This window comes from Clostridium muellerianum (assembly GCF_012926525.1).
In the GTDB taxonomy this organism is placed as follows: Bacteria; Bacillota; Clostridia; order Clostridiales; family Clostridiaceae; genus Clostridium_AM; species Clostridium_AM muellerianum.
In genome coordinates this window covers 115,344-173,014 of record NZ_JABBNI010000067.1, presented here as the reverse complement: position 1 = coordinate 173,014, position 57,671 = coordinate 115,344, and the positions used below count along the sequence as shown (strand labels likewise).

General features: G+C 29.7%; 46 protein-coding genes (2 of these 46 cut by a window edge). 16 read left to right on the top strand and 30 right to left on the bottom strand.

Annotated features, from left to right (window positions below):
- From HBE96_RS25655 to HBE96_RS25645, 3 genes are all read right to left on the bottom strand, one after another.
- A protein-coding gene (locus HBE96_RS25655; protein WP_169300548.1) for a DUF5682 family protein crosses the window boundary here: on the bottom strand, nucleotides 1-1,707 show its 5' portion. It extends 705 nt beyond the left edge of the window; the window shows 1,707 of its 2,412 coding nt (coding positions 1-1,707); the start codon lies at nucleotides 1,705-1,707; its stop codon lies off the left edge, out of view.
- Nucleotides 1,668-2,783: an ATP-binding protein gene (locus HBE96_RS25650; protein ID WP_169300547.1), complete on the bottom strand. Its 1,116-nt coding sequence runs from the start codon at nucleotides 2,781-2,783 to the stop codon at nucleotides 1,668-1,670. Before HBE96_RS25650 ends, HBE96_RS25655 begins: the two co-directional genes overlap by 40 nt.
- A gap of 282 nt (nucleotides 2,784-3,065) precedes the next feature.
- Nucleotides 3,066-4,832, bottom strand: coding sequence for an AAA family ATPase (locus HBE96_RS25645; RefSeq protein ID WP_169300618.1), 1,767 nt, complete (start codon nucleotides 4,830-4,832; stop codon nucleotides 3,066-3,068).
- Between the two features lie 263 nt (nucleotides 4,833-5,095).
- Here HBE96_RS25645 and HBE96_RS25640 point away from each other — a divergent pair, with 263 nt between their 5' ends.
- From HBE96_RS25640 to HBE96_RS25620, 5 genes are all read left to right on the top strand, one after another.
- On the top strand, nucleotides 5,096-5,881 hold the full coding sequence (locus HBE96_RS25640) for a serine hydrolase domain-containing protein (RefSeq protein ID WP_169300546.1): 786 nt from the start codon (nucleotides 5,096-5,098) through the stop codon (nucleotides 5,879-5,881).
- 48 nt (nucleotides 5,882-5,929) lie between these two features.
- Nucleotides 5,930-7,045 carry a serine hydrolase domain-containing protein gene (locus HBE96_RS25635; protein ID WP_169300545.1) on the top strand — a complete coding sequence of 372 codons (1,116 nt, stop codon included), beginning with the start codon at nucleotides 5,930-5,932 and terminating at the stop codon, nucleotides 7,043-7,045.
- 138 nt (nucleotides 7,046-7,183) lie between these two features.
- Nucleotides 7,184-7,882 carry a response regulator transcription factor gene (locus HBE96_RS25630; RefSeq protein WP_169300544.1) on the top strand — a complete coding sequence of 233 codons (699 nt, stop codon included), beginning with the start codon at nucleotides 7,184-7,186 and terminating at the stop codon, nucleotides 7,880-7,882.
- Nucleotides 7,883-7,884: 2 nt separating this feature from the next.
- A complete protein-coding gene (locus HBE96_RS25625; RefSeq protein ID WP_169300543.1) occupies nucleotides 7,885-8,916 on the top strand; it encodes a sensor histidine kinase in 1,032 nt (343 codons plus the stop codon).
- An 18-nt stretch (nucleotides 8,917-8,934) separates the two neighbouring features.
- On the top strand, nucleotides 8,935-9,687 hold the full coding sequence (locus HBE96_RS25620) for an ABC transporter ATP-binding protein (RefSeq protein ID WP_169300542.1): 753 nt from the start codon (nucleotides 8,935-8,937) through the stop codon (nucleotides 9,685-9,687).
- 125 nt (nucleotides 9,688-9,812) lie between these two features.
- On the opposite strand, the gene HBE96_RS25615 is transcribed toward HBE96_RS25620, so the two are convergent.
- The 13 genes from HBE96_RS25615 to HBE96_RS25555 all read right to left on the bottom strand — a co-directional run bounded on the left by HBE96_RS25615 (nucleotide 9,813) and on the right by HBE96_RS25555 (nucleotide 26,127).
- A complete protein-coding gene (locus tag HBE96_RS25615; RefSeq protein ID WP_169300541.1) occupies nucleotides 9,813-10,073 on the bottom strand; it encodes a hypothetical protein in 261 nt (86 codons plus the stop codon).
- A gap of 979 nt (nucleotides 10,074-11,052) precedes the next feature.
- Nucleotides 11,053-12,237 carry an alanine racemase gene (gene alr / locus HBE96_RS25610; RefSeq protein WP_169300540.1) on the bottom strand — a complete coding sequence of 395 codons (1,185 nt, stop codon included), beginning with the start codon at nucleotides 12,235-12,237 and terminating at the stop codon, nucleotides 11,053-11,055.
- 81 nt (nucleotides 12,238-12,318) lie between these two features.
- On the bottom strand, nucleotides 12,319-13,227 hold the full coding sequence (locus HBE96_RS25605; protein WP_169300539.1) for a sensor histidine kinase: 909 nt from the start codon (nucleotides 13,225-13,227) through the stop codon (nucleotides 12,319-12,321).
- Nucleotides 13,228-13,266: 39 nt separating this feature from the next.
- Nucleotides 13,267-14,022, bottom strand: coding sequence for an ABC transporter permease (locus HBE96_RS25600; protein ID WP_169300538.1), 756 nt, complete (start codon nucleotides 14,020-14,022; stop codon nucleotides 13,267-13,269).
- Complete coding sequence (locus HBE96_RS25595; protein WP_169300537.1) at nucleotides 14,015-14,935, bottom strand: ATP-binding cassette domain-containing protein; 921 nt, start codon at nucleotides 14,933-14,935, stop codon at nucleotides 14,015-14,017. The genes HBE96_RS25600 and HBE96_RS25595 overlap by 8 nt, the downstream gene beginning before the upstream one ends.
- Nucleotides 14,936-15,062: 127 nt before the next feature.
- Nucleotides 15,063-15,761 carry a response regulator transcription factor gene (locus HBE96_RS25590; RefSeq protein WP_169300536.1) on the bottom strand — a complete coding sequence of 233 codons (699 nt, stop codon included), beginning with the start codon at nucleotides 15,759-15,761 and terminating at the stop codon, nucleotides 15,063-15,065.
- Between the two features lie 244 nt (nucleotides 15,762-16,005).
- Nucleotides 16,006-17,148 (bottom strand): acyl-CoA dehydrogenase, encoded by a 1,143-nt coding sequence (locus HBE96_RS25585; protein WP_169300535.1) that lies wholly within the window; start codon nucleotides 17,146-17,148, stop codon nucleotides 16,006-16,008.
- Between the two features lie 227 nt (nucleotides 17,149-17,375).
- Nucleotides 17,376-18,809, bottom strand: a complete 1,434-nt coding sequence (locus HBE96_RS25580) for an FAD-binding oxidoreductase (protein WP_169300534.1) — start codon at nucleotides 18,807-18,809, stop codon at nucleotides 17,376-17,378.
- Between the two features lie 46 nt (nucleotides 18,810-18,855).
- Entirely contained in the window at nucleotides 18,856-20,442 is a 1,587-nt protein-coding gene (locus HBE96_RS25575) for an L-lactate permease (protein ID WP_169300533.1), read from the bottom strand.
- 292 nt (nucleotides 20,443-20,734) lie between these two features.
- Nucleotides 20,735-21,679, bottom strand: coding sequence for an electron transfer flavoprotein subunit alpha/FixB family protein (locus HBE96_RS25570; RefSeq protein ID WP_169300532.1), 945 nt, complete (start codon nucleotides 21,677-21,679; stop codon nucleotides 20,735-20,737).
- Between the two features lie 21 nt (nucleotides 21,680-21,700).
- Complete coding sequence (locus HBE96_RS25565) at nucleotides 21,701-22,486, bottom strand: electron transfer flavoprotein subunit beta/FixA family protein (RefSeq protein WP_169300531.1); 786 nt, start codon at nucleotides 22,484-22,486, stop codon at nucleotides 21,701-21,703.
- Nucleotides 22,487-23,185: 699 nt separating this feature from the next.
- On the bottom strand, nucleotides 23,186-25,429 hold the full coding sequence (locus HBE96_RS25560) for an ABC transporter permease (protein WP_169300530.1): 2,244 nt from the start codon (nucleotides 25,427-25,429) through the stop codon (nucleotides 23,186-23,188).
- Nucleotides 25,429-26,127 (bottom strand): ABC transporter ATP-binding protein, encoded by a 699-nt coding sequence (locus HBE96_RS25555; RefSeq protein ID WP_169300529.1) that lies wholly within the window; start codon nucleotides 26,125-26,127, stop codon nucleotides 25,429-25,431. Before HBE96_RS25555 ends, HBE96_RS25560 begins: the two co-directional genes overlap by 1 nt.
- Before the next feature lie 273 nt (nucleotides 26,128-26,400).
- Here HBE96_RS25555 and HBE96_RS25550 point away from each other — a divergent pair, with 273 nt between their 5' ends.
- A complete protein-coding gene (locus HBE96_RS25550) occupies nucleotides 26,401-28,974 on the top strand; it encodes a RyR domain-containing protein (RefSeq protein WP_169300528.1) in 2,574 nt (857 codons plus the stop codon).
- A 74-nt stretch (nucleotides 28,975-29,048) separates the two neighbouring features.
- On the opposite strand, the gene HBE96_RS25545 is transcribed toward HBE96_RS25550, so the two are convergent.
- The 6 genes from HBE96_RS25545 to HBE96_RS25520 all read right to left on the bottom strand — a co-directional run bounded on the left by HBE96_RS25545 (nucleotide 29,049) and on the right by HBE96_RS25520 (nucleotide 38,929).
- Nucleotides 29,049-31,097, bottom strand: coding sequence for a methyl-accepting chemotaxis protein (locus tag HBE96_RS25545; protein WP_169300527.1), 2,049 nt, complete (start codon nucleotides 31,095-31,097; stop codon nucleotides 29,049-29,051).
- A gap of 867 nt (nucleotides 31,098-31,964) precedes the next feature.
- Nucleotides 31,965-32,327, bottom strand: a complete 363-nt coding sequence (locus tag HBE96_RS25540) for a response regulator (protein WP_169300526.1) — start codon at nucleotides 32,325-32,327, stop codon at nucleotides 31,965-31,967.
- A gap of 42 nt (nucleotides 32,328-32,369) precedes the next feature.
- Nucleotides 32,370-35,213, bottom strand: a complete 2,844-nt coding sequence (locus HBE96_RS25535; protein ID WP_169300525.1) for a GAF domain-containing hybrid sensor histidine kinase/response regulator — start codon at nucleotides 35,211-35,213, stop codon at nucleotides 32,370-32,372.
- A gap of 16 nt (nucleotides 35,214-35,229) precedes the next feature.
- Complete coding sequence (locus tag HBE96_RS25530; protein WP_169300524.1) at nucleotides 35,230-36,300, bottom strand: HD-GYP domain-containing protein; 1,071 nt, start codon at nucleotides 36,298-36,300, stop codon at nucleotides 35,230-35,232.
- 501 nt (nucleotides 36,301-36,801) lie between these two features.
- Entirely contained in the window at nucleotides 36,802-36,945 is a 144-nt protein-coding gene (locus HBE96_RS25525) for a hypothetical protein (protein WP_243187068.1), read from the bottom strand.
- A gap of 283 nt (nucleotides 36,946-37,228) precedes the next feature.
- Entirely contained in the window at nucleotides 37,229-38,929 is a 1,701-nt protein-coding gene (locus HBE96_RS25520; RefSeq protein WP_169300523.1) for a methyl-accepting chemotaxis protein, read from the bottom strand.
- A 510-nt stretch (nucleotides 38,930-39,439) separates the two neighbouring features.
- Here HBE96_RS25520 and HBE96_RS25515 point away from each other — a divergent pair.
- Complete coding sequence (locus HBE96_RS25515; RefSeq protein WP_169300522.1) at nucleotides 39,440-39,643, top strand: hypothetical protein; 204 nt, start codon at nucleotides 39,440-39,442, stop codon at nucleotides 39,641-39,643.
- 39 nt (nucleotides 39,644-39,682) lie between these two features.
- Nucleotides 39,683-40,327 carry a Dph6-related ATP pyrophosphatase gene (locus HBE96_RS25510; protein WP_169300521.1) on the top strand — a complete coding sequence of 215 codons (645 nt, stop codon included), beginning with the start codon at nucleotides 39,683-39,685 and terminating at the stop codon, nucleotides 40,325-40,327.
- A gap of 161 nt (nucleotides 40,328-40,488) precedes the next feature.
- On the opposite strand, the gene pdxR is transcribed toward HBE96_RS25510, so the two are convergent.
- A complete protein-coding gene (gene pdxR, locus HBE96_RS25505; protein ID WP_169300520.1) occupies nucleotides 40,489-41,913 on the bottom strand; it encodes a MocR-like pyridoxine biosynthesis transcription factor PdxR in 1,425 nt (474 codons plus the stop codon).
- Between the two features lie 208 nt (nucleotides 41,914-42,121).
- Between pdxR and HBE96_RS25500 the strand changes: the two genes are divergently transcribed.
- Genes HBE96_RS25500 through HBE96_RS25490 form a run of 3 tightly spaced genes read left to right on the top strand, consistent with a single transcriptional unit; the run spans nucleotide 42,122 to nucleotide 44,047 of the window.
- Nucleotides 42,122-42,838, top strand: a complete 717-nt coding sequence (locus tag HBE96_RS25500) for an alanyl-tRNA editing protein (RefSeq protein WP_169300519.1) — start codon at nucleotides 42,122-42,124, stop codon at nucleotides 42,836-42,838.
- Nucleotides 42,839-42,867: 29 nt separating this feature from the next.
- Nucleotides 42,868-43,356 (top strand): peptide deformylase, encoded by a 489-nt coding sequence (locus tag HBE96_RS25495; protein ID WP_169300518.1) that lies wholly within the window; start codon nucleotides 42,868-42,870, stop codon nucleotides 43,354-43,356.
- Nucleotides 43,357-43,360: 4 nt separating this feature from the next.
- On the top strand, nucleotides 43,361-44,047 hold the full coding sequence (locus HBE96_RS25490; protein ID WP_206155075.1) for an aspartate/glutamate racemase family protein: 687 nt from the start codon (nucleotides 43,361-43,363) through the stop codon (nucleotides 44,045-44,047).
- A gap of 196 nt (nucleotides 44,048-44,243) precedes the next feature.
- Here HBE96_RS25490 and HBE96_RS25485 read toward each other — a convergent pair whose 3' ends face one another.
- Nucleotides 44,244-45,089, bottom strand: coding sequence for a protein phosphatase 2C domain-containing protein (locus HBE96_RS25485; protein WP_169300517.1), 846 nt, complete (start codon nucleotides 45,087-45,089; stop codon nucleotides 44,244-44,246).
- Nucleotides 45,090-45,259: 170 nt separating this feature from the next.
- On the opposite strand from HBE96_RS25485, the gene HBE96_RS25480 reads away from it, so the two are divergent.
- Entirely contained in the window at nucleotides 45,260-45,535 is a 276-nt protein-coding gene (locus HBE96_RS25480) for a hypothetical protein (RefSeq protein WP_007059642.1), read from the top strand.
- A 224-nt stretch (nucleotides 45,536-45,759) separates the two neighbouring features.
- Here the strand turns inward: HBE96_RS25480 and HBE96_RS25475 are convergent, their stop codons facing one another.
- Together HBE96_RS25475 and HBE96_RS25470 are read right to left on the bottom strand one after the other, a co-directional pair.
- Entirely contained in the window at nucleotides 45,760-46,728 is a 969-nt protein-coding gene (locus HBE96_RS25475; protein WP_169300516.1) for a D-2-hydroxyacid dehydrogenase, read from the bottom strand.
- A 226-nt stretch (nucleotides 46,729-46,954) separates the two neighbouring features.
- Entirely contained in the window at nucleotides 46,955-47,302 is a 348-nt protein-coding gene (locus tag HBE96_RS25470; RefSeq protein ID WP_169300515.1) for a winged helix-turn-helix transcriptional regulator, read from the bottom strand.
- Nucleotides 47,303-47,443: 141 nt separating this feature from the next.
- Here HBE96_RS25470 and HBE96_RS25465 point away from each other — a divergent pair, with 141 nt between their 5' ends.
- The 4 genes from HBE96_RS25465 to HBE96_RS25450 all read left to right on the top strand — a co-directional run bounded on the left by HBE96_RS25465 (nucleotide 47,444) and on the right by HBE96_RS25450 (nucleotide 53,338).
- A complete protein-coding gene (locus tag HBE96_RS25465) occupies nucleotides 47,444-47,824 on the top strand; it encodes a VOC family protein (protein WP_169300514.1) in 381 nt (126 codons plus the stop codon).
- A 478-nt stretch (nucleotides 47,825-48,302) separates the two neighbouring features.
- Nucleotides 48,303-49,688 carry a radical SAM/SPASM domain-containing protein gene (locus HBE96_RS25460; RefSeq protein ID WP_169300513.1) on the top strand — a complete coding sequence of 462 codons (1,386 nt, stop codon included), beginning with the start codon at nucleotides 48,303-48,305 and terminating at the stop codon, nucleotides 49,686-49,688.
- Nucleotides 49,689-49,741: 53 nt separating this feature from the next.
- A complete protein-coding gene (locus HBE96_RS25455; RefSeq protein ID WP_169300512.1) occupies nucleotides 49,742-52,339 on the top strand; it encodes an indoleacetate decarboxylase in 2,598 nt (865 codons plus the stop codon).
- Between the two features lie 30 nt (nucleotides 52,340-52,369).
- Nucleotides 52,370-53,338 (top strand): indoleacetate decarboxylase activase, encoded by a 969-nt coding sequence (locus HBE96_RS25450; RefSeq protein ID WP_206155082.1) that lies wholly within the window; start codon nucleotides 52,370-52,372, stop codon nucleotides 53,336-53,338.
- A gap of 297 nt (nucleotides 53,339-53,635) precedes the next feature.
- On the opposite strand, the gene HBE96_RS25445 is transcribed toward HBE96_RS25450, so the two are convergent.
- The 4 genes from HBE96_RS25445 to HBE96_RS25430 all read right to left on the bottom strand — a co-directional run.
- A complete protein-coding gene (locus HBE96_RS25445; RefSeq protein ID WP_169300511.1) occupies nucleotides 53,636-55,042 on the bottom strand; it encodes a sensor histidine kinase in 1,407 nt (468 codons plus the stop codon).
- A gap of 1 nt (nucleotide 55,043) precedes the next feature.
- Nucleotides 55,044-55,772 carry a response regulator gene (locus tag HBE96_RS25440; protein ID WP_169300510.1) on the bottom strand — a complete coding sequence of 243 codons (729 nt, stop codon included), beginning with the start codon at nucleotides 55,770-55,772 and terminating at the stop codon, nucleotides 55,044-55,046.
- A 101-nt stretch (nucleotides 55,773-55,873) separates the two neighbouring features.
- Nucleotides 55,874-56,749 carry an RpnC/YadD family protein gene (locus HBE96_RS25435; protein WP_169300509.1) on the bottom strand — a complete coding sequence of 292 codons (876 nt, stop codon included), beginning with the start codon at nucleotides 56,747-56,749 and terminating at the stop codon, nucleotides 55,874-55,876.
- Nucleotides 56,750-56,949: 200 nt separating this feature from the next.
- A protein-coding gene (locus tag HBE96_RS25430) for an FtsX-like permease family protein (protein WP_169300508.1) crosses the window boundary here: on the bottom strand, nucleotides 56,950-57,671 show its end. The gene runs 1,261 nt beyond the window's last position; 722 of the gene's 1,983 nt are visible here — the last part of the coding sequence; the start codon falls outside the window, past its right edge — the gene reads right to left on this strand; it ends in the stop codon at nucleotides 56,950-56,952.

The window sequence follows — 57,671 nt, the reverse complement described above, 5'->3', positions numbered from 1 at the left end:
TTCCACTAATGAGTAAAAGCTTCCATCCTCTGTAATATTCTTTTTTAATGAATTTATGGTGAAATTAAATATTTCATCCAGTCCCATGTTAAATGCCTGCACCAGTATTTTAGAAATACTAGATGAATTTTTTACATTTTCGGATATTTCCTTTTTTATGAGCGAAGTACAAGCTTCCTTTAAGGTTCCTCCATAAACTGAGTTTTCAATGAGAATGGAGTCCACAGAAGTACTCCATTTATAATTCCAGGTTTCCCTTATTAAATTCACATTTTTTTTAAGTAAAATATTAGGACCCTTTAAAAGGTTACAAAAGTTAGTATCCATAAACTTCATTCTATGCATAAGGCAGCTTATTTCTCTATGTCTTTTAGATGAGAATATTTCAAGAATAATTTCCTGACCTATAGTTGTATTTATCTTTAATTTGAATTTTGAACAACTATCTTTAAAGTCATTTACAAGAGGTGGTACATCAGCTAAGTCACAAAGCTTGCCAATTTTATTACCTGTAAGCTGTTTATACAAAATTTTTAATGGTTCTTCTGTAGATATATTTAAATCACCTTTTATAAATGAAGAAGTTACAGCATCTATAAGTTCATAAACTCCTATTTGGGATTTTCCCCTTAAGCTGGCAAGTCCTCTACACATATCAAAGGCACATATTTCATCAAAAGTGGAAAGACATCCATCATTTTTTCTTACCTTTTTACCACTTTCAATGATATTTGAAAGTACAGAGTTATTGTAAGAAGTTTCACACTTTTCCTCTATGTTATTCCATATTCCTTCATAAAAATTAGGGAATGGCATTCCGCTAGCATATCCATTTAATTGATCTGCTGCCTCCATAGAATAAGGCATAACATATACTCCCTTATCCTTTTCATCAATTTTAGAAAGCTTCATTTTATTATCCTTATCTAAAATTTCAATTATCCCTGAAGTGTGGAAGCCTCCTGTAACAACTAAAATTTTATTATAACTTTTAAGAACTTCCTGTATTTTAGAAGTCATAAAAACTTCTCTTGCCAAGCAGCCTTCTTCTATAAGCTCTTCTTCTTTACTGTAAGCTCTTGAAAAATAACAGTAGGAAAGTAAATTATATACAAACTTTTCTTTGCTTATATTAAGTCCTTGAATTTCAAATAACTTTTCCCAGAGCTCATTAAAGTTTCTGCAGCCTTCCTTTTCACAAATGCTTTTTAAAAATTTACTTCTTTCTAAAAAATAATCATCATTGTAGTTTAATTTATCCTGTTTTTTCAAAAGGCCTTTTCCTTCATTGCTGTTTATTAAAATATCACTGTAGGAAAGGTCAATAAACTGTGTTTCTATTTTTCTTTCTCTCCCCAGCCTTAATGCTACAAGCTCTGGTGAATAATCTAAAAATGGATAGTAACATCTATATTTACCTTTAGTATCATCTATAAGTCCTTTTGAATCAGAATAAGAATAATAAATTGCAAAAGGTGCTTTGCTCTCCTCATGACATAAAACATCCTTTATTCTGTTTCCATCTATAGGCCCTTCAATTAATATAATATCTGGCTTATATTCCTCAATGGTGTTCTTTAAATGATAAGAACATGCAGGGCTATGATGTCTTACAGGAAAAAATACAAGCTTTGAATTTAAATTAAAAGCTTCTTTAAATAGTTCATCTATTTTATCCATTTCCTTGCTTCGTAATATTTCTCCCATAAACTACCACCTTCTACAGCTTTTGATTTTACAACAACATTAAAATAACTTTTTAATTTTTCAAGATCATCTCTACTTTCTTTTAAAGCAGCACCCATTAAATTTTGAACTATGGAATCCAAACTTATTTTAGAATCCCCATAATAATAGGATGTCATCATAGTCTGATAGTAAACAGACACAGCTTCTGCAGTACTCATTACTGAAGAAGGTTTGTCTATTCTTATTCCATTAGAAGATATTCCTTCTCTTAATTCATGAAAAGTTGAAGCTAAAAGATTTGCTACATCTTCATCCACTTCCATTTGTACATTGTTTTGGGATGTAAGTTTTTTCACTTCGTTTGTTATAATCTTAGCTTCAAGAGAAACATCCTTTATTGGAAATATGGTTTCAAAGTTAAATCTTCTTTTTAATGCACTGCTCATTTCATTGACACCTTTATCACGAGTATTGGCAGTACCAATAACATTAAAGCCAGGCTTTGCAAATAAAAGTCCTTCACTTTCTCCAAGCTCTGGTATGTTCAATACTTTATCACTTAATATGCTTATTAAGCTATCTTGAATTTCAGAAGGACACCTTGTTATTTCCTCAAATCTTGTGATAATACCTTTTTCCATTCCAACAAATAATGGTGCTTTTACTAATGCTTCTAAGGTTGGCCCTTTAGCTAAAAGCATAGCATAATTCCAGGAATATTTAATTAAGTCCTCTGTAGTACCAGCTGTACCTTGAACAGTATTGTTACTATATCCACATATAGCTGCAGATAAAAGTTCGGATAACATGGTCTTTGCAGTACCAGGCTCTCCAACTAGCATTAATCCCCTATTGCCAGCAAGGGTTATAATACACCTTTCAACTAATGAATCATTTCCAAAAAACTTTTTATTTATATGTACAGTTTTATTCTTATAAGTTAAAGGTTCTGAACTTCCTAGTATAAACTTTCTAACAGCCTTTGGTGATAAAATCCAATTATTAGGCTTAATACCATCATCATTTTTCTTTAAAGCTGCAAGTTCTTCCTTATATAAAACCTCCACAGGAGGCTTTAACATTTTCTCTGTCATGCAATCACTCCCTCATAGTAAATTAAGTTGTACATTTTTCATAATATCATAAAATTTACCACATGCATATATTGTATATCTTTCATTGATAATAAGTCTTTTTCCTACTTTTATCTCAATAGAACTTTCATTTAATTTTGTATTAGTGTATTTATCGTATTAAAGTCATATATACTTTTTAATGATGACTTCTTGGCATAGACTTTTCATTCTAATAATATTGCTTACTCATTTTATACTGAAAACATCTTTATATTTTGACAAACCTACCGTTAACTAATACTAGCTCTTAGTAATCTCAACTTTTTTTCCTTTAAACACAATGGCAAGCTTAATTATATCTTTTATCCCTCTATTGACAAGTTCATCTGCATATTTCATATCATTTATTTGTTTTAAAGCAGCTTTTGTTGCCTCTTCTATTGTTGTACTCAAAAAATCATCTATTTTCTTAAATTCCATAACAATTCCAATTTTAGATATATCCTTTGGAACTAGCATTACATCATATCTTCCATATCCACTTTCTTTGTTAGATTTAACCTCATAATTTTCCGAAAGTGATATGAGCATTCCAAGTACAAAAGCATGATATACTTTTTCAGGCTCCGTTCCTGATACATCAAAATAACTTAGATTATTAATTACAAACTGCTTAAATATTCCTGCAAAAATATCTATTTCACCAGTTATAAGCATATTTAACATTAATTCATACTTTTGACTAGTCATAGTTTCTTGAAACCACTTTTTAATTAAACTTCTATAAAAAATAAGTACTTCTTTATTAGGAATTTTAAGCTTACAATTTAAAATCCCCTCTATATTTTCTGTATTTACAGCTTTTAAGTATCCGCTCATGAGTAAAAAGCTCCAAATATTTTGATTAGAATCTTCAACTTCTTGCATTACTATAGTATCATCAACCGATTTATTTATAGAATTACCCTCTATAAGCTCTTCTAGCTCAAGTTTAATATCTCTATCGCCCTTTAGTAGCAGCTTTTTAATTAAATCATTACTACTACTGTTAATCCAATATGGCATAAATCCAGCTTCATTATTATCAATATAATTTAAAACAGACCAAGGATTATATATTACTTTTCCTCCAAAAATATATCCATTGTACCAAGTTTTTATATCTTCACTTTTCCCCTTTAAATTGTAATATTCTACAAGATGTTTTAATTCTTCTTCTGTGAATCCAAACTTATCATTAAACTTGAAACTTAATATTGTATTTACTTGTAGATTATTTAATCCTGAAAAAATACTTTCCTTAGCAATTCTAAGGATTCCAGTTATTAATGACTTTTCAATATATGGATTATCCTTTAAAGCCGCTGTTAATAAATTTCTTATTAAGGTTATCATTTCATCATGCTGTGAGAGTCCAAATCTTGCATTTGGCTCCTCGAACGCACCCAGCGAACGTATGTAAGTCGGGTTTCCTTTATTAATATAACCTTCTTGTATTGGTACATCATACTCATCTATAAATAGCATTACCTTTCTTCCATAATGCTTGTTCATATACCCCATAAGAGAGCTTATTGCTTCTGATACATTTCCTATAGAAGCTTTTCTTAAAATTATTTCTTTAAAATCATTTTTATCAAATTCAGATAGTTTATCACTATCTAGTAAATATTCATGCTCTTTATACAAATTTGATAACAGAACTTTTATTCCATCTTCAAAATTTTCAAAGGATATATGTTTTTGATTTTTAAAAGTAATGAAAATAACAGGATACTGCCCCTGAAGCTTCATTATTTCCTTTTCCTTTTCTATTTTTAAGCCTTTAAATAAATCTTTAGTTTCTTCCTTAGTCCTTATATCAAAAAAGTATTTAAGCATACTTAAATTTAGCGTCTTTCCAAACCTTCTAGGTCTTGGTGTCAATATTATTTTGGCACCATTTTCTATAAATTCTTTTATTAATAAACTTTTGTCTATAAAATAATTATTGCCTTCTATTAATTCCTTAAAATCTGATGTTCCTATTTGTATATTTTTTTCATTTAATTCACCTTCTCTCTTCATCACTTACTTTCATCAATACTCTGTTTCTATTATATCCAATTTCATACACTATTAAAAGACGACTCATAGTATGATTTGTTCTTTTTACATTTCTCTCATTCATCTGAACTCTTACAAAATTGTAAGGTTTTTTAATATAAATCAATTTCTTCTCTTTTTTAATTCATATAAAATTTAATTGTCTGATACAAGAAACTTTATTTACATTTGAAACAGTTAGATTTACACAAAGTATGTGAAAAAAACTTTAGGAGGTTAATACTATGAAAAAAATTATAACTTATATAAGAACATTTATAATTATCTTTACACTTGTAGCCTATGTTTTCCCTATTTTTTGTTTTCCTGCAGTTACTATATATCATTTTTTAAATGCTAAAGAAACCGTTTCTGCAAAAGGTAATAATCAAGAAAGTTCTATACCTTTATTAGGAGAAAGCAATAAAGAATCTTTAAATAAAGATAGCATAGAAAACTTTGCAGATAAGATGTTTAATGAACAATTAAAAAAATTTAATGTACCTGGAGCAGTTTTTACTGTTGTTAAAGATAATAAAGTTATTTTTGAAAAAGGATATGGGTATTCAGATTTGAATAAAAAAACACCTGTTGATCCTAAAACAACAGTTTTTAGAGCAGCTTCCGTTTCAAAAACTTTCACAGCTACAGCTGTTATGCAGTTAAAGGAAAAGGACAAGGTAAATCTAAATGAAGATGTAAATAAATATTTAAAAGATTTCAAAATTGATAATAAATATTCAAAACCTGTAACACTTAATAATCTTTTAACTCATACAGCTGGCTTCGATGAAAAATTTATTAAAGAATCTCAAATAGAAAGTTATTTACAAGAAAAATCACTTAAAGATAATTTAATATCTCGCCCTCGTCCTATAATTAGGGAACCTGGTGAAATTCCTCAATACAGTAATTATGGTATGTCTGTAGCTGGATACGCAGTGGAAAGTATAACTGGTGTACCTTTTAATAAATACATTGAAGATAACATATTAAAGCCTCTTAACATGACTAACAGTAGTTTTTCTTGAAATAAAAAAATACCTATTTATGGTGAAGTACTTTCACCTGCTGGCGGATTGAAAACTACTGGAGATGATATGGCAAAATTTATGATTGCACATTTAAATCATGGTACTTATGGCTATGGCAATACTTCAATATTAAATAAGGATACTATAGATGATATGCACAAAAAGCACTTTCCTCTAGATAAAAATATTCCTGGTGTTTGCTATGGTCTTACAGAAAATTATATAAATGGAGTAAAGGTATTAAGTCAAGGTGGAAATAATTATGGTTTTAACAGTGTCTTAAATTTAATACCTGAAGATAGTCTAGGTTTTTTTATTTCAACTAACGGTAATAGTGGAGCTAGTGTATGCAGCAGCATATCAATGCAGTTCATTAATAAATACTATCCTCAAACTAAACCACAAATTACCAAAAGTACTGATAATAATTTTACTAAAAGCGATTTAAAAAAATTAGAAGGAACTTATCAATCTATTAGATATCCCAAAAATGAACTGGGTAAACTAATATTACTTTTCACTCCAACTTTGCAAATAGGAAATAAATCAGATACGTTAATTTTAAAATATCCTGGTGGAGAAGATATTTATAAGGAAATAGAACCCCTTATCTTTAGAAATGTTAAAAAAGGAGATACTCTTACTTTTCAAGCAAATGAACAAGGAAATATATCCTATCTCCTTACTGCTGGTTCGTCAGCTGCTTTTGAAAAAGTTAAATGGTATGAAAATCCTGCATTACACAAAATAATTTTTATGATTTTTTCAGTATTGTTTTTATTTATGTCCATCATAATGATTTTATTGAAATTTAAGAAAAAAATAGTTGAAGAACCTGTACGTTTTAAATACTGTAGATGGATTATATTTTCTGTATCCATTCTAAATTTAATATTTTTACTTGGAATGGCTAAAGAAGGTATTGCATTATTCTCTGCACTACCTTTTGTACCAGACTTGTTGCCTGCAATTAAACGTCTTTTAATTATTCCAATAGTAACTACTATATTTAGCTTAGGATTGCTAATTTCAACATGTGTGTACTGGAATAAGGAAAAAACTGATTTTAGTAAAAATGTGTGTACTATAGTAATCTGTTGTGTATTCTTGATTTTCAGCGTTTTCCTAAATTATTGGAATCTCTTAGGATTCAAGTTTTAATAAAAATCCCAAATACTTATTATAAGCAAACTTTATCTTAATTAAAAATAATCTGATGCTTCTTTCTTCTAAAATTGAATTATGATATATTATAGTAAGATTACCATAATATATATGTTATAAAAGGAGGAAGCAGTTTTGTATAAGATACTTGTTATTGAAGACGATATTAAGCTAGACAAGCTTATAGCCGAGTATCTTCAAAAATATAAATATGAAACTATTCATATACAAAATTTTAGAAATATAGAAATGGAATTAGAAAGATCAAAAGCTGATTTAATTCTTTTAGACATAAACTTACCCTATTATGATGGATTCCAATTATGTAAAACCCTTAGACGAACTTCAAAAGTGCCTGTAATTATTATTTCTTCAAGAGATAGTCATGAAGAACAAATACGAGGTCTTGAATTAGGTGCAGATGACTATGTTGTAAAACCTTTTAACTTTGACTTTCTACTTGCTAAAATACAGGCAGAAATAAGAAGAGTTTATGGTGAATATGCAGTTGAATCAACTATGGTTGAAAGCATTGGAGGTATTAAACTTAATAAGGATACTTTTGATCTTCTTTATAACGATATTAAAATTGAACTTAGTAAAAATGAATTCAAGCTTTTAAATATACTTATAAAAAATGAAAATAAAATAGTAAGCAGAGAAGAACTTTTAGAAGAACTTTGGGATGATATTACTTTTGTAGATGATAACACTTTGACAGTTAATATAACAAGAATAAGAAATAAACTTAAAGGTTTAGGTGTTAATGAAATTATATCAACCAAAAGGGGTGTAGGATATATATTTCAGTGTAATTGCAATAATGGAGATTGAATATGGAGAAAAAAATATTAGTAAATTTTATAAAAGACAAGCTTAACTTTACTATTGGATATTTTATTAATACAATTTTAATTCTTCTCTATGTTTATTTATTGTGTACTCAAATTGATTTACTATATCCCCTTTTACTCTCTATAATTCTTTACTTATTTATAATATTAAATGAATGGATTAAGTATTATAAATTTAATAGAAATCTTAATGAAGGTATAGAAAATAGATATTTTAATTTAAATTTCAAAACAAATGAACAAAAAGAAGCTTCTAAAGCTATACTTAAAATTCACGAAAATTATACAAATAAAATTAGTTCAATTTATGCACAAAATACAGAAAATAAATATTTTTTATCTCAATGGATTCATAACATAAAAACACCTGTTTCAATAATTGATCTTATTATACAAAAGGCAAACAAAGACATAAACTCTAATTCAAATGAATTAAATGTACTAAAATTGTTTTTCGATATAAAACAAGAAAATGATAAAGTCAAAAACGGGCTGGAACAAGTTCTAAATATTAGCAGATTAAGTGACTTTTCAAAAGATTATTCCCCTGAAACACTAAACTTAGTTTCATTATTAAGAGAAGTGATTAACAGTAAAAAAAGTAATTTTATTTACAACAATATATTTCCTAAAATAGATTTTAAGTACGAAAAGGCACCCATAATTACAGATAAAAAATGGAATAAATTTATACTTGAACAAATTATATCAAATGCTATTAAGTATTCTGCAATGAATAAAGAAAAAAAATACATATATTTTAACATATACATAAATCATAAAGAAACAAAATTAATAATTAGGGATGAAGGTATTGGAATCCCCAGCTATGATATAAAAAGAATCTTTGAACCATTTTTCACTGGTGAAAATGGTAGAAAGGTAAATGATGCTACAGGTATAGGACTATATATATGTAAATTAATATCCAAAAAATTAAATCATAATATTCTAGTAGAATCTGAATTCAATAAAGGAACTACCGTTTCAATTATTTACCCATCAAAAATCTAAACACATTGGAGTGATACAATGGAAGTTTTGTGTGCTGAAAATATTGTTAAAGTATATGGAGAAAATTTAGAGCTTGATCCTTGTAATGTATTAAATGGTATAAATTTAAGTATTGAAAATGGTGAGTTCACTGCTATCATGGGACAATCCGGAAGTGGTAAAACAACTTTGCTTAATATACTGTCTGGTATTGATAAACCTAATAGTGGAACAGTAAAAATAATGAATAAATATATAACTTCCTTAAGTAAGAAAGAAAAATCTATTTTTAGGCGTGAAAATTTAGGAATTATATTTCAAAACTTTAATCTTCTTGATAACATCACTCTAGAAGAAAATGCCATTCTTCCTCTTATATTTAAAGGAACATCAACTTCAAGCATTGATAAAAAAATAAAAGAATATTTTACACTTTTTAATATATATGACATAAGAAACAAGTATCCATATAATGTATCAATAGGTGAACAACAAAGAGCAGCTGCTTGTAGGGCTTTAATAAATGATCCTTGCATTATTTTGGCAGATGAACCAACAGGCAGTCTTGACCCCAATACCTCCAAGAACTTTATGAAACATCTGCAAATGTTGAACGAAGAGAGAAAAGCAACAATTCTCATGGTTACACATGATATATATGCTGCCAGCTGCTGCAAGCGAGTGCTTTTCTTAAAGTCCGGCAGAATATTTGTAGATATATACAGTAAGGGAGAGCAAGGTGCTTTTTTCAATAGAATACTAGATACTTTATCAGTTATTAGTGGTGAATGACATATGAATTTTAGAGAAATGCTAAAAAAAACTATAAAATTAAATTCTGATCAATATTTTGTATATATACTTTGTTTGATTCTCTCAGCTGTATTCTTCTTTGTTGAATTGACACTATATAATTCCTATGCAATAGTATCTATACAAGAAAGCATTTTTATACTGCCATCAATTGCTGTATTTAATACAGCATTGTGGAATATTTTTATGTATATTTCTTTTATGAAATGTAGACAAAAAGAATTTACAACATTTTTGACTTTAGGTATGACCTGTAATGAACTTAAAGTATTACTTCTTATAGAAAATGCTTTGATTTTTATCATATATGTTTCTGTAGGATTAACCTTAGGTATTGTATTTTCAAAAATCATTGTACTTTTCATATTTAAATTAGCAGGAATTCATGCCTTTAATTTTCAAATCAAAAAAGTTATTTACATAGCTACTATTGGATACTGTGTTTTACTTACTACCATATTCATTTTATGGACATTTAAATTTATTGATAATTTACCATTATCAAATACAAATAATGAAAATTTTTATGTAGTACATTCTAAAAAACATAAGCTGTTAAAAACATTGCTGTTCACTTTAATAATAATCTATATTAACTTTAGTGAAAGAAATGTTGTGGCCTTTCATTTTAAATATTATATTGATTATTGTTTAATATGTATAGTGATAGTATATATACTATCCTTAATTTTCACAAAAGTATTTATTATTTACATTAGAAAAAGCAAAAATTTTTATTATAAGAAACTTTTATTAATAAATGAAGTAGAAAGTTTTTTAAAAGATAACAAAATTACAATTTTCTTTATTGCCTTCTTAAATATCACATTTATTATTAGTCACAGAATTTATGATATACCTAATATAAAGATGTTTTTTACTGTTTACAATTTTTTTAGAGGTTCTTCCTTTAATTTAATATATATTTTTATTGTATTATTAAGTTTTATTACCTCTGCTAATATACTATATTTTAAAATGAAAATAGATCTCTATAATTGGCAATCTAAAAAAATCAAATTATATAGTATTGGATTAATTGATGAAGAAATAAATGCGCTTCTAGTATGTAAACTTAGAATAATATTCTTTTCACATGTGTTTTTAACAGTACTTGCCAGTATTTTATATATTTATATTTTGAATATAAATATATATTTTATAATGAAAACAGTTAAAATATTAATATGCTATTTTATTATTCAATTGCTTGGATATATAATAACTAAACACAAATTAAAATTAATTTAAGTAAAATTTAAAATATATAAATTAATTTTAAATGAAGTTAATATCTACATAACATGTAGCAAATAGAGGAATAGCTATACTATTCCTCTATAATTATTGTTTATTTACTATTTTCACTAATTTATTGTCCTTTATATAATGACGTGGAACCCTTTTACTTATCTTTGCAGTTACTTCATATGGGATAGTTCCCATATATTCTGCCAAATCTTCTACTGCTATTTTTTCACCTGAACTTTCTCCTATTAATATTACTTCATCTCCAACCTTTACATCATCAATACCTGTTACATCACTCATACACATATCCATACATATACGCCCTACTATAGGAGCTTTCTTTCCTCTTACAATAATTTTGCCAGTATTTGATAAAAGTCTGTTATACCCATCATCATATCCAATACCAAGCGTAGCTATTTGGCTTGTTCTTAGAGTTCTAAAGGTTCTGCCATAACCAATATATGAACCTTTTTTAAGGGTTCTACAAGCAACAACATTACACTTTAATGTCATAGTTGGTTTCAAATTTATAATATCATGGTTAACATCTGCTGAAGGATAGTAACCGTAATTTACTATTCCTGGTCTTACTGCATCTAAATGAGTATATGGCAAATCTATTAATGCTGCGCTATTGGCAATGTGCTTTATATTAATGTTCACCCCTCTATTTTTAAGTTTGTTATAAAAATTTAAATATCTTCTGAATTGTTCATTGCTATAATTTTTATCTTTTTCATCTGCCGTTGAAAAATGTGAATACAGCCCTTCAATTATTATATTAGGCAATTTACTTATTTTATATATCTCTTGTTCACTTTCATCTGTTGGTAAAAAACCTATTCTTCCCATACCAGTATCAACTTTTATATGAACTTTTACATTCTTATTTAATTCCTTAGCTACTTTAGACAACTTCTTTGCATAGTCATATGAAAGCACAGTAACCTCTAATTCATTGTTTATTATATCTGCTGCATTATCATAAATCTTACCCTTACCGTACTTTAAAGGAGTGTATCCAAAAATTAGAATAGGTGCCTTAACACCACTTTCCCTCAATTGTAATGCTTCTGAAAGAAGTGCTACTGCTAATCTATCTGCTCCATTTTGGAGTAATATAGGAGCTAACTCTACAGCTCCATGGCCATAAGCATCAGCTTTAACTACACTTATTATTTCTTTACTTTTAGCAACTCTTCTTATTTCTTTAATATTATGAATTACATTATCTATATTTATTTCTGCCCATGCAGGATTGAAATACTTAAACATAAATATCACCCACTTTTTATTCTTTAGTTATTATCAATATATTGTGTTAAAATATAAGTGGTGAATATTGTATCTAAATTTTTAATTTACATATTTCCATTCACATATTATGAAAATTCTATTTTGTTCAATCTTTGCCTTTACTATTCCATCCATTTTTTCCATTAAACTTTTTACAATAGACAATCCAAGTCCTGTTCCTTGTCCCTTTCTTACCCTGTCTGCTATATAAAATCTATCAAATATATGTATTTCATCTTCTTTATCAATGCCTAAGCATATATTGGATATTTTTAAAGTAATCTTATCATTGTGCTTTTCTAAATTTATTTCAATATCTTTATCTGCATATTTTAAAGTATTAGAAATTAAATTATCTATTATTCTTTCTAGGCTTTCCTTATCTCCCATTATAAAAACTGGATTTTCTAAAATATCCACCTTAGGTTCAAATCCTTTACTTTCAAAGGCTTCATAAAATGATAATATTTCATCATGTACTATATTAGTTATATTTATTCTTTCCATATTTAACTCATAATCTTCACTTTCTATTGAAGCTAATTCAAAAAAATCATTTATAAGTATGCTCAATTTATTAGCTTTATTTTTAAGTATCTTTAGTGCTTCTTCTTTATCTATTGCATCTTCCTCAAGAAGTTTTAAATATCCTATAATTGAAGTCAAAGGTGTTCTTAAATCATGAGACATATTAGCTATACCCTGCTTTAATGTGTCCTCAAATATTATTTTTTCTTGTTCATGACTCTTATAAAACTCTAAATACTCATTAATTTGAAAAGCCATCTCTTCTATATCCTTATCAGCTATTTCAATATTAACTTTTTTATCGTTTTTTCTATCTCTAAATTCTCTAATCTGGCTTGCAATATCTCTTATTTGTTTCTTATATGAAAATAATTTAATACACACCACTACAGAAAATATAATTACTAAAAACATAGCTAAAATAACAACTAATAGGTACATAATCTTTCTCCCAATTTATTTAATAACTTTTTTTACAATTTACTTAATATCCTCATATTTTCCATATAGTAAACTTCCTCCAATAGCTATAGTAAAAATTAAAATTGACGAAGCTGCTCCAGCTATAATATCCAACATAGGCGCAAATCTTCCCATTGCCCATATTCCTCTTAAATAAGGGTGAATGTATGATATTATTACAAAAAGCTTTTTAGAACCAAGTGATGACTCAAAGAATAAATAATATCCTATGAATAATATGATAGGTGAAATAAATGTAAAAAAACTATTCTTTGTTATTACAGCAACTACACCTATTACACTTATTGTAGCTACATTATATATTATTCCAATACTGATCATTCTAAATAAATACATTATAGCATTAGTATCTAAAGTATCACAAAAGCCATATTTCATTGAAGCATATATGACTAAAATTACTGTGTAAACTAATTCTAAGAATAAAGAAAACATTATAAATACTATTAATTTGCTTAATATAACCTCTTTTCTTCCATATCCATAAGTAAAACTTTTACTTATATTCCTATTTTTAAAATCTTTAGCTATAAAATCTTCAGCTAATAAAGCAAATATAAAACTACTAAACGATATGAACATAAATGCATAATGTATTGAATACATTCCATGCTGCAGCATTGTATTTCTTTGTATATCTCCACTCCATATCTCAATAAAAGGAAACGAAATTGCTATTGATATGATTATCATTCCAATAAAATATTTACTTTTTCTTAACTTATAAAATTCTCCTCTAATTAAATTACTCACTATCTTTACCTCCAACTAACTTAGTAAAATAATCCTCCAGTGCTTCACCCATTGGCAATATTTCTTTAACTCCTATATTATGTTTGGCTAATGTTAACGTAATTTTTTCCGAATCAAATTTATCATATATTTTTATGATATCGTCTGGAAAAATTTCATAATCTTTTATTCCAATTTCATTTTCTAAAATAATCGAAACATCTGAAGCATTTCTTACTTTTAAATGAAGATAAGTTTTACATTTATTTGAAAACTCCATAGCTGTCATCTCTTTAATTAACTTCCCATTATTTATAAAACCATATCTATTTGAAATTTGGGTAAGCTCAGATAATATATGACTTGATATTAAAATAGTTGTTCCTCTTTCACTATTTAATTTAATTAAAATTTCTCTTATTTCTTTTATTCCAATTGGATCTAATCCATTTATAGGTTCATCCAAAAGTAAAAGTTCCGGATCGCTTAAAAGTGCCATAGCAATTCCTAACCTTTGTTTCATTCCTAAAGAAAAATTCTTAGTTTTCTTTTTGTTGTCGTCTTCAAGTCCTACTAAATTTAAAGCTTCATCAATACATTTAGTTCCAGGTATTCCTCTTTGAATTTTAATAAGCTCAAGATTTTCCTTTGCAGTCATGTTAAGATAAATAGCTGGTGATTCTATTAATGTACCAATTCTCCTTCTTTCCTTTATAAGTTCTTTTTCTTCACTATGTCCAAATAGTTCAACTTGTCCTTCATTAGGTATTGCAAGTCCAGCAAGTACTCTAATCATAGTTGTTTTACCAGCACCATTTTTCCCTATAAAACCATATATGTCACCCTTTTTAATATTCATGGACACATGATCTAACACTTTATGCTTTCTATATATTTTTGTAATATTACTAGATCTAATTGCATATTCATTCATTTTTAAGCTTCCTCCTTCTTACAAATCATGTTTTTATAATAAACAATATTTTATAAGAAAAACTTACTAAAACCTTTCAAAAGTATTAAATTTTTAATTTTACATTTTTTACAACAAACTTTTATTCCTATTTTCTTAATCTATATCCCATTCCCCAAACTGTTTCTATATAATCTTTACCATTACTTACATTACACAGCTTAGTTCTTAATCTGCTCACATGCACATTTACAGTGTTATATTCACCTAAAAAGTCTTCTTCCCATATGCTTTCAAAAATATTAGATTTACTGTATACCTTTCTTGGATTAGTTAATAATAATTTTAATATGGCAAATTCTCTTCCAGTTAATACAATGATAGTTTGTCCAATTTTTACTTCCTTACTTTCCGTATTTAAACTAATATCTTTATACTTTAAAATATTGCTTTTTTCTTCTCCACCTGTAGAAAATTCCAAATACCTTCTTAAGTTAGAGTTAACTCTCGCAGCAACTTCATCTGGATCAAAAGGCTTGCAAATAAAATCATCTGCTCCCTTTTCTAATAATTCCAACTTAGTCCTTTTAGATGTTTTTGCACTTACTACAATTATTGGTGCTTTTGTGATTTCCCTAATCTTTAACACAACTTCTTCTCCGCTAATGCCAGGGATCATTAAATCTAATAAAATCATATCCCATTTTTCATTTTCTACGCGCATTAAAGCTTCTGTTCCTGAAAAAGCTGCTGCAGCACTGTATCCTTTGTTTTCAAGAATGCTGCAAAGTAATTTATTAATATCATTTTCATCTTCAACTACTAAAATTTCAGCTGTTTTATCCATAACTTCTCCTATCTTAATCTATGATAAAATTATCTTTTATTTTGCAATCTTTTATGTTTTTATGTCTATATTTTACCATAATTCATTTCTACATTATCAACTACTGAAAAATTTCTGAGATTATATTCATATTCTAACCTTATCTATGAAAAAAGGACTGTTCAATAGCAATTTTTTAGATTGCTTTGAGCAGTTCCTTTTATAAATAAATCTGCAATTTAAAATAAGTAACTTTTCTTTCTACCTATCTAACGCCCATCCATCCGGAAATAACCATCATCTGAACTTCTGATGTTCCTTCATAAATTTCTGTTATTTTTGCATCACGCATCATTCTTTCAATTGGATAATCACTTGTATATCCATATCCACCAAATAATTGTAAACAGCGTCTTGTTACATCACTAGCATTTCTAGAAGCAACTAATTTTGCCATAGCAGCTAAATGTGTATATTTTTCATTATTATCCTTTGCACATGCAGCTTGATATACTAAAAGCTTTGCAGCTTCTGTATTTGCACGCATCTGTGCAAGTTCAAATTGTGTATTTTGGAATTTTGAAATAGTACGTCCAAATTGAACACGTTCATTTACATATTTTATAGTTTCATCTATTGCACCTTCTGCAATACCAAGAGCCTGTGCAGCAATACCAATACGACCTCCATCAAGAGTTGCCATTGCAATTTTAAATCCTTTACCTTCTTCTCCTAAAAGATTTTCCTTTGGAACTATGCAGTTATCAAAGAATAACTCACAAGTAGAAGATGCTCTTATTCCCATCTTTGATTCATGGCTTCCAACAGAGAATCCTGGGAAGTCTTTTTCAACGATAAATGCTGAAATACCTTTTGTTCCCTTGCTCTTATCTGTCATAGCAAGAACAATATATACATCTGCAAATCCTGCATTAGTAATGAAAATTTTGCTACCATTTAATACATAATGATCTCCTTCAAGTACTGCTGTTGACTTTTGCATAGCTGAATCAGTTCCAGCACAAGGTTCTGTTAAGGCAAAGGCACCTAATTTTTCACCAGAAGCAAGTGGTTTTAAATATTTTTCCTTTTGCTCGTCAGTACCATATGCATAAATAGGTCCTGCACCAAGACTTGTATGTGCTGAAACAATAGTACTTGTTGTTGCACAGCATTTAGCTAATTCTTCTACACACTGCATGTAGCTTAATGTGTCCATGCCTGCTCCACCATATTCTTCAGGATATGGAATTCCAAGTAAACCCATCTCAGCCATTTTTGCTACATTTTCTTTTGGGAATCTCATAGTTTCATCAATTTCTTTTGCAATTGGTTTTACCTCTTTTTGTGCAAAATCGCGATACATTTGTTGTAATTGTTCATGATTTTCATCTTGTTTAAAATCCATATTAATTTCCTACCTTTCTATATGTGCATATAATTTGTATTTTATCCGATCGCTACCATTGCTAATACCCCCATCTTCTTTAAGTGGTGGATAGCTACTTTACGCGTCTGGATAAGTTCTTCTAAGACTCCGATGGGTAAAATGCCTAAATGGCATTTTACGAGCTTTTGCTCAGGTAAGAGGTATTCCTCACAAATAAACTCCACCTGAGTCTAAGAATCACTTGATTAATTTTCATTATCTAATAAACAGCATACCTTACCTGGATTCATAATAGAGTTCGGATCAAAAGCTTTTTTAATACCTTTCATTAACTCCATATTTATACTTCCAACGCTATCTGCCAAATAGCTGATTTTTCCACTTCCTATTCCATGTTCTCCTGAAACAAGGCCACCGCATTCTGTTGCTTCTTTGTAAATGATCTTAAAGAATTTATCAACTCTTGCTTTAAACTCTGACTCTTCTAAGTCATTACTGCATTGGTATATATGAAGATTTCCATCTCCTGCATGTCCAAAGCTCTTAATAGTTAATCCACATTCTTCACCAGTTTTATTTACAAAAGCAAGATAAGAGGCAATTTTATTTACTGGAACTACAACGTCACATTCATCTAATAATTTTGTTTCTGCCATAATTGCATCTAAGAAGCTAGAACGTGCAGCCCATGCATCCTTCATTTTTGCAGGTGTATCTGCTACAAGAACATCAATTGCTCCTGAATCTAAAACTATTTCACTTGCTTGTTCAATAAGATTATTTAATTCATCTTCACTACTTGCATCTATAGTAACAAGTAAATAAGCATTTGCAGTTACTCCATCAACTACCTGTGGAAATACACTCTTACCAACATATCTTTCACTAGCTAATACAATTTCTCTTTCCATAAATTCCAATGCTTGTGGATTCATGTGCTCCATTTTAAATTTAGGAACAGTTGCAATACAATCATCTAAATTTTCAAAAGGAATAATTAAACTTGCAGCTACCTTTGGTGCTGGCATGGTTTTCAAAGTAATTTCTGTAATGATTCCAAGGGTACCTTCTGAACCAATCATTAAATTCAAAAGACTATAACCTGAACTTGTCTTTGATACTGAAGCTCCAAAGCTCGTAATTTCTCCTGTTGGAAGCACAACTGTCATTGCACGTACATAATCACGAGTTGCACCATATTTAACAGCTCTCATTCCACCTGCATTTGTTGAAACGTTTCCACCCAAGCAAGCAGACTTTTCACCAGGATCTGGAGCATATAATAGCCCATGTTTTGCACAATCTTCTGCAAGATCCTTTAATAAGACACCAGCTTGAACACGAACAACAAAGTTTTCCATGTCATAAGAAAGTATTTTATTCATCTTTGTAATATCAATCAAAACCCCTCCGAGTAGTGGAACTGCTCCTCCTACAAGTCCTGTTCCTGCTCCTCTTGGAGTTACTGGTATTTTATTTTCATTACATATTTTTACTACTGCAGCAACTTCTTCTGTAGAATGTGCCATTAATACAACTTGTGGAGCCTTCTTCCCATAAATAGGCATTTCATCATGACAATAATCTTTATTTATATCATCACCTAGCAAAATATGTCCTGGTGCTGCCTCCTTAAGTTTTGAAATTAATTCTTCTGTCAATTCATTGTATTTGGCCATAATAATCCTTCCCTTCTAACTTTTTTTCTTACAATATTATTAAAGTTTATATTAATGTTCCTACAAAACATATGATGCCAGCAATAACTACATAGAGTAGAAAATATTTAAACACACTTCCTAAAATCTTACTTTCTGAACCAGATTGATTAACTGCAGTTACACCAATTGCAATACTTTGAGGACAAATCATTTTTCCTATACCTGCTCCAAGAACATTTGCTGCTCCCATCCATGATGCAGAAAGTCCAAGACTTGTAGCTGTTTTTGCTTGTAATCCTCCGAATAAAACGCAGGTTGATGTACCTGAACCTGTAACAAATGCTCCAATAGCTCCAATTAGTGGTGAAATTAATGGATATGCTCTTCCTGTAACTACAACTAAAAGACCTGCAATATCTGCAATCATTCCACTATAGCCCATTACCTTTGCTACTGCCATAACTGCACAAATTGTAGCCATTGCTTTCCAGTTTGCTTTTAATGTAGCAAACAATACATCTAACATGGTTGATGCTTTTGCACCTTGAATAATACCTCCAATAATTGCAGCAACAAAGATGATAATACCTGGTGTATTTATCCAACTAAAAGTCAATTTACCTCCGCCTTTGCCAGCATATACAACAGCAACTGTTTTGTACTTTGCAATTAAATGATTAATTACTGGACATAAAGTCGATGTAATTAATAAAAAAATAAATATTAAAATAAATGGACTCCATGCTTTTACTGCTTTACCAAATGATATAGCTTCTCCTTTATCCTGAGTAACTGATGAAGCTGTTTCTTCTTTAGTTACTGGTAAAGTTGTTTCTTTCTTAGTTACAATACAATACTCATCTGCTGGTTTTTTATTAAAGATTTTTGCTGCAATAACTGTACATGCCATACAGCAAATAGAACCTACTATATCTGGCAATTCTGCTCCAACTACTACCGCTGTAATATACCAAGGTACTACAAATGCTAATGCCGAAACTAACGTAATAGAAAATACTCCTTTTAATGCCTTTATTCCACCACCTACAATGCATACCATAATAAATGGACTTATAAAACTAAGAATTACTTGAATCATTGCTGTGTTTGCTGCTAACGTATGTGATGTAACTCCGGTTACTGATGAAAGTGTTACCAGTGGTATTCCAACTGATCCAAATGCAGTTGGTGTACTATTGGCAACTAAACAAGCTACAACTGCTGCAAATGGATTTAATCCAACGCCAGCAAGCATAGATGCTGGAATAGCAACTGCTGTACCAAACCCTGCCATTCCTTCCATGAAACAACCGAATCCCCATCCAATAATTAATACTAAAACTCTTTTATCAATAGAAACTCCAGCCAACATTTTCTTTATGGACTCCATGGCACCTGTACGTAAAGTCAAATTATAAGTAAACAAAGCTGCAACAATAACTATACAAATTGGCCACAATGCATTTAATAGCCCCTCCAATACCGCTGATGCAGTATAAACAGCATTTAATTTCCAAAAACCAACAGCTAAAATTACTGTAAGAACAAGTGCGATAGAACAAGCTTTATGACCTGACATTTTTAATTTACTCAATGCCACTATAAGCCAAATAATTGGTACCATTGCTAATAAAAATTTTAAAAATAACATTTCTTTTTCCCCCCTTATTCAATTTTATCCGATCGCTACCATTGCTAACACCCCCATCTTCTATCAAAGTGTGGGATAAGCACTGCTACACGCCTGGATAAGTTCTTCTAAGGTTCACCCTGGAGAAAGTCATCCTTATAAGCAAACTCCATCTGAACCTAAGAATCACTTGATGGCACTACCTTCTTAATTAATTAGCACTACCATTTATATTTTGATCATATGACTTTTTTCTTATTTTTCTATATATATCACTTTTAGTTATTTTTTTACGTAAAAGAATAAAAAAATTTTACTTTGCTTCTTCTTTTACTTTCTTCATTTCTTGAATCATAACTGGAAGAATTTCAGTTACATTTCCAACAATACTTACATCTGCAATTTCAAAAATTGGAGCTTCTTCATCTTTATTAATTGCCACAATATAGTTAGAACCTGACATACCAGATGTATGTTGAGTTGCTCCAGAAATTCCACATGCAATATAAAGCTTTGGTGTTACAATCTTTCCTGATTGTCCAACTTGATGTGCACGAGAAATCCAGCCATCTTCAATTGGTGGTCTTGTAGCACCTACTACACCGCCAAGTACATTTGCTAATTCTTCAACAAATTTGAAGTTTTCTGCATTTCCCATTCCACGGCCACCAGAAACAATAATTTCTGCTTCTTCCAAGTTAACAGCTTCAGAAATTTCTTTTACTTTATCAATAATTTTTGCTTTAATAACACCTACTGGAATTTCCACCTTTTTCTCAGTAACAGCTGCCTTAGAACCTTCTTCAGGTTTTGAAAAGCTTCCACTTCTAACGGTAACTACTGCAGTACCTTCTACTTCAATATGTTCTAAGACTGTACCACCATAAGCTGGTCTAGTGTATATAACTTTACCATCATCTTTCTTTATTTCTATTACATCACTGACACATCCTAAGCCAATACGTGCTGCAATACGAGGTGCAACATCCTTAGCCATTACTGTATTTGATAATAAAACAATATTTGGATTTTGTTCTTTAACCATTTGTGATAATACCTCTGTAACCGTATCACAATCTACAGCAGTATCTATAAAAATAACTGGAACTCCTAAAGCAGCCACTGTATCAGCAGCAACTCTACTACCTACTATAAGGGCTGTTTTCTCTGCATCCAATGCCTTCGCTGCACTAATCAACTCAAGACTTCCACCTAAAACCTTTTCCCCATCTGTTTCCATAAACAATAATGCTTTCATACTTTTATTTTCCCCCCTTAATTAGATTGCCTTATCTTTTTTCATTTGCTCTAAAGCAATACTTACTGCTAGTGTTACATCGTTTTCTTGAATTTTAATGCCACCTGCTCTCTTAGGAGGTTCAACATATTGGGTGCAATGTACTTTTACTTGTTTTACCTCTCCAATTTCTGCAGCTGAATAAGTTGGAATAACTGCCTTACGACTTTTCATTTTAGTTTTAATGGTAGGATAACGTGGATCATAATTTGGTTTACTTATTGTTATTACCGCTGGAGAATCTAAAGAAACTACGTTATATCCTTCTTCAGTTTCTTGATGAACTTTCATAGTATTCTCTTCTAAATTAATTTCAACTGCGCTGCTGACAAAGCTTGCTTTCAATTCTTCAGCAAGCATTGGTCCTATTTGACCTGTAATTTCATCTGTAGATTCCTTTCCACAAAGAATCAAATCAAAATTCATACCTTTGTCTTTTTCAATTTTATGAATAGCATCTGCCAAAACATGAGCTGTAGCAAGAGCATCTAAATCTGTATATAAGTTATCCTTTATAAAAAATGCTTCCTTAGCTCCTACTGCAAGACAATTTTTCAATGTATTCAAAGAATCCTCTGCTCCAACAGTTAATACACTAACATTTCCTCCATTCGCTTCCATAAAGCGAACAGCTAATTCTAATGCATATGTGTCAAATGCATTGGCTACCGAAGTAACCCCATTTAAATTAGGTTTCTTTACCTTATTATCCAAATGAATTTCAACAGAATCATCTGGAACCTGTTTTACGCATACTAGAATCTGCATAACTTTCCTCCCCTTTACCTTTTAATATATACTTACCATAAATCCAAAAAATTTATTGCATATATTTCATATTCATTCCTCCCCTAAATATAAATGATTTGTTAGTAAAATTCATTTAATATGTTTTAGTATCAAATGTTAACTTAATATTTCTCATTAATTCTACATAATCTTTCCTATATGTTTTTATATCGGTGTAGTGGTACTATAGTATTATGGTCATACCACTAGGGTAGTATTTTTTTTAAATGCCATATATCCAAAACTACAAAATATATAAGCACTTATGCAAAAAAACGTTTACAATGACTATAAAAAACTTTATTACCATATCATTGCCAACTCAACAACTGTAATGTTTCAACTAAAACTTTGAATTAAATTATTGTAATCCAAGCACCAATCATACATCCATTTTTTGAAAGTGGCAGTATGGTATGACCACTTAGTACTTTTAATGTTAGCACAATATTCATAAAATTTCCATAATAGTTATTATATTAACGTTAATTATGCTTTATTCAAATTTATCAAAGTATTGTATAAATAGTATTTTAATCCCATCATTTCTTCTAATAATTTTTTTATCAAATAGTTCTAAAAAGTATATTGTTGTTATTTTTTTAACAATATTTTCCCTTAAAATAGAGGAAGAATGGATTGAATATAAAATTTCAACCTATTATAAAATTTTAGATATTACTCAAACCTAGATTTCAAAATCTCATTCATAGAAATTCCATCCACCTTTTTCTTGCTTAAAGCTTTAGATATCTCATAAGTGAATTGTATAATTAAAAAACCAATAATCAAGTATATATAATTTATTCTTAAAGGCAGAGAAATACTCATTTCTTTAGTTAATGATTTAAGCATAGCACCTAATGATACTAAAAGCATTGGTATACCTAGAATATATCCTATTACAACTAGACTCCATGAACTATTTAAAATCATTGAATATATTTCTTTCTTCCTATATCCTAAAATTTTCATAAGGGATATATTTTCCTTATTTTCTTCCACAATCATAAAAGTTACAACATATATAACTATAAGTCCAATAATAAAAGACATAAAAGCTATAGTTCCTACAGATAATTGTATTGGCTGAGTCATTGAGTTAACAGCATTTTTCATATCATCTACTGATAATGTAGTTAATAATTGATTTTCTGGAATATCTAATTTATCCTTGCTCCATAAACCAAAATAACTGCCAGATTTATAATTTAGCATACTATTAAACTGTGATAATGGCATATAAATATAGTTACCAATATAGGTTTCAGCAATGCTATCTACAGTTATACTGTATTCTTTAGAGTCAACCTTACCAATAATCTTAATAGTATCTTTAATTTTTGCATTTAATTTGTCTGATAATGGCCTTGTAATGATTACCTTATTTGTACTTAATCTATTACCATGTTTATCTTCTAAAACAATGGATTCTGAATTAGGACTTATACCATACACTGCCAAATTTATTTTATTATTTGACTTTAATGTAAAAGGTAATTCAGAAAAAGCTTCTCCTTTTACAGAAGTTCCTTGATGAATAGAATTGAATATATATTGATAATTATATTTAAATGCTTTTTCAAATCCTTCTTTCATGACATAATCCATTGAACTCTTTGATGCAAATCCCATAAGTAGTAGCATTGTAGCAATAGTAACCCCCAGTAGTAAGAATATACTCCTTGGTATACTTCTAAGCTGTTCTCTTATTTTGAATTTAGTAGAAAATTTTAGTTTATCCAATTTTAAACTTCTTTCTAAAAATCCAACCTTATTATTTTCTCTTCCACCTCTCATAAGCTCCAAAGGAGAACTCTTAAGTGCTTTATTAACCACTAAATAACCAGCAGCAGTTAAAAATATACCTGGCATAAATATGCTTACAGCCATATACTTTATATCAATCCTTATAGTGCCTACAGGCATATTAAAGTACGAAATCATAAGATTTATCATAGGTCTTAAGGTGAAAATTCCAATTATAGTTCCAATTATTCCACCAGCTATAGCAATAAATAATGGGTATCTTAAATAGTGATTTTGAATTTGCTTTTTATTATATCCTAGAGCATACAAGGTTCCAATAACTGGAGATTCTCTTTTTAACATTCTCCACATAACAATTCCTGTTAATATACAAGAAAGTAGTAGAATAGCTGTAGGAATGAAAGAACTTACCTCATTAACTCCATTTAATTTTGTTTTTACAAAGGTTATTCTCAAATTTGCAGAAGAATTCATCCAATTAGTAATAATATTATTTTGACTTCTTAAATACTCTTTAAACTGTACCATTCTATTTTCTAAATCCTTCTTATCTCCATTAAATTTTATTGAATAAAAAATATTGCCTTTGTTTATAGCACTATAATCTGATTTTTTTATTACTGCAACTCCAAAATTATTAGGATTTGCTAATATATCCCCCTCTGATTTAAGTGGGTAAATATAATTAGGAAGAGACATAAAACCAGCTATTCTAAAGTTCTTGTCATATATATTTATAGTATCGCCTTCTTTTAGCTTATTAGCTTTTGCATAGGCTGGGTCTATAAGAATACCGCTTTCAATTAAAGTTTTACCCTGAATTATTGCAGGTATGTTTACTTTTGTATTTTCAGTAAATACTCTTATAACTTTATCTTTTGATACTGAATAATCAAAACTACTGCTCTCTTCTATTTTCATATTAAATTTTGATTCAAGTTCTGAAATATTATTTAACTTCCTATTAGTTGTAAAGTATGCATCTTCCTGAACATACTTTTCTTCAAAAAAAGAAATTATATTTGTCATGTTATCTGAAAGTAGATTAAACATAGTAAATAAAATACAACTTATAATAATGAGTGCTAAAGAACCAAAGTATTGAGACTTATTTTCCAATATAGTTCTTTTTATTTTCTTATTAATAATCATTACCACTCAATCCTTTCTGCAGGTATAGTAGTTTTATTGATTGTACTTTCTACAATTTGCCCACTTCTCATTCTATACACCCTATTTGCCATAGCACTTATAGCTGTATTATGAGTTATCATAAGTATAGTTGTTCCAAATTCTTTATTAATCTTCTGCAAAAGCTTTAATATTTCTCTTGAAGTTTCAAAATCCAATGCTCCTGTAGGTTCATCACACAATAAAAGTTTTGGATTCTTTACTACAGCTCTAGCTATTGAAACTCTTTGCTGCTCTCCACCACTTAATTCTTTTGGGAATCTATATTTCTTATCTGACATTCCTACAGCCTTAAGCATTTCATCAATATGGAAAGGTGATTTGCTTATGTTTGAAACTACTTCCACATTTTCTCCTACTGTAAGATTAGATATTAAGTTATAGAATTGGAATATACAGCCTATTTGTTCTCTTCTGTAATTTGTAAGTTCATTATCTGAAAGTTTCGTGACATCTTTATCCTGTACTACAACTGAACCAGAATCACAGCGATCTATTCCACCTATAATATTAATCAATGTTGATTTACCAGAACCTGAAGGACCAAGTATTATTCCTATTTCTCCTTTATCTAAAGCCATTTCTACACCTTTTAATACATGGGTAGTTACATCTTCAGTACTATAACTTTTTTTAAGATTTTCTACTTTTATAAACATTCACTTCTTCACCCCATAGCATTTTTTTAATTCAATGACGATTTCTACTTTTTTAATCACCTTAAAAGCTTTATCAACAATATCTTTTCCATGGCTACTTGCCTTATTCATTAAATACTTTTTTATGAAGAAAATTTATTTAATAACAATTTAAATGCTTATTTTATTCATTATTGTCTAAATAATAATTAAAGGTTGTAAATTTGGTAAATTTGAGATATTATTTATAAATATATATTTAGGGTTATATTTACGAAAGGGGAAGTTAGCATTATGAATAACAAAAGTTTAAAAATCGTTGTAACAGGAGATATATGCATAAATTCGCTGCAATGGATAACAGAACCACAAAATAATAAGGGTTTAAATTGGCAAACTCATTTAAACATACATAATGTACTTAGATCAGGTGAGTCTTTACTTCTATCAAAACTTGTAGCCTTGGCTACAGATGCTGATATACGTTCACCTAAAATGGATAATATTGAAGCAAACCTGTCAAAAGATTTTCTTCGTTCAACAGCAGAATTAGATCTTTTTCCTGTATCCTTAGATGAAAAAAATACTGATAAAGTATATAGAATAAACCGCTTTTTAGGATTTACTGGACCATCCTGTAATACTCCTAAACTACTTCCTATAGCTGATGATGATGTTGATGCCAACATAGTTGTAATAGATGATGAAAATAATGGCTTCAACTCTAATGAAGAATTTTGGCCTTTAGCCTTAAAAGCAACTGAAAAATCTCCAATAGTTTTATATAAAATGAATAATCCTATAGGTTCTAGTATTCTTTGGAAACAACTAGAAAAATCTCATATTGAAAAAACTATAGTTATTATAAATGGAGATGATTTGCGTTCAAAGGGAGTTAATATAAGTAAAAGTCTTTCTTGGGAAAAAACAGCACAAGAATTTTTATGGCAGATTCAGAATAATCCTAATCTTTCTTTTCTAGCTAGTTGTCATCACCTTATAGTGCCTTTAGGTCTTGAAGGTGCTATTTATTATAGAGATGAAGGAATAAATGAAGCCTATCTATACTTTATACCTTATGAATCTGAAGGAAGTTCTTTTAAGGATAATCAGGGAAAAATGTATGGGCTTACTTCCTGTTTTACAGCTGGACTTACCCGTAGCATTACTTCAGGAATTCACAATAATGAAGAATTATCTTCGTTAATATCAGACGGAATACGTGAAGGAATTGTTGCTGCACAAAAATATTTCGTTAATGGCTTTGGAAAAAATGTTGAAGAGTTTCAATTTCCAATCACCTCAATATTCACTGAAGAGGAAAATGACTTTATATATAAAGAATTAATTCAAGATGTGAAAATACCTACTAAAGAAAATAATGCTTATTGGTATATTCTTAAAGATAAGAGTTCTTCTAACTTAGCTGAAATAGCCTACAATATCGTAAAAAACGGAGTAAAAAATGTACTTAAATCTATACCTATAGCACAGTTTGGTAACTTACAAACTGTAGATAGAACGGAAATAGAAAGTTATAGAAGTATCAAAAACCTTATGTGTGAGTACATTTCCACTAAGAACTCAGTTAGACCTCTTTCTATAGCTGTATTTGGAACTCCAGGTTCAGGAAAATCCTTTGGTATAACAGAAATAGCTTCTAGTATTGCACCAGAATTAATTGAGAAATTAGATTTTAATTTATCTCAATTTAGAGCACCTGAGGATTTAATTAGTGCCTTTCATAAAATGAGAGATTTTTCATTAAAGGGTAAGCTTCCATTAGTATTTTTTGATGAATTTGACTCTGCTTTTGAAGGAAAATTAGGTTGGCTAAAATACTTTTTAGCTCCTATGCAGGATGGTATATTTAGAGACGGTGATTCCGTTCATCCTATAGGAAAAGCAATTTTTGTATTTGCTGGAGGAACAAGTAGTACTTTTAAAGAGTTTATTGGTGAAGATATAAAAGAAGAAAATGAAAGCAAGAAATTTTCAGTAGAATTTAAAGGCGCAAAGGGTCCAGATTTTACGAGTAGATTAAGAGGTTATGTAAATATTCTAGGTCCAAATCAAACAGATGAAAAGGATCAATTATTTATAATTAGAAGAGCAATGCTACTTCGTTCATTATTAGAACGAAAGGTTCCTTACCTTATAAATGACAGCAGAGAAGCTCAAATTGATAATGGTGTACTTAGGGCATTATTAAAAATTAAAAGATATAAACATGAATCAAGGTCCATGGAAGCAATACTGGAAATGAGCATGCTAACTAATGCTAAAACTTGGGAACAATCTGACTTACCTTCTAAAGAACAGCTAAAATTGCATGTAGACGAAGAGCAATTTTTAAGACATTTAATGCAGGATGCTTTTTATGGTGAAAAAATTGAAAATCTTGCAATAGCTATTCATAATAAATATAGATTGCTTAATGAAAATAATACAAATATGGATCTTATAGATTTTCTTGTACCATGGGAAGAACTTAGCGAAGAACTTAAAAATTCTAATCGTGAGCAGGCTATGCATATTCCAAACTCTCTGCTAAAAATTAATTATGATATTATTTCCGTTAAGAAAAATCCAGAATACATCCAATTTACAGAAAAGGAATTAGACATTTTAGCTAAAGATGAGCATACACGCTGGTGTCGCTTTAGGAAAAATAATGGATGGAAATATGGAGATGTTAAAGATAACAAGTTAAAAACTGATCCTGCACTTGTTTCCTGGAACAACCTATCAGAAGAGAGAAAAAGTAAAGTATATCAAATGGTCAATATTTGGCCAGAAATATTGGCAAAATCAAATTTCAAGTTAGAAAGATTAAAATTTTTATCTGCTTCTGATACTACTATTTAGCATTAAAAATAAATGCGTTGATTTAAGAATTTCTATATTCTCTATCAACGCATTTAATATTTTAATAACTATCTCTAGATTTTAAATTTGCTAAAGATTCTTTCCAATTCCATTGCCATTTGAGACAATACTTCTGCTGCATTTGCTACTTCTTTCATAAGTGCACTTTGCTCTTCAGTAGCTGCTGCTATATTTTGTGTACCTTCTGAAGACTGCTTTGTTATTTCAATAATTCTATTCATAGAATTTACCACTTCTTTAGTACCATTGTAAGTTTCAACAACTTCATTAGATGTTTTCTGCATTTGCTTTGATACATCATCTACAGCAGATAAAATGCTTTGGAAAGATTCCCCCGTATTTTTTACTACTACTATTCCCTGTTTTACTGCGTTAGTTCCCTCATTCATTGATTTTACTGCACTTGCTATTTCATTCTGTATTTCAAGTATTAAAACATTAATTTGTTTTGCCGAATTTCCAGACTCCTCAGCAAGTTTTCTAACTTCTTCAGCGACAACTGAAAATCCACGTCCTTGTTCTCCAGCTCTAGATGCTTCAATAGCGGCATTTAGCGCTAAAAGATTTGTTTGTTCTGAAACATCAGTAATTAATGATACAATATTCCCTATTTCATTAGACTTACGAGCCAATACATTAATAATATTTGATGATGTAGTTACTTTATCATTAATCTTATTCATATGTTCAATTGCTTGTTCTACTACCTTATTTCCGTCCTTAGCTTTATCGCATGACTCAATGGATGATTTATTAACCTTGTCCACACTATCTGATATACTTTTCATTCCATTAAATACTATTTCTGATGCCTTTGAAACTTTATCAGTTATTTCATTTTGCTTTTCTTCATTACTAGCCATGTCCTGTACAGAACGAGCTATTTCATCAGCTGCAACCTTTGTTTGATCTGAACTAGCTGTTAATTCTTCAGAAGTAGCCACTACACTTTCAATAGCTGAAGAAACCCCTGATACTATATCCTTTAAATTACTTACCATATCATTTAAGTGTTTACCCATTTGGCCTAATTCATCTTCAGATTTTATTTCTAATTTTTGAGTAAGATCTCCATCAGCAATTACTTTTGATAGTTCACTAACTGGCTTTATTTTATCAGTTATATATTTACTATAAAAAACAGCAACTAATATTATTATAATAAAGATAACTGCAATTATTTTTATTAAATTTAGCATTAATACAGTAAGTGGGGAAAATAATTCTTTTTCTGAAATGATCAATCCAACAGTCCATCCAGTATCATTGTCACTAGCATAGTATAATCTATTTTTCCCATTGGAATCATTAAATGTTATTTCTCCCTTTTTCTTTTCTAGAATTTCTTTTCCTGCAGCTGCCAAACTAGAATTTGAATCCTGAGTAATGTTTGTTTTCATAATTTTACTTGAATCTGCTCCTGCCATGTAAATTCCTTCTCTTGACAGAAGAATTGCGTTGCCTTTTTCACCAACTTTAATATTTCCGATCATTTTTTGGATATTACTTACATCTATATCTCCAGTAGTTACACCCAAAAATTGCTTATTTTCGTCATAAAAAGGTGCCGAAACTGTTACCATAGTAGCTTTTGAAGTTTCATCATAATATGGTTTTGACCATACTACAATTTTATTTGTATTTTTCGCCATAGTATACCAATCTTGACCTGGATAATTATATTGTTCTGTAGCATAATCATCTGTATATACTATTTTGTCTTTATCTCTATGTCCATAAGGAGCAAAATATTTTATATCACTTTTGTATTTATTAGGTTCAAACCATACACCTGTTCCCAACGTATCTGGATTGGTAGTAGGCGCTTTTTGTACTAAAGACATAAAATTCTCTTTTGTCATTGTATTATATGATGATTCCACTATTCTTGATAGGGTAGCAGGAATTTGGCCATGCTTTTGTAAACTTGCTTTTATCCCATTAATATTTTCTCCTAACTGAGAATTCATTTTATCTTCTATTTGTTTACTAATTAAAGACTTTGCACTGTAGTAACTCAGTAAAGACATGGCAACAGTTGCCATTAATATTGCAGGTAATATTACTACTAAAGTTGCACTTCTAATACTCTTAAATTTCATATTGTATTCCTCCTTTTAAAGGTGTTTTTTACCTATTAAGTATCAGTTTACAAATTTAAAATGACAAATATGATCATAATACTATCTTCATTTGCATCACCTCTATTTACAATTTTTCTAAATTAATTATAATAAATTTCAACAAATTAATTATAATCTTTCCCCCTTAGGGTAATGTCAATTTTTTTTATTCAATATATATTATTCCAATATTTTGTGAGATAAAAATTACTTATTATTGCCAATTCAGTATTTTATAAGCCTTTCTGTACCAAAAATCAGTTTTGATAATTTTGAAAATTTAAACATTATTTTCTTATAGCCTTCAAACATTGCCCTAAGGGGAGTGTTTGAAATAACTTGATATAAGATAAAATCTTACCAAAATATGAAACAAACATTTTAGTTTAAAATTTGTTTTATTGACATTTGTACACAGGAAAACATTATCATATTATTCTAATTTTTTAATACTATTACAACGTTTTGAAATTACTGTATTAAATGAATTAAGAAGCTATATTGCGTTATTTACGCATAGCTTCTTAATTTATTCTATTAGATCATGTTATTGTATTGTCTAAAATTCAAACATTATTTTTAAACTTCTAAATATGTAAAATACCTGACTCATTATAAAATTAGATACATTTTTTTAATATTTTTTCGAATTTCTGTATTTATATAGCCTCAAATTTTCACTAACTGCTATATTTACCATAATCTTATACCAATCACTACTATATTTCATTCCATTCGGCATATTAAATAAAAAAACTAGATTTATTATTTTAAAGCCAATACTCAAATAAAATAATAATCTCTTTTACAATTATGCATAATTGTAAAAGCAGAGTTTGTATAATCTTACTTGAATTCCTCTAATACTTTCAGTAAACTTTCAGTATCAAAAGGTTTCCTAATATAGCCCTTAGCTCCAAGTGATATACATTCATCTTTTACTTCTTCATGTCCTACTGCCGACATAATAATTACATCTGCTTTAGGATCAATTTTCATTATATCAGTTAATACATGAATACCATCCATCCTGAATTCAGACATGTTCAAATCTAAAAGTACAATATCTGGTTTCTCAATCTTAAACATCTCTATGGCTTCATCTTTATTTGATGCACCAAATATGCTATGGAAACCTCCTTTTTCAATAATCTTTTTTACAAACATCCTCATATATGATGAATTATCAACTATTAGTACCTTTTTCATATAAAAAAACTCCTTTATAACTCTAATTTTTAAAGATCCTCTTTAGTGAAGTAGGTCTTTTATTTTATCAAAAAATACAGCACATTCATTTATTTCTTGCTTAAAAGCTGCCTTCTCTAGTTTTACTGCCAATTCATGAATCGAAACTATTCTTAGAGTTCCTGAAGAACCTTTTAACTCATGAATTAAACCAGCTAATTTATCAAAATCACTATCATCTATAGCATGTCTAATACCTGACAATAAATCAGGTAAACACCTTACATATTCTTCAAGTATTTCTTTTGCATCCTCTTTATCAAGTCCTGTGGTTTTTACAAAGTAATCAATATTATCATCTATTATCCTATTATAATTATTTACAATCCCTCTGTCTTTGGTATTCTCCTCTATAATGCTAAACATAGTATCAAAATTAATAGGTTTGCTGATATAACCATCCATTCCAATTTTAATACACTTTTCTGAGTCACCCTCCATAGCATTAGCAGTCATTGCAATAATTGTAGTATGCTTTTTATCTCCTTCTAATAGCCTTATTTTAGATGTGCACTCATACCCATCCATTACTGGCATCTGACAATCCATAAAAACAACATCATAATCTTTTTCTGCTACTGCTTTCAGCGCTTCACTACCATCCACTGCCACATCACAGGTCATATCATGTGATTTAAGCATGGTTATAACAATTTTACGATTCATTTTATTGTCTTCAACCAATAAAATATTCGGTTTTAATTCATTTTTAACTTCCTTACCTATATGTTTAGTTATAACTTGCTGTTCTTCTTCTTTTTTAAGCCCTAATACTATGGCGATACAACCGAGTAAATCGTCTCTTCTGACAGGTTTACTCAAATAAGATGAAAATCCATGTTGTTTAGCAGCCTTAGCATCCCCCTTTTGAGTCATAGAAGTTAAAAGTATTAATTTAGTATCCTTTGCAAAGGGTATTGTTTTTAATGTATTTGCAAGTTCATAACCACTCATATCATTCATATGATAGTTTATAATCGCAACATTTATTTTGTTTTTTGTATTTGCATTTGAAAGGATTGTGGTAATGGCACTACTACCATTCTCAGCTTCAAATACTTTAATCCCTGTTCCTTGCAGATATGAAGTAACAATCTTCCTGTTGTTTGTGTTATCATCAACAATCAAAATATTAACACCATCAAGCTTTTCAAACGCAAATTTATGCTCTGATGCTCTTTTTGCAATCTTTAATCGCACATTAAATTTGAAGGTAGACCCTTCTCCAAATATACTTTCAACATGAATTTCACCACCCATCATTTTTACCAATTCACTAGATATGGCAAGTCCTAGCCCCGTGCCTCCATACTTTCTGGTTGTAGAGGTATCTGCCTGACTAAATGATTGAAATATCTTATTAATCTTATCCTTACGAATTCCAATCCCAGTATCTTTTACTTCAAAGTGAAGTAAAGCTATTTCATTATCTTCATTTAAGCAATCAACTGTAACAGAAATCTCACCCTTCTTAGTAAATTTTACTGCATTACTTATAAGATTATTTAAAACCTGTCTAAGCCTTGATGGATCACCAATAACTTCTTCTGGAACCTTTTCTTTAATCATAGTATAAAGTTCAAGATCCTTTTCTACTACCTTAGGAACAAGTAGCGAAACTGCATCTTCTATAGTATTTCTTAAATTAAATTTAATCTTTTCCATAGTCAGCTTTTTAGCTTCAATCTTTGAAAAATCTAATATATCATTAATAATATATAATAATACCTCTGAAGCAGATTTTGCTTCACGTATAAAGTCTTTTTGTTCTAAAGACAAATTAGTAGATTGAAGCAAATCAAGAAATCCAAATATTCCATTCATTGGAGTTCTTATTTCATGAGACATGTTTGCAAGGAACTGACTCTTTGCAATATTTGCTGCTTCAGCCTGCTCTTTTGCCTTGTATAACTCTCTTTCTGATAATCTCTGTTCTGTAATATCCTCAGCAGTGCAAATAAGATACTTAATATTACCTGTCTTATCTTTCTGTGGCTTACTTTTTATTTGAAGCAGTCTATTTTCACCACGAAAGTTTTTAATCTCAAGCTCTTTTTCTGCTGGCCCATTATTTTGAAACAACTCCCAATTGCTTGCAGAAAGCTTATTTGCAGTATCTATATCAAATATATCGTATAAATCCTGATATTCTAAATCACTTTTTTTCTTTCCAAAAAACTTTGCATGAGCTTCATTAACAGTTGCATAAGAAGTAACATTACTTAAAGCCCAAATCTGTGATTCACAATTATTAAGCAAAATTGCTTGTCCACTAAGAGCCTTTTTATATGTTTTTTCCTTTACAATTCTTGCTCTTGTATATGAAAAAGCCTTTGAAATGTCTCTTAATATATTAACTTGATATTCTTCCCATGTCATAGACTTTGATAAACTTTCATGACCTATGAATCCAATTAATTTATTTTCGCTTTTTAATGGAACTATAAGAGATGCTTTGATTTCTTCATTAAAAAAAGCTTCTTTTTCAAATACTGCTTCATCAGGAAATTCGTCTGCATTATTTATTACAACAAAATCCTTATTCTTAATCTCGCGAATCAACCATGGGAGAGCATAAACTACCTCTTCTTCTTCTACCTCCCTTTTTAGCCTTATATCTTTCTTATTCCATTGACATTCTATTTGCATAAAAGTAGGATCTTTAGAAAAGTAATAGATATAAATTCTATCCAAATCAAAAAATAAACCTATTTCTTCTAATGATTTTTTTAACTCAATCTGATAATTAATACTATTTACATCTAAAAGTCTTTCAAAAGTATTATTAATTAATTTCAAACAATCATTGGAATACTTAATATTTATGCAATTGCCTTCACAACTCATAACGTCCTCCTTAAATTTAAAGTTCACAAGTTTGTGTAATAAAAAGAGTTAATTCTTTTAATAAATCAATTTCATAAGGTTCTGAAATTAAATTTCCAAACTTATCATATATAACTTTTACCACAGGTCGCATTGGCATTGAGTTATTTTGCTTTACTACTAAACCTTTTTCATTTGAACTTAAAATAACTGCACTACCTGTTGGAAAAGCAGCTATGTTCATGGTAAATTTTCTTACCATTTCTGTATCAAAATAATTATTGCTCACACCCACAAGATATTCAATAACTTCATGTACATTTTTACTTTCCAACCCGTTCCTGCCTGATATTAAGTTATCAAACACATCACATATGGATACCATCTTTGCAATTTTGTTTATTTCATCACCCTGTAATTTTAAAGGATATCCACTGCCATCACTTCTTTCATGATGCATTAATGCAACTACCTTAACGGATGCACTCCAAATATACTGAGATCCTAAAAAATCATAACCAACTTTTGGATGCATTAATGTAATATATTTATCTAATTCTTCCTTAGTCTCAAAATTATCTAAAAGTTTACTATCATTCATAATTTTTATCTTGCCTATATCATGTAGCATAGCACCTGCAGCTATATCTTTAAGCTTCATAACACTGTATCCCATATGAGTTCCTATTATTGTAGATAATACACAAACATTTACCGAATGGGAATATATGTTGTTATCACTTGCACTTATTTCTGCAACATTTATTAAAACATCTTTATTAGATACTACATCTTCAATTACTGCGTTAACTGAATTCATAACACTACTGTCGTCAGTTTTACCCTCACGGCAATATCTTCCAATCATTTCCTTAACAGCACTTTTACTCATTTGTCTTGTCTTTTCAGAAATACTTTCTTCAATAACAACATTTTTTGATATATCATCATCAATATATACTGAACTAATCCCAAGTTCTTTAATTTTTTCTATATAATAAGGTTTTAATTTTACTCCAACGTTAAGTAAAACTCTACCAAATTCATCATAAATCTGCCTTCCAAGGATTTCATTTCCCTTCAGGCTGGAGACACTAATAACTCTCATATATACCTCCAAATGAAATAATTAATTTTTGCTGAGCAATTAAAAGTCTTTTTTTAAATACTTCTACAATAAAAACACAGCATATTTTTACCTATTAAATCTAAAAGAAATCACTATTTACAACCATTATTATTTAAATATATTAGCACATTCTTACGCTTTTTACTACATAATTAGAATTCATTATTCCACTTGCAATATCTAACAAACTCATACCACATATTTTAAATATGGAAATAGGAACATTATAAAATAATGCCATAATTGTTGCATCTATGTAATAAATTCTACAGTTTAACCCTAATTCCTTTATTTATACAATACATTTCATCTAATTTTTACCTTGTAAATCGAGATTTAATAAAAATATTTTTTTAGATTTGTTACATAAAAAAAATGAGGCTATGGCATTAAGAAATTTATATACAATATATTGCTTTACAAATCAATGACAAATTCAATATATTGTAATATTTATTCTTAATGACAACCTCATTTTCTTTATTTTCTAATAGGAACCCAAATTTCACATCTATAATCTAGTGGTGACAATGCAATTTTAGCTACTTTCTCAATGTCAAACTTTTTAGTAATGTTATCCTCCATATATTTTACTGCCTCATTCATTGCACTAAGCCAATCCATAAAGCCACTCCTTTCTACCTCTATATATTAAACTCTTCCTGAGTATATATCCTGTCTTTAAATGCTATCATAAGACAGATATAATAGTCAAAGTTACCAATTATTTTTAAATTTTGTTTCTATTATTAGTTTACTTTTAAATTTAGTTAACATAATTATTGTATTGTATATCTAATTTTCATAAACCTTTTCATGCCAGATAAAAATATTTATAAAAAGAGCTTATCAAAACTCATATGCATGCATTTTGATAAGCTCACTTTATATATGCTGTTAAATTGTTTTATACTCTAAATCCAGAAACTATTTCTTTTAATTTTCTTGACATTTCTGATAAATTTTCTGTGGTTCTTTCAACTTCATTCACAATGCTCAATTGTTCTTCAATACTTGCGCTTATATTTTCAGTTCCTGCTGCTATTTCACTTGAGTTAGCAGCTACAGTATTTATAGCCATCTCCATTTCTTTAGTACTTTCAACTTGAGTTTCTGTAGATTTATCAATTTCTTCTACTTCATTTACAATCTCCTGTGTATTTTCAATTATATTTTTCATAATTTGTCCAACTTCAGAAGCTTTGTTAACTCCAAGAGATACTTTTTCTTCTACTTTGCTAACTGAACTTACAGCTGAAGCAGATTTTAACTGATTTTCTTTTATTAAATCAGATATTTGCTTGGCTGCAGAATTGCTTTCATCTGCAAGCTTTCTTATTTCATCAGCTACTACAGAAAATCCCTTTCCAGCTTCTCCTGCACGTGCTGCTTCTATTGCTGCATTTAGTGCTAGCATATTGGTCTGTTCTGATATGCCAGTTATAATTTGAATAATATCTCCTATCTTTTTTGAGGAATTATCTAATTCACTTATCATAAAAGATACCTGTTTAGAAGAATCTTCTATGTCTGTTATAGATGAAACAATTTCAGATATTTTAATTGAACCATCCTCTGCTGCTCCTTTTGCCCTTTTACTATTCCTTGTAGTATTTTTGGTTGCTAAAGAAGTTGCTTCAGTAAACCTTGCTACTTCTGCAAGATGTGCTGAAGTTTCTTCGGAAACAGCTGCTCCATCAGAAGTACTGGATGCTATTTCTGAAACAGTTTCTGATATAGTGTTAAGTGACTCTGCAGTAGTTTTTGTTGCCATACTTAATTCCTCACTTGAGGCTGAAATAGTATTTGCAGAACCATATATCTCTTTAATAATCAAATGCAACTTATCAATAAACATATCAAAATTTGAACTAAGCTCTCCTATTTCATCCTTGCTTTCATATCCTATTCTTTGAGTTAAGTCTCCATTATTATTGGAAATCTGTTTTAATCTTTCAGTAACCTTTTTAATTGGAACAACAGTTTCTTTAATTATAATCCAAGATAAAATTCCTGTTATAATCAAGCATACAACTACAAGTGATATTATTATAATCATTGTACTTCCAAAAACCTTTTTACTTATTTCATATGTAGAATTTGCTGATGCAACATGTTTATTTATAATTTCATCAAAAGATGCCACAACAGAAATTTTGGTTTTATCAAGATTAATTGCTTCAGTAGGAGGTCCTTGCTTGGTAATATTTCCAGTTTCAGCTATTTTTATAAAAGCTTCTTCAGCTGATATAAATTTATCATAGTTATCAAGTAAAGTTTTATATTCGCTGTTATTTTTATAATTTTCTAAAGCTTTATCTACAGCTTTTATGTGAGTTGTAAGATCAGCTTTTACAGTCTCTCTTGTCTTATCATCTGTTGCATCCATTAATGAACTAGATTTAGTTCTTATATACTCTATATTGGATTTGGCTTTTTCTAATTCTACAATTGGTGCCAATCTTGATTCACTTAATTGTTTAATTCCATAGTTTACCTTTGATGCTTGTAATATTGAAGTAACACCCAGCAATAAAAGAAAAATAAAGAAACTAGCAGAAAGTAAAGTAATTTTATGTACGATTTTTAAATTCTTAATAAAATTCATGTTGAATCCCCCTCATATTTCATTTGTGTAATTATTTTATGGAAACTTAGTCTAAAAACTGAAAACTTATTTAATCTCCATTTGATGATTTTATTTTATATTGTAAATGTTACAATTTAATCACAATTTCATTGCAATCTAGACTTAATTGTTGCTTCAATCCTGAAATATATATTCCCTGTTATTGCCTCTTTGCAATATATGATGAATATCACCTTTAAAATTACCTCTTTCCTTGTTTGGCATTTATATCAACTCACTTAAGAGTCTTGCCAAATATATTATGTATAATTTAATTATTATGAAAAATATTCAATAAGATATATGGCTGTCATTGGCAATTGGTTAAAACTTTAATATTTAGTGTATATTTCCATATTTTAAAAATACTTGTACAAAGTTATATTGCAAAGTGCTATAATAATTATGTTGAAATCTTAAAAAAATGTTTAAAAAGTTTGTTAAGACCGAAAGGAGAACTTATGAGATTTAAACGAATTTTAGTTCTATGTGCTTCAATTATCCTTTTTCTTCTCTGCTACAGGAGAAGGAGCTCTTTGGTATGGAAATGTTAATTCTCAGGGCACAATTCACGCTGAAGGTTATAAACAAGTTAATGAAAACTCATATGGTGCAGCATTATGTATAAGTGGGAATAAGCTAGCTGTAACTACGTACGATTTACGTGAATTCATTTATTCAAAAATTCATTAAAAGCCTATATAATTAATAATTAAAGAGAAGGTGAAAGATTTGAAATTTGCAATGTCTTATAGTTTTGGCAAAGATTCTGCTCTTGCCATGTATAAAATGATTGAAGCGGGACACGAGCCTATCTGTCTTATCACTGCAATAAATGAAAGGGATAGTAGATCGTGGTTCCACGGCATATCACAAAATATAGCGGAAAAGATTGCCGACTCAATCGGTTTACCGATTATAACAGCCAGTTCTACTGGAGCACAGAAATATGTTGAAGCTTTTACAAATGCTTTGCTACAAGCTAAAACCCTAGGTGCTGAGGTGTGCGTCTTTGGTGATATAGATATAGAGGAGCATTTGGAATGGAATAAGAACGTTTGTAATGCCGCAGAACTTGAATGCTTTACTCCACTTTGGGGAACTTCCAGAGAAACGTCAGTTAAAGAAGAAATTGAATCTGGCATTACTGCTGTTATTAAAGTTGTTGACCATAAGTATCTTGATGATGAATTCTTAGGCAGAGAACTCACCACTGAACTTGTGGATAAAATAAGACAAACCGGAGCTGATGTTTGTGGCAAAAACGGCGAATATCATACTCTTGTAACTTATGCACCGTTTTATAAAGTTCCTGTGCCTATACATCTTGGAGAAATCGTGCAAATTGACGGCTATGGCGCAATAGATATTCTTTGATTAACTAAATAGATTTTGATACATAAGCAGTTCAGCACTTCATGGTGTAGAGCTGTTTTTTTATATTCAGAAAACGAAAAGAGAAATACACATATGATTAGTTTACTTTTAAACTTAGTTAACATAATCTTTGTATTGTATAATAAATTTTTATATAGGATTCAAAACCATGCATTTTTTAAAAGTTTTATTCCATTTTCTATTTTCTCGAAACTTAAATGTCCATATCCCATTAGTACCATATTGTTTTTCTTATAATTATTTTGATCAAAATAATAAAATGATATAGGATAAACCTTAACTCCATTTTCTAAAGCTTTATTTATCAATTCCAATTCATTTAAATTGTTTTTTACCTGAAGTGCAATATTAAGTCCTGAGCTTTCACCATAAACCTGAACATTATTTCCAAATTCTTTTCTTATACAATTTATAAGAAACTTCTGCTTTTTAGCATATATACTTCTCATTTTTCTGAGGTGAGCTTCAAGTAAACCCTCTTTCATAAATTCTGCAATGGTAAGCTGATGAATTTTTGATGCAGTCTGATTTATAAAGCTTCCCTTTTCAATAAAAGTATTCATTATATTTTCAGGTAAAATCATATAACCAATATGCATTCCAGGAAAAAGAGTCTTAGAAAAAGTTCCAAGATAAATTACTCTATTTTCACTATCCAAATTTCTAAGTGAAGGTATTGGATTTACATTATATCTAAATTCACTATCATAATCATCTTCAATAATATATCCACCACACTTATTAATAAAATTAAGAAGTTTTATACGATTTGAAACAGGCATAGACATTCCTAAAGGATGTTGATTAGATGGTGTTACATATATAAACTTAGGATTTATTTTAATCTCCTCAATTTTTTCTATATTCATTCCCATTTTTGTTAATTCAATTGGCTCTATATTATATCCATACCACTCAAAAACCTTTCTTACAGCTGAAAATCCTGGTTCTTCAAAAGCAATATTCTTATTGTTTGATTCACTAAATAAGTCACATAATATTGCCATTAAGGTTTGAGTTCCTGCGCCTATAATTATCTGCTCAGGTGAACAAGCAACTCCTCTTGAATTTTTAACATATTCTGCAATTTGATTTCTTAGTTGAAATTCACCTCTAGGATCTGAATAAGCTAATATATCTATGTTTTCTTTTTTCATAACACTTTGCTCAATTTTCCTCCAGATGGCAAATGGAAAACTTTCCTGATCCACTGAACCAGGCTTAAAATTGCAATGGTATACCTTATCATCTATATGGATACTTTTTAACTTTTTAAGCTTTAAATGTCTATTTTCATTTTTAATAGTTTTTATCTGATGCTCTATAGCTTCTACATAATATCCACTTCCATTCTTACTGTAAATATATCCTTCACATAATAGTTGATCATATGCTGCCTGAACTGTATTTCTACTTATACCAAGTCTATTTTTAAGCTGCATTATGGATTCCAGCCTATCCTCCTTTTTAAGTGTTCCTTCCAGTATAGCCTTTTTGTAGAATTGATATATCTGAATATAAAGTGGTTTTTCATTATGTTTATCAATAAATATTGGTATTTCCATAAAAACCATCCCCCTAAATTTTATAAAAATCGTACCTTTTTATAGTTACAATTTTATAGTATTATTTTATCAAATTTACAAATAAGATTCCATTTGCTTTTCATCAGCAAATCCTGACGCCTATAAAATTTATGGATAGCATATTCTTAAAAACATAGTTGCAAACTTTAATTTAATGATATTAAACAAATTTTAGGAGGAATGATAAATGACTGAATTAATATTTCAAAAAGACAGTTACATAAAGGAATTTGAATGTAAAGTTATTAGTACAGATGAGGCTGAAAATGCCGTTATTTTGGATAGAACAGCATTTTATATAGGGGGAGGTGGTCAACCTTGTGATGTTGGAGTATTAAAAACGGATGTAAATAAGTATGTTGTTAAAAAAGTTAAGAAAAAAGGAAATGATGTATATCACTATATTGATGGAAAACTTCCTGAAGTTAATGAAATATGCACAGGAAAAATAGATTGGGATCACAGGTATAAATTAATGAGAACTCATACAGCTATGCATATTCTATGTGGTGTTGTATGGAGAGATTATAAAGCACAGGTAACTGGTGGAGATATGGATTGTCTTAAAGGAAGAATGGACTTTGAGTTTCAAAACTTTGATAAGGCATTAGTAGAGGAAATTGAAGAGAAGGTTAACAAAGAAGTACAATGCAAAAGAGATATTAAGGTAAATATTTTAGAAAGGGAAGAAGCCTTAAAAATTCCTGACTTAATAAGAACAAAAATAAATCTTTTGCCAGAAGGAATTAAACAAATAAGAACAGTTGAAATTGAGGGATTAGATCTTCAAGCAGATGGAGGAACTCATGTAAAAAATACTTCTGAAGTTGGAAAAATAAAAATAGTAGATTATAAAAGCAAAGGAAAAATCAATAAGAGAATATATGTTGATATAGAAGACTAAATCAAAAGTATTAATAGGGAGGTTATATTATGTTAAAAGAAATACTGTTACTTGGAAATGATGCTTTGTATAAAAAAAGCTTACTTGTTCAAAAGGAAGAACTAGATTCAATAAAAGGAACTGTTTTAGATTTGCATGATACTTTAATTGACTTTCGCAAAAAATATAATGCGGGAAGAGCAATTGCTGCTCCACAAATTGGTGTATTTAAAAGATTAATATATATGTATATTGATAAGCCTATAGTTTTTATTAATCCTATATTAAAATTTGACAACAAGGAAATCATGGAAGTAATGGATGACTGCATGTCCTTTCCAAATCTTTTAGTAAAAGTTAACCGTTATAAGGAATGTACTGTTATGTATAAAGATATAGACTTTATAGACAGAACAATAAAGTTTGAAGGCGATCTATCAGAATTGATACAGCATGAATATGATCATCTTGATGGCATTTTAGCTACAATGAGGGCTATAGACAACAAATCTTTCTATCTAAAAAACAAAGGAGTATAAAATTATGAAAAAAATTGGAATATTAGGTGGAATAAGCTCTGCTTCCACAATTCAATATTATAAAACTATACTTAATATGTACTATGAGAAATTTTCAGATTATTATTACCCTGAAATAACAATTAATAGCTTAAATTTTCAATATTTCACGGATTTAGAAAATGAAAATAAGATTTCTGAATACACAAATTATATTATAAATGGAATCAATAATTTACAAAAATCTGGTGCTGACTTTATTATAATGGCTGCAAATTCTCCTCATTCAGTGTTTCACACTGTAAAACAGGAAATAGATTTACCTATACTAAGTATTGTTGATACAGCTGCAAAAGAATGTACCAAGCTTAAATTAAAAAAGGTGTTATTGACAGGAATAAAATACACTATGCAAAACTCTTTTTATCAAGAAGGATTGAAAGCATATGGTATAGACGTATTAACTCCATCTCTAAAACACCAAGATGAAATAAATTCCATGATTTTTGATGAACTTGTCTTAAATAAAGTAATGAACAATACCAAAAAAAATTTCATTGACATCATATGTCAATATAATGTTGATGGTGTAATTTTAGGGTGCACTGAACTACCACTTTTAATAAATCAAGAAGATATAGATATTCCGCTAATTGACACCATTAAACTTCATTGTAAAGCAGCATTATCATATTCTTTAGAAAAAAGCTAACTAAACCTTACTTTATTACTACTACACAGACAACATCTGCAGGTAGTTCTGCACACAGCACTGTCAAACAACATGTTAAATAAAAACAATTGATAAATTTAATAAATAGCAAAGCAAGGGAAGCTACTAGCTTCCCTTAAAAATTGTATGAGCTCAGTTTAAATATTAAAGTTTTATTTTGTAGCACAATACTACTTTATTGCAAGAATATCACTGCAGATGAGTCATCACTTTTTTTAAATCTAGGAAATTTCACTACATCTGCGTCCTCATTTTCAATGAGTCTTATAGTCTTATATACTTGATGCAATCCTTGTTTTTCAATAATTGAAATAAGGTTATCAGCCTGCATATATTTGTAATTATCAAAAATTGCTGAAAACCCATCTGACATTAATAAAGCCTTTTTACATTCTTCCAAATCCAAATACCCATAAAGGGAATTTTCTACTGCATTTTTATCAAATCCTAATGTCCAGTAACCTTCTGGAGTATTTTTAAGCAATCTATGTTTAATAAGCAGTGGATTTATTCTCTGTCTAGCCTCAATAAAACTTATTCCTTCATTCAACATTAACTTGTTCATTTCAGCTTTAGCTATATTATCTAGTTTATCAAGCAACATCTGTTTAATAATACTTGACTTTCCATTATTATTCTCAACTATAAGTGTACAATCTCCAAGTAAAAAGTATTCTACTTTATTATTGTTAATTCTAATTATAGCTATAGAAGCAGCTGGCAAATCAACTTTATCAGGATATTTTGTTGAAGAAATTTTATTAAATTTATTACCTATAAAATCCATTCCTTTAGAAACAATTTCTTTAATATCTTTTGATTTATCTAAAATATTGTCTTTAAGATAATTATTCCATTCATTAACAAACCAATACACATCACCTTTAGAACCTGTCAGATTAGTTTTGTTAAGTCCTGTTGCACCATCTATAACCCAGCCATAATTATTCTCTGCATAGGCAATATCCTCATTAACTCTATCCTCTGACATGGAAATAAAATCATATGTTGAAAACTTCATAAATCTAACCCCTTAATCTTATTGTATATTATTTTGTATTTATTGCATAACCTCATATTTCCAATAATATATTTTTTATATAATCCTTTATATTATATCATAACTCAACTTTCGTACATGCAAAATTTTCAATTAATATAGAAAATAAATGGAATTTTGGAGGTAAAATTATGAACATTTCTTCTAATTACTATAATTATAGCTATTATAATCAAGCTTATCAGATAAATGCCCTTTCAAACCCTCAATTATATATTACAAGTACACGTACAAGTTCGTCTCCTAATTCAGATTCTTCTGAGGATAAAGTTCAGAAAGTAAGTTCTAAATCCTCTATGCACACTGAATATGATAGCAATCCAAGTTTTTCTAACTTATACTACACTGCAAATTCATTAATAAATTTGCTTAAATTGAAAGGTATTAATTTTTCAAAAAATCCTTAACAATTTAGCATCTGATATAAAATCTTCAAAAAATTCAGATGTAAGATCTCTTATGGGTATTTAAGAAGTATATTATAAAACTAAAAATTTCAAATGCTATTTTGAGTCATTTTACTATAATAAAAAAGTGATAAACAGTTATAAATACCATCATCACTCTATTCAGCATTATATTTATTAATATCTTTTACTTATGACTTTATAAATAATTTAATATACTTCTATTAAACTTTTTTCTTATTAACTCTGTAACCAGTTTTAAAATCCACTATATTCTTTAATGGCTGGTGATTTTTAAAATATTCAAGATTTTCAATACTTATGTTAACAATTCTTCTTAAAGTTTCTGGAAGATGAAAAAATCCTGATATATGAGGAGTAATAACAACCCCTGGTGCATCCCATAATCTATGTTCAGGTGGCAGCGGTTCTGGCTCTGTTACGTCAAGGCCTGCACCACTAATGATTTCATTTTCAAGAGCGTCACACAAATCTTCAGTACATATACAGCTTCCTCTTCCCACATTAAGAATGACTGCATTTTTTCTCATTAAATTAAATTTATCTTTATTAAACAAATGGTGAGTATCCTTTGTCCCAGGAAGACTTAAAGCCACTACATCAGCTTTAGGCAAAAGTTCATCCAAAGCTTCCATTGTATATAATTCATCAATATATTCTGGCTTTTGTCCTTTGGTTCTCTTTACTCCTATGATATAGCTTCCAAGTGCCTTCATTTTTCTAGCAAAATTCCCTCCAATATCACCAAGACCTACAACTAATGTTGTACTTTCTTCTATTGAAGTAACATTTCCTTCATCCTTCCATATATGTTTTTTCTGATTCATATAATATAAATTCAGCTTCTTTTTAATTTCAAGTAACATACCAAGCATATGTTCAGATATTGCAAGACCATAGGCACCTGATGCATTTGTAAGGTATGCTCCTTCAGGAATTACACCAGCTTCGCAATATCCATCAGTACCTGCACTGTTTAACTGAAGCCATTTAAGCTTTTTACTTCCCTTTATGTACTCTGGAGGAACATTTCCAATAATTATATCAGCACTTTTTACAATTTCATCACTAATTTCTTTAGTTGATATAAAAATATACTCTGCTTCTGGCATCTTTGATTTAAGTTTTTGTTTTTCATTTTCACTTAATGGAATTACAACTAAAATTCTCATATAATATCACTTCCTTCTAGTACCATTATACTATAAATACTATTATAAATTTAGTAACTCAACTTTCGCACATATAAAATTTTCACTTAATATTGAAACATTGCTGACTTGTATAAATTCAAAGCTTATTTTGCGTTAGCAAAACAAGCTTAAAAATAAATTAGTTTTCTGACGAAAGGAGGAAAACTCACCTTCATTGTCCTCTGTCAAATGTCATCTGAAAGGATTACTCATTTTCTTCCATAGAATTTATATAAACTTTCCCCCACTCTCCCATAGTTTTCAATACAGGAACAAAAGAACATCCCATTTCTGTTAATGAATATTCCACTCTTGGAGGTACTTCCTTATAAATTTCTCTATGGACCAATCCATCATCTTCAAGTTCTCTTAACTGTTTTGCCAAAATTGGTTGAGAAATCTGTTTGCATAATCTTTGAAGTTCATTAAATCTCCTTGTTTTTTCACTTAAATGAAATAATATTATCATTTTCCATTTTCCAGAAATCAAATATTGTACTGTTGCTATTGGACATGATTTATTAGATTGGGGATTTTTTAATATTCTTCCCATTAAAACCTCTTTCCTCCTCAATAGTACTATTTTGGTTAGTATCTAATAAAAAAGTACGTACTTGAATGATTACATCTATTACCATAATATTATAGTAGCTTATAAAGCAGAAATCAATTTTGAAAAGGAGTATGATTACAAATGGAAATAAAAAAAGTTTTAAATCGTTTTTATGTAAATGACATGGAAAAAGCAATAAAGTTTTATGAAAAAATCTTAAATAAAAAATGCAGCAATATATTTAAATATTCTGAAGCAAGCTTAGAATTAGCTACAGTTGGAAATATTTTGATAATAAGTGGTTCTGATGAAGCATTAAAGCCATTTAAAGACACTCAAGCAACATTTTTAGTTGATTCTATTGCTCAATTTAAAGAATTTTTATTAAATAATGGTGCTACTATTATTAGAGATTTAAAAATAGTACCCTCAGGAATGAATATGACTGTAAAACATTTTGATGGTACGATAATTGAATATGTTGAGCATAAAGCCAATCTTAACTGGTTAATTAAAGACTAAAAGAATCGTATAAACCTTGATCGAAATGAATGAAGAATCTCATAATTATGAGGATTCTTCATTCATTTTAATTTCTTTGCTTCAAACAAGTTTAAGAAATGAAATCAACTTTAACAATAGAGATTGCTAATTAGATTCCAATCCTTGTAAAGAGTTTGGCTTCTTACACTATGACTATAAAGCATTTTGATAATACAATAGTTGGATATGCTTTTATAAGAAATATCGCACTTATTAAAAACATTTCTTTTTATAGAGGATTATGCCACGACATACAGAATAAATATATTATGGATTTAAATGGCATTATATTATTATATAATGCTTATTATTCCTGCACATATACTGCCATCTTGTTTCAATAAAATAGACAACTAGGATTTACTTAAATCGCTATGAACCTACTCCTAACATAAAGTATGTATCCATTAGTTAAGTACATCTAATGAAGGTTGTAAATTATAAAGGAGACAAAAGAATGAAAGACGATATGATGAAAGTATTATCTCTGCTAAATAGTGAAAAAAATTATGAAAGTATTATAGACTTTACTTCAAATATTTTAATGGAACATCCAGATGATATCAAGGTTTACTATTGCTTGGCAATGGCTTATATTGCAAAAGGTGATAAAACTAAAGGATTAAAGCATTTACAGAATTTAATTACCCAATCGTTAAGTGCAAATAAAGAGGATAAGCTTCTTAGACTATTTATAAACCAGGTAATATTACAGACAATACAAATTACAGAACTTTCGCTCCATGGGGGGGATGTGCTGGGAGCGAATACAATTCAAATGGTTAAAGAAGTAAAGCTTTACGCTCATAAACTTGGAGAAAGGGATCTAGAACAGATTGCCGAAAATATTTTAAAAAGGTGGATACATATAAACTCATCCAATCAGCCTATAGTAGCGTTAATTCCCGATTCACCATTAACTCTCCAAGTAGAGCCAACTAATGCCTGCAACTTAAACTGCACTATGTGTCCTCGTAGTAAGATGACCCGCAAGGTAGGATTTATGGATACAGCGATTTTCGATGAAATGCTTGACGGCTGGAAGAATAGAGTAATTGTTAAGCAGATACAGCATTTAATTTTTGGGACTACTTTCCCCCTAATTAAGAGGGGTTCCATTAAACTCTTTTTTATGGGTGAACCTTTGATTCACAATCAACTAGATAAATTAATAGAAAGTGGAAAACAGGCCGGTTGTACTGTTGGAATCCAAACTAATGGCATAACCCTTGTAAATAAAGAGGTCCGTCAAAAATTGTTGTCAGCGAAACCTTCAGTAATAGGAATTTCTCTTGATGGCATAAATGAAATGTCATATGAAGCTGTTAGACAAGGAGCCCGTTTACTGGATATTTACAACGGATTGAAGGCTCTACATAAAGAACGTGAGGAAATGAATTTACACAGAAAGATATGGATTATGATATCTTCTATTATTCCCAAATGGAATCAATCATCACTGGAACACGCACAAAAATTTCTTGAACCAATCCGTCCTTTTGTAGATCATATTGGATTTATTCCTCTAAGCCGTGAACGAGATCCAAAATTTTATGATGAAAACGGTAAAATTATCTTATACAGCAAGCAGCCTATATCCAGTACATCAAAACTGCAATCACTATGTCTAGAACCGTTTACTAAACTCAATGTTCTATGGGATGGAAGTATCACTCCATGTTGTTATGACATTAATTGTGCTATGCCACTAGGTCATATTAAAGATGGTATCGATAATGTATGGAAATCCAGCAAAGTAAAAGAACTTCAGGATGCTCTTTTAAATCAGAATATTAAGAAGTATCACCTATGTTCAGTATGTATGAGCAATACTAAAATATAATGTAAATATTTTGTAACCAAATATAAAACATTTTAATTAAGGAGGAATACTCTATGGAACTTAAAAAGAATCAAACACCTACATGGCCACCAACTATGGAGGAAAAAGAAGAATCTGGTTTTATTGATCGTGAAGTTAAAGGACAACCTTCAACTGAAAGAAACAAGAAAATCAAGCAGCGCTATTTAGATGCAAGACTTATGCTGGACCCAGAATTTTCAATTCTATTTACAGAAAAATGGCGTGAATGTGATGGCCAGCCTGTATTAATACGTCATGCTAAAGCTTATGCTTATGCACTGGAAAATGTCACTCCATCAATTCTACCTGATGAATTAATTGTAATGCAGAAAACCCGTTACACACGTGGAGCACCAGTTCATCTGCAGTACAGTCAGCAATTCTATCCAACTATGTTAAGCCACGCCGAATCTTTAGAAGACAAAAAAATATATGATATAGGAATGGGCGGCGGACGTAAACATGTTGAAATAAAAGGCTTGAAGCAGTGTGGAATTTATGCAATCAAAGATGAGGATGTTCAACCACTTCTGGATGCCTGCAATTACTGGAAAGGCAAATGTATTGATGAATCAGCTGAAAAATTTATTAACGAAAATATGCCCGATGCAGAAACCTTTAATAATGGCTATAAGGTAAATATGTGGCCGTTAAGTGTTGTTTCCATAATGGAAGGCAGATGGGTACCTGCTTATGATATAATCGTAAATCGTGGCCTTCAAGATGTTATCAATGAATGTAAGGAACATATTGCCAACACTTTACCTACTACCTATGATGTTGCAGAAAAAATCTTGTTTTGGAGAGCTTCAATAATCTCCTGTGAAGCAGTAATAAATTGGGCAAAGAACTATGCAAAAAAAGCTCGCGAAGATGCAGACGCTGAGACAGATGTGACACGTAAAAAAGAATTATTAGATATAGCAGAAAGACTTGAATGGGTTCCTGCAAAACCTGCACGTAATTTTATGGAAGCACTTCAATCTGCATGGATAGGACATATTGCTATAGGACATGATTGCTCTGTGGTTGGTCTTTCACCAGGAAGATGGGGACAATTGTTGTACCCTTATTATAAAAAAGATCTTGAAGAAGGAAAGTTAACACGTGCACAAGTTATTGAAGCAATGGAACAAATACGTATCAAATTCTCAGGAAATGAGTACATTGCACCACGTGCATGGTCTGCAATGGCTTCTGGAAATGCATACCAACACCTGGTAGTGGGTGGTGTAGATAAAAATGGTATGCCAGCAGAAAATGACCTAGAATTTGATATTTTACAAGCCGGCATTAATATGCAGACAATACAGCCAACCCTTGGAGTACAGGTCAGTTCAAAGACCAGCAATAAGCTGATGATGAAGGCTGCTGAATGCTGCAAAAGTGGCGGCGGCTATCCAGCATTCTTCAATAACGACATCAGCATTCAGCATTTACTAACTGATGAAAGCGAAGAGGATATCACTTTAGAGGATGCAAGAGATGTAGCTATTGCAGGATGTGTTGAAATCGGAACACAGGGAACTTCACATGGTATCACACATCCAGCATTCTTTAATGAACCAAAGATTCTTGAAATAGTTCTTAATGATGGTGTTGATCCAAGAACAAATGTAAGATGCTATGATTCTCTAGGAGAAATAGACAGTTATGAAAAGCTGTGGGATTCATGGTGCAAGGTTGAATCAAAATATCTTAAATTTTACATGGATTCATGGAACTATACGGTACAAATGCGTCGTGAAATAAATCCTCTAGTATTTTCTTCGGTGTTAATGAAGGATTGTGTTAAGACTGGTAGGCCTATGGACGAAAATGGATGCCGTTATAATAAGTCAGTAACCTTATTGAATTCAGGAATGGTTAATGTAGCAAACAGTTTTGCTGCTATAAAAAAGTGCGTATTTGAAGAAAACTTATTTACTATGGATGAATTAAAACAATCTTTGAAAGAAAACTTCGGCTATGAAAAATCAGATAATCGTACATCCATGCTTGAACAAAAACGAATTGATATGAAATGGGCTAAGATTCATAAATTATGTCTTGATGCACCAAAGTTTGGTAATGATGATGATTATGTTGATAGCATTTTTGTAGATTTATGGCAGCATTATAAAGATGTAGTTTCAAAGCAAACAACTTATTTGGGATATCATTGGGTTCCGGCAGCGTTATCCATATCATCACACGGTCCATTTGGTCGTGTATGTGGAGCAACACCTGATGGAAGGTTAGCGGGTGTAACATTGACCGACGGCATACTTTCGGCAACTCCAGGAACTGACGTTAATGGTCCTATGGCTCTATTGAATTCTGGGGTTAAACTGGATTGCACTGATATGCGTAGTGTACAGTTGAATATGAAATTTCATCCTAACGCTGTTAAAGGCACTGAAGGATCGCATCATCTTGTAGACCTAATTAGAGGCTATTTTAGCAATGGTGGTTACCACATTCAGTTCAATATAGTGGACTCCAAGATGCTTAGAGATGCACAAGCGCATCCTGAAAACTACCGTGACTTAATTGTCCGTGTTGCCGGTTTCAGTGCATATTGGGTTGAGCTTGGCAAACCAATTCAAGATGAAATTATAGCCAGAACAGAATATGGAACATCAGTATAATAATATTAGATAATATAATTATGGGATGGGCTGTATATACCCCATCCCACATGTATCAAGGAGGGAATTAAAATAGCGAATAAAACAGGAACAGTCTTCGATATTCAAAGTTTTTCAGTTCACGATGGACCGGGCATTAGAACTATTGTATTCTTGAAAGGATGTCCACTAAACTGCTGGTGGTGCTCAAACCCTGAGGGCCAAGCTGCCCTTCCGGAAGTTGGCTACCATGTTGATAGGTGTCAACGCTGTATGTCCTGCGTAATAGCTTGTAAAAATAAAGCTATAAAAGAAATTACTGAATTAACGGCAAATGGAGATTGTATTAAAATAGATAAAGAAAAATGTAAAAAATGTTTGACATTTGATTGCGTGAATGCCTGTCCGAATAAAGGATTAGTTACCTGGGGAAATTTAAAGACAGTTGAAGATGTAATGAAATATATAAACCGCGACATTTCATATTTTAGAAAAAATGGTGGCGTTACGTTATCTGGTGGAGAGCCTTTATATCAGCATGACTTTGCTTTAGAAATACTGAAAGCATGTAAAGAAGATTATATAAATACAGCAATTGAAACTACACTTTATGCACCTTTTGAAGTTATTGAACCTTTTATACCTTTTGTAGATTTGTTCTTATGTGATATTAAACAAATGGATAATTCAAAGCACAAAGAATATACAGGGGTATCCAATAAAACGATATTAAGTAACATTTGTAGTTTAGCTCAGAAAACCAAAAATATTTTAATAAGAATCCCTTTAATTCCAGGATGTAATGATGATATTTTAAATATTAAAAACACATCAAAATTTGCATATGATAATGGGATAAATAGAATAAATATATTACCTTACCACAATCTTGGACAAAGCAAGTATGATAAATTGTGTAAAGAATATAAATTAAAGGATACAAAATCCCCTAAAGCTGATAAATTGGAGCACTTAAAAAAGGTAGTAGAAGAACAAGGTGTCAAATGTATCATCGGATAAAATTAACTCTATCCATTCTGAAGTAATTTAAAAAACTCAAAATAACCGTTACCAATGGATACTCACAAAACTACCACCGAATCAACATGCCACTTACTTAAAACCAGTAAATATCCCATAAAACTTTATTAAAAAATACCCTCATATCACATTTATGACATGAGGGTATTTCCACTCTTTTTAAATGTTTTTCACTAAATAATTCAATCTTGTTTAATGGTTTCACAACACTTTGAATTAATATGTAAGCCATAAAAATTATAACTAAAAGTGCTATAGCTAAGTTCTAGTCATATATCAATTTTTCCTTGGAAATTCTATATATATAATTGTACCAACACTCAACTTACTTTTCACATTAATTTCCCCTTCATGTGCCTCTATTATTTGCTTTGCAATTGCCATTCCAAGGCCTGAACCTTTAACACTTATAGAACTTTTAGTCCCTCTATAATATCTTTCAAAAAGCTTTTTCACTTCTTCTTCTATCATGCCTTTTCCATTGTCCTCTATAGTTATATATATTTTGTCATCTTCTCTTACAGAAACTTTTATTATAGTATCTGGAGCATTATGAATTACTGAATTATATAAAAGATTAGTAAAAGCTCTTCTTAAAAGTGTATTATCAAAATTAAAGTTTATCCTGTCTTCTGTACAATTAAACATAATATTTCTTTCTTCATATTTAGGATGGTTCAATATGTTTATAATTACTTCCTTTAACAAGCGTACTAAATTTTCCTCGCTGCGATTTACAGGAAGCATGCCATTTTTTAATTGATATGTAAAATTCAAATTTTCAACTATACTCTCTACATTTTCTGCATTTCTAAGTATTACTTCTCCATACTTTTTTACATCCAAAAGACTAACCTCATATTTAAAATCAGTTAATATTTCCGCATAACCTTTTATTGGTGATAATGGAGTTTTTAAATCATGAGAAATATTAGCTATCCATTCTTCTCTTAAAGCTTGATTTCGTCTTCTCTCTTCTTCACTAGCTTTAAGTTTATTATCTAAAAGATTAAGACTGTAAAATAAATCCTTATACATACCTTCTTCCTTTATAGGAATATAAGCATTTGAAGCAAGCCTTTTTATAGATGTTGTTATATTAGATAATGTACGATTCATCCATATACCATAAACTGCAACAAGCAGTATAAGCAATATAAATAAACCTAGTATAATGAACTTAATCTTGGCAAACTTATCATAATTCACATACATAATAATTTTTGATATTTTCGCAGGAAAACCTATAATGTATGTCCATTTTTCTCCTCTGTTATTAACACTTCCAACAAACATAGTATAATCCCCTGAACTGTATCCATTTTTGTACAATTGAACTATATCTATTGGAGAGTAGTGTTTTAAAGCTCCTTTAGGTTCATTATATTCTAACGTTACATCTCCATTTTTATCAATAATTTGAAAAGAAAGTTTGTACTCTTTCAATTGACTTACTGCTGAATCTGTAAGCTTTGGTTTTCCTTCTTCAAAACTAATTTTTTTATAGAAATTTGATGTAAAATATGCCGGCCAGCTGCTCCAGTTAGCATAACTGCTTTCATTGTACATATTAACATTTAATATATACAATACTATTCCCATAAAAATTGAAATTAAAATAAGAAGACCAATAAAAAATTTAAAATATAAGTTAAATATTATTTTATATCCTGATTTTTTCATTTTATTCCTTCCTTTTTACAAGCTTGTACCCAAGTCCTATTACAGTAACTATAATTTCTGGTTTAGAAGGATTCTCCTCAAGCTTTTCTCTTAAATGTCTTATGTGAACAGAAATTGTATTATCATACCCAATATAATCCTCTCCCCATACTACCTCACAAAGTCTTTCCTTATTAACTATCTTGTTAGAGTTTTCTGCTAAGTATAAAAGAAGCTTGTATTCTTTTGCTGTAAGCTTTACCTCTATATCCTCTTTATATACCTGGCTGTGCAGCTTATCAATATTAATGTTACTAATTTTTATATTCTCATTTTTATTATCACTTACTTCCTTTATACCATCATACTGCTGTCTCCTAAACTGTGCCTTAATACGAAAGGCAATTTCCTTTGGACTAAAAGGCTTAGTAATATAATCATCTCCACCCATGCTCAACCCAAGAATTTTATCAACATCACTATTTTTTGCAGACAAAAATAAAATTGGACAGTAAGAAAACTGCCTTATCTTTTTGCATACCTCTATTCCATCAATATCTGGAAGCATTATATCCAGCACTACTATATCAGGCTTTTCATCCTCACATATCTTTATACCATCTAAACCACAGTGAGCCTTTCTGATATTCTTAAAGCCTTCCTTTAACAAAATATCTTCTATTAAGTCTGTTATATCTTCTTCATCATCTATAAGTAATATTTTTTTATCTGCATTATTTACTAAATTCACTCTAAAACACCTCTTTGTTATTGAATTCTTCCGCAAAAAGCTCAAGTCTCAAACTTAGTGAGACTTGAGCTTTTTTACTTTACAAAACTAGATAAATATATTTATAGACCTATGACCTCTTTTAACTTATTAATTTCTTCTATGCTAAGTTTTGTGTACCTTACTATTTTCTCTATATTCTCATTATCTAGCAACATATTTTTAGCTATTTCTATTGCTTTACCCTTTTCAGCTTGATCCCTAGTTTCTTTAATAGCCTCTTCTTTTTCTTTTTCAAATATTTTTTCTACCTTAGTCATTTTTAACCAACTCCTTACCACATTAGCATATTCTTCATCAATAAACTTATCTGTAGAAGTTAAAACTCCTGCTATAATGAAATACTGATTTTTTTCGTCATTTACTTCTTTAGCTAATTCTATGGTATCCTTAATAATTTCATGCTTATCCTTTTTGCTTCTCATTAGTGGAAGTAATATTAAATTCATAAGATCAATATCTTCTAAAATTTTGCCTTCTTTAATCTTACTTTCAACATCTTTATATATAATATCTCCATCATAATTTTTCATAAATACAGATTTTACATTTATTCCAACACTTCCTATATTAAAGATGTCTTCTGCTTTTTCAATATTGCTTGCATATATTACTGCCACATTTACTTTTTTAATATCTTTATTTTCTTCATAATACTTTCTTGAAATTCTCAAAACATAGTCAATATATTTATACATGTTCTCTGTTATTCTATTATTGCTTTCATATTCAAGCAAAAGTATTGAACCATCTTCCAGTAAAAATACACTGTCAGCTCTACGCTCATCTGCTTTTACTTCTGGAAATTCATTTGGAAGCATTTCAACTATCTTAGGATAATCCAATCCATACATAATTAATGCCTTATCTTTAAACATTTCACTTAAAGTCTTAAAAAGTACATCTTTTGCTTGATATGTTATTCCTTTTGCTGCCAAAGCTTCATCTCCTTTTAAATTAATTATACAAAATAAACTTTAGATTTTCTATAATTTTCTTTATATTATCCCTATCTATATATTCTCTCATTACTAACAACGTTGATACATATAAATCTAGATATAGTCCAATATGTTAAATCTATAATCATTATTTAAAGAGTAACCAATCTTTATATGTGAGGTTTTCTTACATATCATTAACATACCGCACTTTTGCTTATAATTTTCATATAAGATTTAACAGAAAGAAGATAAAAGCATAAATAAATTACTGCATATACTCCCATGGTCATACCCATCCATTCCATCTGTGATATTGAAAAGCCGCAGAGATATTTCATATAGGCTATAAGTGGAAATATACTATGAAGAATACCAAATAGAAGTGGCATTGCAAAAATAAATCCCAATTGCTTTGATATAATTCTTAAAGTCTCTTTTTTAGTTAAACCTATTTTTGAAAGTACAGAGTATCTATTCTTATCTTCATAGGCTTCTGTTAATTGCTTATAGTACATTATACTTCCAGTGGAAACAACAAAGAGAATACCTAGGAATGCACCTATAAACACATAGCTTCCATACAAAGTATGAACCTCAGTATACATGTCATAGTAAGAAGAAAAAATCCTGCCCTTGGGCATCATTTGGGAAACCTCTGTAACAACATTTCCACTTTTTAATGCATTATCAAAATTATATGCTCTTATAACAGTTGTATTATTTCTATTCTCATCTAAAAGCTTATTAAAAAATGTATCTGGTACTACTATAGTTGTTTTTTGAAGTTTAACTCCTAAAACACATTTCTTACTTGAGTCGGAGATATCAAGTTTATAGGCTTTCTCTCCAATAGTTGCATTAAGTTCATCACCTGCAAGTCTTCCTCTTGCTTCAAGTGAATTACTTACTTCAATGA

What these genes read in the sequence shown, in the direction of transcription:
- HBE96_RS25565 (WP_169300531.1), bottom strand. Translation starts at nt 22,486, where the DNA reads ATGCAGATTCTAGTATGCGTAAAACAGGTTCCAGATGATTCTGTTGAA.
- pdxR (WP_169300520.1), bottom strand. Translation starts at nt 41,913, where the DNA reads ATGGAAATACCAATATTTATTGATAAACATAATGAAAAACCACTTTAT.
- HBE96_RS25545 (WP_169300527.1), bottom strand. Translation starts at nt 31,097, where the DNA reads ATGAAATTTAAGAGTATTAGAAGTGCAACTTTAGTAGTAATATTACCT.
- HBE96_RS25620 (WP_169300542.1), top strand. Translation starts at nt 8,935, where the DNA reads ATGGAAGTTTTGTGTGCTGAAAATATTGTTAAAGTATATGGAGAAAAT.
- HBE96_RS25540 (WP_169300526.1), bottom strand. Translation starts at nt 32,327, where the DNA reads ATGAAAAAGGTACTAATAGTTGATAATTCATCATATATGAGGATGTTT.
- HBE96_RS25585 (WP_169300535.1), bottom strand. Translation starts at nt 17,148, where the DNA reads ATGGATTTTAAACAAGATGAAAATCATGAACAATTACAACAAATGTAT.
- HBE96_RS25475 (WP_169300516.1), bottom strand. Translation starts at nt 46,728, where the DNA reads ATGAGAATTTTAGTTGTAATTCCATTAAGTGAAAATGAAAAACAAAAA.
- HBE96_RS25460 (WP_169300513.1), top strand. Translation starts at nt 48,303, where the DNA reads ATGAAAGACGATATGATGAAAGTATTATCTCTGCTAAATAGTGAAAAA.
- HBE96_RS25500 (WP_169300519.1), top strand. Translation starts at nt 42,122, where the DNA reads ATGACTGAATTAATATTTCAAAAAGACAGTTACATAAAGGAATTTGAA.
- HBE96_RS25465 (WP_169300514.1), top strand. Translation starts at nt 47,444, where the DNA reads ATGGAAATAAAAAAAGTTTTAAATCGTTTTTATGTAAATGACATGGAA.
- HBE96_RS25590 (WP_169300536.1), bottom strand. Translation starts at nt 15,761, where the DNA reads ATGGATAAAACAGCTGAAATTTTAGTAGTTGAAGATGAAAATGATATT.
- HBE96_RS25625 (WP_169300543.1), top strand. Translation starts at nt 7,885, where the DNA reads ATGGAGAAAAAAATATTAGTAAATTTTATAAAAGACAAGCTTAACTTT.
- HBE96_RS25605 (WP_169300539.1), bottom strand. Translation starts at nt 13,227, where the DNA reads ATGTACCTATTAGTTGTTATTTTAGCTATGTTTTTAGTAATTATATTT.
- HBE96_RS25595 (WP_169300537.1), bottom strand. Translation starts at nt 14,935, where the DNA reads ATGAATGAATATGCAATTAGATCTAGTAATATTACAAAAATATATAGA.
- HBE96_RS25495 (WP_169300518.1), top strand. Translation starts at nt 42,868, where the DNA reads ATGTTAAAAGAAATACTGTTACTTGGAAATGATGCTTTGTATAAAAAA.
- HBE96_RS25490 (WP_206155075.1), top strand. Translation starts at nt 43,361, where the DNA reads ATGAAAAAAATTGGAATATTAGGTGGAATAAGCTCTGCTTCCACAATT.
- HBE96_RS25615 (WP_169300541.1), bottom strand. Translation starts at nt 10,073, where the DNA reads ATGAAAAGTACAATGATTTTTGAAAATACAATACCTAAGGTTAATCCT.
- HBE96_RS25640 (WP_169300546.1), top strand. Translation starts at nt 5,096, where the DNA reads ATGAAAAAAATTATAACTTATATAAGAACATTTATAATTATCTTTACA.
- HBE96_RS25535 (WP_169300525.1), bottom strand. Translation starts at nt 35,213, where the DNA reads ATGAGTTGTGAAGGCAATTGCATAAATATTAAGTATTCCAATGATTGT.
- alr (WP_169300540.1), bottom strand. Translation starts at nt 12,237, where the DNA reads ATGTTTAAGTATTTCAATCCTGCATGGGCAGAAATAAATATAGATAAT.
- HBE96_RS25455 (WP_169300512.1), top strand. Translation starts at nt 49,742, where the DNA reads ATGGAACTTAAAAAGAATCAAACACCTACATGGCCACCAACTATGGAG.
- HBE96_RS25485 (WP_169300517.1), bottom strand. Translation starts at nt 45,089, where the DNA reads ATGAAGTTTTCAACATATGATTTTATTTCCATGTCAGAGGATAGAGTT.
- HBE96_RS25470 (WP_169300515.1), bottom strand. Translation starts at nt 47,302, where the DNA reads ATGGGAAGAATATTAAAAAATCCCCAATCTAATAAATCATGTCCAATA.
- HBE96_RS25550 (WP_169300528.1), top strand. Translation starts at nt 26,401, where the DNA reads ATGAATAACAAAAGTTTAAAAATCGTTGTAACAGGAGATATATGCATA.
- HBE96_RS25650 (WP_169300547.1), bottom strand. Translation starts at nt 2,783, where the DNA reads ATGACAGAGAAAATGTTAAAGCCTCCTGTGGAGGTTTTATATAAGGAA.
- HBE96_RS25645 (WP_169300618.1), bottom strand. Translation starts at nt 4,832, where the DNA reads ATGAAGAGAGAAGGTGAATTAAATGAAAAAAATATACAAATAGGAACA.
- HBE96_RS25575 (WP_169300533.1), bottom strand. Translation starts at nt 20,442, where the DNA reads ATGTTATTTTTAAAATTTTTATTAGCAATGGTACCAATTATTTGGCTT.
- HBE96_RS25580 (WP_169300534.1), bottom strand. Translation starts at nt 18,809, where the DNA reads ATGGCCAAATACAATGAATTGACAGAAGAATTAATTTCAAAACTTAAG.
- HBE96_RS25520 (WP_169300523.1), bottom strand. Translation starts at nt 38,929, where the DNA reads ATGAATTTTATTAAGAATTTAAAAATCGTACATAAAATTACTTTACTT.
- HBE96_RS25445 (WP_169300511.1), bottom strand. Translation starts at nt 55,042, where the DNA reads ATGAAAAAATCAGGATATAAAATAATATTTAACTTATATTTTAAATTT.
- HBE96_RS25525 (WP_243187068.1), bottom strand. Translation starts at nt 36,945, where the DNA reads ATGGATTGGCTTAGTGCAATGAATGAGGCAGTAAAATATATGGAGGAT.
- HBE96_RS25480 (WP_007059642.1), top strand. Translation starts at nt 45,260, where the DNA reads ATGAACATTTCTTCTAATTACTATAATTATAGCTATTATAATCAAGCT.
- HBE96_RS25530 (WP_169300524.1), bottom strand. Translation starts at nt 36,300, where the DNA reads ATGAGAGTTATTAGTGTCTCCAGCCTGAAGGGAAATGAAATCCTTGGA.
- HBE96_RS25555 (WP_169300529.1), bottom strand. Translation starts at nt 26,127, where the DNA reads ATGTTTATAAAAGTAGAAAATCTTAAAAAAAGTTATAGTACTGAAGAT.
- HBE96_RS25560 (WP_169300530.1), bottom strand. Translation starts at nt 25,429, where the DNA reads ATGATTATTAATAAGAAAATAAAAAGAACTATATTGGAAAATAAGTCT.
- HBE96_RS25570 (WP_169300532.1), bottom strand. Translation starts at nt 21,679, where the DNA reads ATGAAAGCATTATTGTTTATGGAAACAGATGGGGAAAAGGTTTTAGGT.